This is a genomic window from Allobosea vaviloviae, assembly GCF_001298265.1.
Lineage (GTDB): Bacteria > Pseudomonadota > Alphaproteobacteria > Rhizobiales > Beijerinckiaceae > Allobosea > Allobosea vaviloviae_B.
This window is the reverse complement of the sequence record NZ_LGSZ01000031.1, coordinates 111,302-167,889: the sequence shown is the minus strand read 5'-3', so window position 1 is coordinate 167,889 and position 56,588 is coordinate 111,302. Positions and strand designations below refer to the sequence as shown.

General features: G+C 66.8%; 51 protein-coding genes, 1 tRNA gene and 1 pseudogene (1 of these 53 cut by a window edge). 30 read left to right on the top strand and 23 right to left on the bottom strand.

Annotated elements, in window-relative coordinates; genetic code table 11:
- Nucleotides 1–574: 574 nt before the first annotated feature.
- Together AE618_RS09595 and AE618_RS09590 are read left to right on the top strand one after the other, a co-directional pair.
- Entirely contained in the window at nt 575–2,104 is a 1,530-nt protein-coding gene (locus AE618_RS09595; protein WP_054208895.1) for a UxaA family hydrolase, read from the top strand.
- A 580-nt stretch (nt 2,105–2,684) separates the two neighbouring features.
- A complete protein-coding gene (locus AE618_RS09590) occupies nt 2,685–3,077 on the top strand; it encodes a hypothetical protein (protein ID WP_054208826.1) in 393 nt (130 codons plus the stop codon).
- A gap of 109 nt (nt 3,078–3,186) precedes the next feature.
- Here AE618_RS09590 and AE618_RS09585 read toward each other — a convergent pair whose 3' ends face one another.
- Nucleotides 3,187–4,371, bottom strand: coding sequence for an aminotransferase (locus AE618_RS09585; protein ID WP_054208825.1), 1,185 nt, complete (start codon nt 4,369–4,371; stop codon nt 3,187–3,189).
- A gap of 123 nt (nt 4,372–4,494) precedes the next feature.
- On the opposite strand from AE618_RS09585, the gene AE618_RS09580 reads away from it, so the two are divergent.
- Both AE618_RS09580 and AE618_RS09575 read left to right on the top strand, forming a co-directional pair.
- Entirely contained in the window at nt 4,495–5,250 is a 756-nt protein-coding gene (locus AE618_RS09580; protein WP_054208824.1) for an SIR2 family NAD-dependent protein deacylase, read from the top strand.
- Between the two features lie 116 nt (nt 5,251–5,366).
- A complete protein-coding gene (locus AE618_RS09575; protein WP_054208823.1) occupies nt 5,367–5,822 on the top strand; it encodes a DUF3429 domain-containing protein in 456 nt (151 codons plus the stop codon).
- Nucleotides 5,823–5,825: 3 nt separating this feature from the next.
- Here AE618_RS09575 and AE618_RS09570 read toward each other — a convergent pair whose 3' ends face one another.
- Nucleotides 5,826–6,458 (bottom strand): LysE family translocator, encoded by a 633-nt coding sequence (locus AE618_RS09570; protein WP_054208822.1) that lies wholly within the window; start codon nt 6,456–6,458, stop codon nt 5,826–5,828.
- A 191-nt stretch (nt 6,459–6,649) separates the two neighbouring features.
- Here AE618_RS09570 and AE618_RS09565 point away from each other — a divergent pair, with 191 nt between their 5' ends.
- Together AE618_RS09565 and AE618_RS09560 are read left to right on the top strand one after the other, a co-directional pair.
- Nucleotides 6,650–7,264 (top strand): cold-shock protein, encoded by a 615-nt coding sequence (locus AE618_RS09565; RefSeq protein WP_054208821.1) that lies wholly within the window; start codon nt 6,650–6,652, stop codon nt 7,262–7,264.
- Between the two features lie 152 nt (nt 7,265–7,416).
- Nucleotides 7,417–8,121, top strand: a pseudogene (locus AE618_RS09560) (HPP family protein); the annotation flags it as partial.
- Nucleotides 8,122–8,157: 36 nt separating this feature from the next.
- On the opposite strand, the gene AE618_RS09555 reads toward AE618_RS09560, so the two are convergent.
- Nucleotides 8,158–8,508, bottom strand: a complete 351-nt coding sequence (locus AE618_RS09555; RefSeq protein ID WP_054208819.1) for a HesB/IscA family protein — start codon at nt 8,506–8,508, stop codon at nt 8,158–8,160.
- A gap of 101 nt (nt 8,509–8,609) precedes the next feature.
- On the opposite strand from AE618_RS09555, the gene AE618_RS09550 reads away from it, so the two are divergent.
- The 14 genes from AE618_RS09550 (at nt 8,610) to argC (ending at nt 23,040) form a co-directional block, all read left to right on the top strand.
- Nucleotides 8,610–9,845, top strand: coding sequence for a deoxyguanosinetriphosphate triphosphohydrolase (locus tag AE618_RS09550; protein ID WP_054208818.1), 1,236 nt, complete (start codon nt 8,610–8,612; stop codon nt 9,843–9,845).
- 55 nt (nt 9,846–9,900) lie between these two features.
- Complete coding sequence (argS, locus tag AE618_RS09545; RefSeq protein ID WP_054208817.1) at nt 9,901–11,664, top strand: arginine--tRNA ligase; 1,764 nt, start codon at nt 9,901–9,903, stop codon at nt 11,662–11,664.
- Between the two features lie 98 nt (nt 11,665–11,762).
- Entirely contained in the window at nt 11,763–13,499 is a 1,737-nt protein-coding gene (locus tag AE618_RS09540) for an SPOR domain-containing protein (protein ID WP_054208816.1), read from the top strand.
- 258 nt (nt 13,500–13,757) lie between these two features.
- Complete coding sequence (locus AE618_RS09535; RefSeq protein WP_054208815.1) at nt 13,758–14,852, top strand: TRAP transporter substrate-binding protein; 1,095 nt, start codon at nt 13,758–13,760, stop codon at nt 14,850–14,852.
- A gap of 133 nt (nt 14,853–14,985) precedes the next feature.
- On the top strand, nt 14,986–15,996 hold the full coding sequence (nagZ, locus tag AE618_RS09530; RefSeq protein WP_054208814.1) for a beta-N-acetylhexosaminidase: 1,011 nt from the start codon (nt 14,986–14,988) through the stop codon (nt 15,994–15,996).
- 58 nt (nt 15,997–16,054) lie between these two features.
- Nucleotides 16,055–16,885 (top strand): segregation and condensation protein A, encoded by an 831-nt coding sequence (locus tag AE618_RS09525; protein ID WP_054208813.1) that lies wholly within the window; start codon nt 16,055–16,057, stop codon nt 16,883–16,885.
- 8 nt (nt 16,886–16,893) lie between these two features.
- Entirely contained in the window at nt 16,894–17,589 is a 696-nt protein-coding gene (scpB, locus tag AE618_RS09520; RefSeq protein WP_054208894.1) for an SMC-Scp complex subunit ScpB, read from the top strand.
- A 31-nt stretch (nt 17,590–17,620) separates the two neighbouring features.
- Nucleotides 17,621–18,751, top strand: a complete 1,131-nt coding sequence (locus tag AE618_RS09515) for an ABC transporter ATP-binding protein (RefSeq protein WP_082365142.1) — start codon at nt 17,621–17,623, stop codon at nt 18,749–18,751.
- Nucleotides 18,752–18,817: 66 nt separating this feature from the next.
- On the top strand, nt 18,818–19,057 hold the full coding sequence (locus tag AE618_RS09510; RefSeq protein ID WP_054208812.1) for a twin-arginine translocase TatA/TatE family subunit: 240 nt from the start codon (nt 18,818–18,820) through the stop codon (nt 19,055–19,057).
- A 46-nt stretch (nt 19,058–19,103) separates the two neighbouring features.
- Nucleotides 19,104–19,637 carry a Sec-independent protein translocase protein TatB gene (gene tatB / locus AE618_RS09505; protein ID WP_054208811.1) on the top strand — a complete coding sequence of 178 codons (534 nt, stop codon included), beginning with the start codon at nt 19,104–19,106 and terminating at the stop codon, nt 19,635–19,637.
- Entirely contained in the window at nt 19,634–20,458 is an 825-nt protein-coding gene (gene tatC, locus AE618_RS09500) for a twin-arginine translocase subunit TatC (protein ID WP_054208810.1), read from the top strand. The genes tatB and tatC overlap by 4 nt, the downstream gene beginning before the upstream one ends.
- A gap of 130 nt (nt 20,459–20,588) precedes the next feature.
- Nucleotides 20,589–20,870, top strand: coding sequence for a hypothetical protein (locus AE618_RS09495; protein ID WP_054208809.1), 282 nt, complete (start codon nt 20,589–20,591; stop codon nt 20,868–20,870).
- A 15-nt stretch (nt 20,871–20,885) separates the two neighbouring features.
- Nucleotides 20,886–21,842: an agmatinase gene (gene speB / locus AE618_RS09490; RefSeq protein ID WP_054208808.1), complete on the top strand. Its 957-nt coding sequence runs from the start codon at nt 20,886–20,888 to the stop codon at nt 21,840–21,842.
- 262 nt (nt 21,843–22,104) lie between these two features.
- On the top strand, nt 22,105–23,040 hold the full coding sequence (gene argC, locus AE618_RS09485; protein ID WP_054208807.1) for an N-acetyl-gamma-glutamyl-phosphate reductase: 936 nt from the start codon (nt 22,105–22,107) through the stop codon (nt 23,038–23,040).
- 78 nt (nt 23,041–23,118) lie between these two features.
- Here the strand turns inward: argC and AE618_RS09480 are convergent, their stop codons facing one another.
- Nucleotides 23,119–23,967, bottom strand: a complete 849-nt coding sequence (locus tag AE618_RS09480) for a fumarylacetoacetate hydrolase family protein (RefSeq protein WP_054208806.1) — start codon at nt 23,965–23,967, stop codon at nt 23,119–23,121.
- Between the two features lie 417 nt (nt 23,968–24,384).
- On the opposite strand from AE618_RS09480, the gene AE618_RS09475 reads away from it, so the two are divergent.
- Complete coding sequence (locus AE618_RS09475; protein ID WP_054208805.1) at nt 24,385–25,725, top strand: OmpP1/FadL family transporter; 1,341 nt, start codon at nt 24,385–24,387, stop codon at nt 25,723–25,725.
- An 84-nt stretch (nt 25,726–25,809) separates the two neighbouring features.
- Here AE618_RS09475 and phaC read toward each other — a convergent pair whose 3' ends face one another.
- Nucleotides 25,810–27,633: a class I poly(R)-hydroxyalkanoic acid synthase gene (gene phaC, locus AE618_RS09470; protein ID WP_054208804.1), complete on the bottom strand. Its 1,824-nt coding sequence runs from the start codon at nt 27,631–27,633 to the stop codon at nt 25,810–25,812.
- A 119-nt stretch (nt 27,634–27,752) separates the two neighbouring features.
- On the opposite strand from phaC, the gene AE618_RS09465 reads away from it, so the two are divergent.
- From AE618_RS09465 to AE618_RS09435, 7 genes are all read left to right on the top strand, one after another.
- A complete protein-coding gene (locus AE618_RS09465) occupies nt 27,753–28,205 on the top strand; it encodes a hypothetical protein (RefSeq protein WP_156330186.1) in 453 nt (150 codons plus the stop codon).
- Nucleotides 28,206–28,413: 208 nt separating this feature from the next.
- On the top strand, nt 28,414–29,634 hold the full coding sequence (locus AE618_RS09460; RefSeq protein WP_054208802.1) for an LL-diaminopimelate aminotransferase: 1,221 nt from the start codon (nt 28,414–28,416) through the stop codon (nt 29,632–29,634).
- 211 nt (nt 29,635–29,845) lie between these two features.
- On the top strand, nt 29,846–30,277 hold the full coding sequence (locus AE618_RS09455; RefSeq protein WP_156330185.1) for a hypothetical protein: 432 nt from the start codon (nt 29,846–29,848) through the stop codon (nt 30,275–30,277).
- A gap of 53 nt (nt 30,278–30,330) precedes the next feature.
- Nucleotides 30,331–31,677, top strand: coding sequence for a homoserine dehydrogenase (locus AE618_RS09450; protein WP_054208892.1), 1,347 nt, complete (start codon nt 30,331–30,333; stop codon nt 31,675–31,677).
- A gap of 65 nt (nt 31,678–31,742) precedes the next feature.
- Entirely contained in the window at nt 31,743–32,741 is a 999-nt protein-coding gene (gene glpX / locus AE618_RS09445) for a class II fructose-bisphosphatase (protein ID WP_054208891.1), read from the top strand.
- Nucleotides 32,742–32,899: 158 nt separating this feature from the next.
- Nucleotides 32,900–34,702, top strand: coding sequence for a single-stranded-DNA-specific exonuclease RecJ (gene recJ, locus AE618_RS09440; protein WP_054208800.1), 1,803 nt, complete (start codon nt 32,900–32,902; stop codon nt 34,700–34,702).
- Nucleotides 34,703–34,853: 151 nt separating this feature from the next.
- Nucleotides 34,854–34,928: transfer RNA gene (locus AE618_RS09435), tRNA-Glu, on the top strand.
- Between the two features lie 390 nt (nt 34,929–35,318).
- Here the strand turns inward: AE618_RS09435 and AE618_RS09430 are convergent.
- From AE618_RS09430 to AE618_RS09345, 18 genes are all read right to left on the bottom strand, one after another.
- Nucleotides 35,319–36,365, bottom strand: coding sequence for a sulfate/molybdate ABC transporter ATP-binding protein (locus AE618_RS09430; protein WP_248310807.1), 1,047 nt, complete (start codon nt 36,363–36,365; stop codon nt 35,319–35,321).
- 16 nt (nt 36,366–36,381) lie between these two features.
- Entirely contained in the window at nt 36,382–37,287 is a 906-nt protein-coding gene (gene cysW, locus AE618_RS09425) for a sulfate ABC transporter permease subunit CysW (RefSeq protein WP_054208798.1), read from the bottom strand.
- The gene (cysT, locus tag AE618_RS09420) at nt 37,280–38,131 is read right to left on the bottom strand and encodes a sulfate ABC transporter permease subunit CysT (protein ID WP_054208797.1); all 852 of its coding nucleotides are present in this window, start codon (nt 38,129–38,131) and stop codon (nt 37,280–37,282) included. The genes cysW and cysT overlap by 8 nt, the downstream gene beginning before the upstream one ends.
- Nucleotides 38,132–38,134: 3 nt before the next feature.
- Nucleotides 38,135–39,172 carry a sulfate ABC transporter substrate-binding protein gene (locus AE618_RS09415; protein WP_054208796.1) on the bottom strand — a complete coding sequence of 346 codons (1,038 nt, stop codon included), beginning with the start codon at nt 39,170–39,172 and terminating at the stop codon, nt 38,135–38,137.
- A 215-nt stretch (nt 39,173–39,387) separates the two neighbouring features.
- Nucleotides 39,388–41,043 (bottom strand): sulfate adenylyltransferase subunit CysN, encoded by a 1,656-nt coding sequence (cysN, locus tag AE618_RS09410; protein ID WP_054208795.1) that lies wholly within the window; start codon nt 41,041–41,043, stop codon nt 39,388–39,390.
- Nucleotides 41,043–41,945, bottom strand: coding sequence for a sulfate adenylyltransferase subunit CysD (cysD, locus tag AE618_RS09405; RefSeq protein WP_054208794.1), 903 nt, complete (start codon nt 41,943–41,945; stop codon nt 41,043–41,045). The genes cysN and cysD overlap by 1 nt, the downstream gene beginning before the upstream one ends.
- Nucleotides 41,942–42,667: a phosphoadenylyl-sulfate reductase gene (locus AE618_RS09400; RefSeq protein ID WP_054208890.1), complete on the bottom strand. Its 726-nt coding sequence runs from the start codon at nt 42,665–42,667 to the stop codon at nt 41,942–41,944. The genes cysD and AE618_RS09400 overlap by 4 nt, the downstream gene beginning before the upstream one ends.
- A gap of 571 nt (nt 42,668–43,238) precedes the next feature.
- Nucleotides 43,239–45,446, bottom strand: a complete 2,208-nt coding sequence (gene paoC, locus AE618_RS09395; RefSeq protein WP_054208793.1) for an aldehyde oxidoreductase molybdenum-binding subunit PaoC — start codon at nt 45,444–45,446, stop codon at nt 43,239–43,241.
- Between the two features lie 3 nt (nt 45,447–45,449).
- Nucleotides 45,450–46,400: an FAD binding domain-containing protein gene (locus AE618_RS09390; RefSeq protein WP_054208792.1), complete on the bottom strand. Its 951-nt coding sequence runs from the start codon at nt 46,398–46,400 to the stop codon at nt 45,450–45,452.
- On the bottom strand, nt 46,397–47,032 hold the full coding sequence (gene paoA, locus AE618_RS09385) for an aldehyde dehydrogenase iron-sulfur subunit PaoA (RefSeq protein ID WP_082365124.1): 636 nt from the start codon (nt 47,030–47,032) through the stop codon (nt 46,397–46,399). Before paoA ends, AE618_RS09390 begins: the two co-directional genes overlap by 4 nt.
- A gap of 402 nt (nt 47,033–47,434) precedes the next feature.
- Nucleotides 47,435–47,665 carry a hypothetical protein gene (locus AE618_RS09380; RefSeq protein WP_054208791.1) on the bottom strand — a complete coding sequence of 77 codons (231 nt, stop codon included), beginning with the start codon at nt 47,663–47,665 and terminating at the stop codon, nt 47,435–47,437.
- A 4-nt stretch (nt 47,666–47,669) separates the two neighbouring features.
- Complete coding sequence (locus AE618_RS09375) at nt 47,670–48,191, bottom strand: DUF934 domain-containing protein (protein ID WP_054208790.1); 522 nt, start codon at nt 48,189–48,191, stop codon at nt 47,670–47,672.
- Nucleotides 48,178–49,848 (bottom strand): nitrite/sulfite reductase, encoded by a 1,671-nt coding sequence (locus AE618_RS09370; RefSeq protein ID WP_054208789.1) that lies wholly within the window; start codon nt 49,846–49,848, stop codon nt 48,178–48,180. The genes AE618_RS09375 and AE618_RS09370 overlap by 14 nt, the downstream gene beginning before the upstream one ends.
- A 3-nt stretch (nt 49,849–49,851) precedes the next feature.
- Complete coding sequence (locus tag AE618_RS09365; protein ID WP_054208788.1) at nt 49,852–50,208, bottom strand: DUF2849 domain-containing protein; 357 nt, start codon at nt 50,206–50,208, stop codon at nt 49,852–49,854.
- A gap of 311 nt (nt 50,209–50,519) precedes the next feature.
- On the bottom strand, nt 50,520–51,821 hold the full coding sequence (locus AE618_RS09360) for an NAD(P)/FAD-dependent oxidoreductase (RefSeq protein WP_054208888.1): 1,302 nt from the start codon (nt 51,819–51,821) through the stop codon (nt 50,520–50,522).
- A gap of 61 nt (nt 51,822–51,882) precedes the next feature.
- Nucleotides 51,883–52,614, bottom strand: coding sequence for an amino acid ABC transporter ATP-binding protein (locus AE618_RS09355; protein WP_054208887.1), 732 nt, complete (start codon nt 52,612–52,614; stop codon nt 51,883–51,885).
- 26 nt (nt 52,615–52,640) lie between these two features.
- A complete protein-coding gene (locus AE618_RS09350; RefSeq protein WP_054208787.1) occupies nt 52,641–53,303 on the bottom strand; it encodes an amino acid ABC transporter permease in 663 nt (220 codons plus the stop codon).
- Nucleotides 53,304–53,476: 173 nt separating this feature from the next.
- Complete coding sequence (locus AE618_RS09345) at nt 53,477–54,232, bottom strand: ABC transporter substrate-binding protein (protein WP_054208886.1); 756 nt, start codon at nt 54,230–54,232, stop codon at nt 53,477–53,479.
- 145 nt (nt 54,233–54,377) lie between these two features.
- Here AE618_RS09345 and AE618_RS09340 point away from each other — a divergent pair, with 145 nt between their 5' ends.
- The gene (locus AE618_RS09340; RefSeq protein WP_054208786.1) at nt 54,378–54,965 is read left to right on the top strand and encodes a helix-turn-helix domain-containing protein; all 588 of its coding nucleotides are present in this window, start codon (nt 54,378–54,380) and stop codon (nt 54,963–54,965) included.
- 131 nt (nt 54,966–55,096) lie between these two features.
- A protein-coding gene (locus AE618_RS09335) for a DNA translocase FtsK (protein WP_156330184.1) crosses the window boundary here: on the top strand, nt 55,097–56,588 show its 5' portion. The gene runs 932 nt beyond the window's last position; 1,492 of the gene's 2,424 nt are visible here — the first part of the coding sequence; it begins with the start codon at nt 55,097–55,099; the stop codon falls past the right edge of the window.

The window sequence follows — 56,588 nt, the reverse complement described above, 5'->3', positions numbered from 1 at the left end:
AGGCCGGGTTTTTCTTTGCCAAAGGGCAATCTAATAAGTATTTATTCCTATATTAAGGCAGGCGCCTTTGCTCTCGCTGGCCTCCACTGGCCTTCACTCGTGAGAGTGAGCGAGTTTTAGGACGTGTGATCGTCTTCGTGATCGAGCGCCGTCCACCTGATACCCCACCCGCTGAAGGATCGGAATCTCGTCGACGTACGACGCGAAGCGCGATCCGACTTCTTCGGCAGGCTGAGTAGGTTGGAGACAACGCCGATCACGAGGGCGACCACCACGTCCAGCAGGATTTCAAGCATGCGGGGTCGTGGTCTCGTTCTCGAGCCAACAAAAAACCCGCCGAGAAACTCGGCGGGTTCAGACGGGCGCGATTCGTCCCGTACATAAAATGCGTGCCATATTGCGCCTTCGACAACCAGTATTTTTTCACATCCTCTTTGACCATCACGCGGAAGCTCGGCGGCCCAGCTACGACCGAAGGCTCACGTTCTTTGAACCGATTGAAAACTGTCGCGAGGAAGCGCATGTCTTGCCCGTCGCCGCGCGCGCCGCGGCCTGCAAGCCAGTGGTTCCTCCCATGCTCGACAAAGCGATTCCGCCGCGGACCCTGAAGCTGAACGTTGCCGACAATGTCGCCGTCGCCGTTGATCCCGTCGATGTCGGCGTCACGGCGGCAGGTGTGACGGCGCTGAAACGGATTCCGCGCGGGCACAAGCTCGCGCTGGCGGCGATCGCGACCGGCGAGCCAATCCGCAAGTTCGGCCAGATCATCGGCTTCGCCACGGTCGATATCCCGCCCGGCGAATGGGTGCATGAGCACAATACCGGCTTCCACGCCTTCGAGCGCGATTATGCCTTCTGCGCCGAGGCAAAGCCGGAATTCGTGCTGCCGGTCGAGCAGCAGGCGACCTTCGAGGGCTTTCGTCGGGCGAACGGCAAAGCCGGCACGCGCAATTATGTGGGCATCCTGACCTCGGTGAACTGCTCGGCCTCGGCGGCGCGCTTCATGGCCGAGGAGGTCAAGCGCTCCGGCCTGCTCGCCGACTATCCGAATGTGGACGGCGTGATCGCGCTCACCCACGGCACCGGCTGCGGCATCGACTATAATGGCGAGAGCTTCGAGGTGCTGAAGCGCACCACCTGGGGCTATGCCTGCAACCCGAACATGGCGGCCGTGCTGGTGGTCGGGCTCGGCTGCGAGGGCTTCCAGATCAAGCGCATGAAGGACGCCTATGGCGTCGAGGAAAGCGATGTCTTCCGCACGCTGACGATCCAGGAGACCGGCGGCACCAGGAAGGCGGTTGCGGCCGGCATCGACGCGCTCAAGGTCATGCTGCCGATCGCCAACCGCGCCGTGCGCGAGACAGTGCCGGCGTCGGAACTGATGCTCGCGCTGCAATGCGGCGGCTCGGACGGCTATTCCGGCATCACCGCCAATCCGGCGCTGGGCAAGGCCGTCGACCTCCTGGTCGAGCATGGCGGCACGGCGATCCTCTCCGAGACGCCGGAGATCTACGGCGCCGAGCATCTCCTGACGCGGCGCGCCGCCACCCGCGAAGTCGGCGAGAAGCTCGTCGGCATCATCAAGTGGTGGGAGGACTACACGGCCCGCGCCCGGATGGACATGAACAACAACCCGTCGCCCGGCAACAAGGCCGGCGGGCTGACCACGATCCTGGAGAAGTCTCTGGGTGCGGCCGCCAAGGGCGGCACCAAGACGCTGGCCGCAGTCTACCACTATGCCGAGCCGGTGACGTCCAAGGGGTTCGTCTACATGGACACGCCCGGCTACGACCCGGTCTCGGCGACCGGGCAGGTGGCCGGCGGCGCCAATATCCTCGCCTTCACCACCGGGCGCGGCTCGGCCTATGGCTGCAAGCCGACGCCTTCGGTCAAGCTCGCCACGAACACGCCGATGTATCTCAAGCAGACCGACGACATGGACCTCAATTGCGGCGATGTCCTCGACGGCGTGACGCTGGAGGAAAAGGGCCAGGAGATCTTCGACTACCTGCTGCGCATCGCCTCGGGCGAGCACTCGAAGTCGGAAGAGATGGGCTATGGCGACGCCGAGTTCGTGCCCTGGCAGATCGGCGCGACGATGTGAGGGGGAACAGACGCGGTCGTCCATGCGTTCCATCCCATTGCCTGGGAAAGGGACCCGATGACCCGTCACGTGCTCGCCACCTCCGTTCTCGCAGCCTTCCTGTTCGTCGGGGGGCCTGCTGTCGCGACACCTGTTTCGGCCCCCGCCGCATCGACAGGCCTTCTCGGCGCGGCTCGACCATTCGATATCGAAACGGTCCAAATCCGCGGCAACGAGCCCCAGTATCGCGGGAACCGCCAGTTTCGCGGTAACCACCAGTATCGCCGCGGTGCTCCCGGCGTGAGACGCTACGGCCCCCGTCCGCGTTACGCGCCGGGCGGACGCTTCCGTTTTGCCCCTCCCGGATATCGCCGCTACGGCGCGCGGCCGGGCAATTGGCGTACGCGCGGTTGTGTCACGGTCGGGGCGATCTGGTTCTGCCCCTGATCTCAAACATGGTCCCAATGGGAAAGCCGGGCTTGCGCCCGGCTCTTTTTTTCGGGAGATCGTGAACCTTGGGGCGGGCTGAAATGACTGCGTAACGATGCCGCGCCGAGAGACAGCGCGCCGGCCGTTCCCTTTCCTTCGCCTGAGGTTCCTCATGAAGACCGTTCTGCTCGTCACCATCCCGCGCGTTCTGCTCGGGCTGCTCTTCCTCGTCTCCGCCGTCGACGGCTTCTGGTGGCTGGCGACCGGAAGCCACCTGATCCATCCGCCGACGAGCGAGCGCGGCGTCGCCTTCGAGGTCGCGCTGCAGAATTCAGGCTTCCTCTGGCCGCTGTTGAAGACGGTCAACCTGCTCGGAGGCGTGAGCCTGCTGACCAACATCGCCCCCGCCCTGGGCCTCGCCATGATCGCGCCGGTGATGGCCGTGATCGTGCTGTTCCATCTGGTGATCAATCCGCAAGGTATCCCCGTCGCGGTGATCCTGGTTGTGCTCGGTTCGCTGCTGGTCTGGGCTTATCGGGATCGGTACGCCGCGCTGCTGAAGTAGCGGGGAAGCGTCATTCTCGGGCGCAGCGAAGCGTAGACCCGAGAATCTCCGGACGAGAATGAACTGGTTTCCGAGATGCTCGGGTCAAGCCCGAGCATGACGCTTTTCCTCAAACCGAAAACCCGCGCAACCTGTCGCTGAGTTCGCCGATCCTGTCGGCGGCGACGTTGGCGATGGCTATGCGCAGGTGCTGTTCCTGCCCGGGTCCGAAATAGGGGCCGGGCAGGGCGAGCACGCCTCGCTCCTGCACCAATGCGCGCACCACCTCGGCGGCCGGCACGTCAGCGAAGGGATGCGCGACATAGGCGAAATAGGCGCCGGCCGCGAGCACGCGCCAGCCGTTGTGCGGGGCCATCGCCTCGCGGAAGAGCGCGGCGCGGGCGTTGATCTCGATGCGGTTGGCTTCGCGCCACGGGCGGATGCCCTCAATGCCCCAGGTCACGGCGGCCTGGCCGGCGCGCACAGGGCTGATCTGGACGCAATCGAGCACCTTGGCGATCTCGGCCATGACGGCCTCGCCCGCCGTGATCGCGCCGAGCCGCCAGCCCGGAACGGCATAGGCTTTCGAGAAGCTGTAGAGCCCGATGACCGAATCCTGCCAGCTCGTTGTGGCGAAGACTTCATGTGGCGCGGCAACGCCGGCGGGCAGGAAATCGCGATAGGTCTCGTCGAGCACCAGCCAGAGCCCGCGCCGGGCGCAGAGTTCGGCGAAGGCGGCGATGGCGGCGGGCGGATAGATCGCACCAGTCGGGTTATTCGGCGTCACCAGCACGATGGCGCGCGTGCCTGAATCGATCAGCGCCTCGGCGGTCGCGACATCGGGAACGAAGCCCGCAGTGGGATCGCAGGGCAGGGGCCGCGCCTCGATGCCGAGCATGCGCAGCGTCATCTCGTGATTGAAATACCACGGCACCGGCAGCAGCACGTTCTCGCCCGCCTTGGCCAGCGCCATCATCGTCATGACGAAGGCCTGATTGCAGCCTGAGGTGATCGCCACCTCGGCCGGTTTGAAGGCCGCGCCGTAGATCGTCGCGATGTCTGCCGCGTAGGCCTCGCGCAGGGGCATGTCGCCGGTGATCGGCCCGTAGCGGGTCGAGTCGGGCGAGCGCGCGGCCTGCGCCAGCCGTTCGAGCAATTCTGCAGGCGGCGGCGAGCCTGGTACGGCCTGGGAGAGGTCGACCAGCGGGCCGGAGCGGCCGTCATAGGCGCGGGCCCAGCCCTGTGCCTGCGGGATCGGCGGTGTGCCGGTGTCGATGAGGTTGGGGTTCAGGACGGCGGAGGCGGGCTGGAGCATGGCCGGCAGCTTTGGGACCCCGGCACGCTGGCGTCAATCATCCCTTGCGCATGCCAGGCTATCAGCTTGGATGCTGAGTCGGGTCCGCCCATATCTCGCTCAGGGAGATGAAGTGGAGAGCGCATGGACAACGAGACTGACGATGCCATCGAGGCGCTGCATGAGATGCTCGACCGTGCGGCGTCGATCGTCGCCTTCACCGGGGCCGGCATCTCGACCGAATCGGGCGTGCCGGATTTCCGCACGCCGGGCTCGCCCTGGACGGTCAACAAGCCGATCCCGTTCGAGGCCTTTGTGAGGAGCCGCGAGGCGCGCATCGAAGCCTGGCGGCGCAAATTCGCGATGGACGACCATTATGCCGGCGCTGCCCCCAATCGCGGCCATCGGGCGCTCGCGCGGCTGGTCGATGAGGGGCGCTCGCCCGCCATCATCACCCAGAACATCGACGGCCTGCACCAGGCCTCGGGCGTGCCCGACGACCGGGTGATCGAACTCCACGGCAACGGCACCTATGCGACCTGCCTGACCTGCGGCTGGCGGCACGAACTGGCGGCGATCCGCCCCGCCTTCGAGGCGAGCGGAGAGCCGCCATCCTGTGTGATGTGCGCCGGGCCAGTGAAATCGGCGACGGTTTCCTTCGGCCAGGCGATGCCGCAGGACAAGATGAGCCGGGGGCAGCAACTGGCTCTGGAGGCCGAGCTTTTCCTCGTCGTCGGCTCGTCGCTGGTGGTCTACCCAGCAGCGACGCTGCCGATCATTGCCAAGAAGCGAGGCGCGGTGCTCGTCATCGTCAACCGCCAGCCGACGGAACTGGACGCCATCGCCGATCTGGTCGTGCGGGCCGAGATCGGGGCGGTGCTGGGGCGGCTGGCGGGATAGGGCGGCCTGCGGTGTTTCTGTCCCACGCCGCCAGACCGCTTGTGGCTGCGCGGAAACAGGCTATGCGGGCAGGGCGTTGTCATCCCCGTTGTCCGCAGACCCGTCGAAGGCCATTCATGTCCCGAGAGAAAACCATCCCGACTGCCGCCCTCGTGCTGGGCGCCGCCGGGATCATCCCTTTCATGGCCTGCACCGTCGGGCTGGCGGCCGGGCTGACGCTGCCGGTCGTCGGCGGGGGCGCGCGCCTGACCCAGGCGCTCATCGTCTATGGCGTGGCGATCCTGTCCTTCCTCGGCGGCGTGCGCTGGGGCATCGCGCTCGGCTATGAGGACGACAGCCAGGCGCGGCGGGACTATGCCATTGCCGTTGTGCCGGCGCTTGTCGGCTGGGGCGCAGCCCTCCTCGCGCCGACGCTCGCATTGTGGACGCTCTGCGCCGCGTTCATCCTGCTGGGGCTGATGGATTACGGCCTCTATTGCCGCGAGGTCGCGCCGGAGTGGTATGGTCGCTTGCGGCTGGGCCTGTCGGGGGCTGTCGCGGAGCTGCTGGGCGTCGCTGCGGCCTCGGCCTGAGGATCAATCCCGCGAAGCCACGGCCAGCCTCACCGCCAGCGCCCCGAAAACAACCCCCATCAGCTTTTGCGGCCAGCGCGCCAGATGAGGGCGCGCGGCGAGCGCGTGGCCGAGCCGGCTCGCGGTCAGGATGACCAGGCCGTTGGCGATCAGGCCCGTCCCGTTCAGGATCGTCGCCAGTACCATGACCTGCAGCGCAACCGAGCCTGCTTCGGGTTTCAGGAACTGCGGCAGCAGCGCCAGCATGAACAGCGCCATCTTCGGGTTCAGAAGGTTCGTCAGCAGCCCTTGCAGGACGATGCGGCGCATCGGCACCCGAGGCTGGCCCGAATTGGGCGCAAACAACGGCGCCTTTGCCCGCAAGGTCGTCCAGGCCAGCCAGGCCAGATAGGCCGCACCGCAAAACCGCAGGACATCATAGGCGGCCGGCACCAGCAGGAAGAGCTGAGACAGGCCGAAGGCCGCCGCGAAGGCCTGGAGATAGCTGCCGGCCGCGATGCCGAGATAGGTCATGAAGCCCGCGATGCGGCCCTGGCTCAGGCTGCGCGAGGCGATCAGCAGCATGTCGGGGCCGGGCGTCGCGGTCAGGACCGCGCAGGCGGCCGCAAACAGCGCCAGCGTTGCGAGATCGGGCATCACATCCTCCAGTGGCGTCTGTGTCGCGCCTGCAGAAGCCAGGCACGATTCGGCGGAACGCAAAATAGCTCTACACCGCGCAATTCCCTGATCGCGGATGTGGATGACGTAAAGCCGGCTGTATCGCGACTCCCCAGCAATGGTATCGTGACACCACGAATCAAGCCATTTTCGGCGGGGGTGGGTGGCAGATGTCCGACGAGTTCGGTGAGGGCGGGCGAAGACAGGTGGGACCGATCCAGTCGCTCAATCGCGTGATGCGGCTCGACGACCATGACGGGCTCGGAGTCGATGCCGGGGTCGAGGTCAGCGGCCATGTCAAATGGTTCGACGTCAGCAAGGGTTACGGCTTCGTCGTTCCCGAGGATGGCGGTGCCGATGTCCTCGTCCATGTCACCATCCTGAAGCGCGACGGCTTCAATGCCATCGCCGAGGGTGCCCATATCGTCTTGGAGGCGATCGAGAAGCCACGCGGGCGCCAGGCGATCCGCGTGCTGTCGATCGACACCAGCGCGGCGCGCCACCCCGCCGAGATGCCGCTGGCACGCACCAATGTCCAGGTCACGCCGACGAGCGGGCTGGAGCGGATGACGGTGAAGTGGTTCAACCGCCTGCGCGGTTTCGGCTTCGTCTCGGCCGGCGAGAATGCGCCCGATGTCTTCGTCCATATGGAGACCATGCGGCGCTATGGTCTGGTCGAGCTGATCCCCGGCCAGGTCGTGCTGGTGCGCTACGGACCCGGGCCGAAGGGCCTGATGGCCGCCGAGATCCGGCTGGAGCAGGGCGGGGTCGCCAGCTCTCATTGAGCCGAGCGGCCACTGCGGAATCAGGAAGGCGCCGGGAACGGCGCCTTTTTCTTTTGCAGGCCAGGTTCCTTTCGCCCGCATGCGCCGGCCGCATCGCTGCACACCATGGCCGTGGTGTACATGATTCCAGTTGTGGCGTTAAACTGAGCACGATGCTTATTGTATGGGCATCTGATCCGTTCAGCTCGCAGGACCCAGTGAAGCTTTTCAGACCGATCCTTGCCGGGGCCACTCTCGGCGAACGTTCGATCGCCTGCGCTGGAGCCTTCGTGGCGGTTGCGCTGACAGCGACTGCGGCCGGCTTTGCCTTTTCGCTGCACTCGCCCCTGCTCGCCGCGCCGATCGGTGCCTCGGCGGTGTTGGTGTTCGCGGTCCCCGCCAGTCCGCTGGCGCAGCCCTGGCCGGTGATCGGCGGCAACACCATTTCGGCCTTCGTCGGGCTCGCCGCCGCCTGGGCGATTCCCGACGCCACGCTCGCGGCCGCCTGCGCGGTCGCGCTTGCCATCGCGGTGATGTCGCTGACCCGGTCGCTGCATCCGCCCGGTGGGGCGGTCGCGCTGACGGCGGCGCTCGGCAGCCCCATTGTCGCGAAATGGGGCGCGATGTTCCCGCTGGTGCCGGTGGCCCTGAACTCGCTGTCGCTGGTCGCGCTGGGGATGGCCTTCCACGCGCTGTCGAGACGGTCCTATCCGCATCGTGCGCCGGCTCCGGCCGCCGTCGATGAGGCTGGCCCCGCCGCCGCCTTCAACCCGACGGATATCGACGCAGCGGTGGCGCAGATGGGCGAGACGCTCGATATCAGCCGCGAGGACCTCGACCGACTGCTTCGCTATGCCGAGGCCAATGCCGCACGCAGGCAGGCGCCTCTTTCCTGACGCTGCCGGTATCGGCTCCTACAGCGCGAAGGATGTTCCGCAGCCGCAGGACGAGGTCGCGTTGGGATTGGTGATCTTGAAAGATTGCCCGACAAGGTCGTCGACGAAATCGATCGTGCAGCCTTCGAGCAGGTCAAGCGAGGTCTCGTCGATCAGCACGGTGGCACCGTCGCGCTCGATCACGAGATCGCCCGGAGCCTTCTCATGGTCGACGTCGAAGATGTACTGGAAGCCGGAGCAGCCGCCGCCTGCAACGCTGACACGCAGCATCGAGCCCGGCGCTTCCTTGGCCATCACGGAGAGAATGCGGGTCGCAGCCTTGTCGGTGACGGCGATCCCGCGCGGATTGACCGCAAGCTCGATGGACATTCTGGCGATCTCCCGGAGCAGAAGCTCCTTGCACCTGAGTTGACCACGAAGGTAATGGCAGCACAGCGCTCCGACAAGCAGGAGCCGGTAACGGATCAGCCATGCCGCATCGACACGACGCCGAAGGCGGGCGCGAGCCGGGCGACCGCTGGCGGGCGCCTTACGCCTGCCGCACCGCGACGAGCCGCGGGCGTCTGGTCGTCGAGCCGGCCTCGCCGACGCGCAACCCGTTCCAGCGCGACCGCGATCGGATCATCCATTCGACCGCCTTCCGCCGGCTGAAGCACAAGACGCAGGTCTTCGTCTCGCATGAGGGCGACCATTTCCGCACAAGGCTGACGCATACGATCGAGGTGGCGCAGATCGCGCGGGCTCTGGCGCGGGCGCTGGGGCTCGATGAGGACCTGGCCGAGGCACTGGCGCTGGCGCACGACCTCGGCCACACGCCTTTCGGCCATACCGGGGAGGATGCGCTCGACGCCTGCATGGCGGGCCTCGGCGGCTTCGACCACAACGCCCAGACGCTGCGGATCGTCACGCGGCTGGAGCGGCGCTATGCCGGCTTCGACGGTTTGAACCTGACCTGGGAGACGCTGGAGGGGCTGGTCAAGCACAACGGCCCTTTGCTGTTTCCCGACGGGACGCCGACCGAGCGCTATGCCACGAGCGGCATTCCGGCTGCGATCGTCGAATACCAGGCGAAGCAGGATCTCTGGCTGGACAGCTACGCCTCGGCCGAAGCGCAGGCGGCAGCGCTCGCCGACGACATCGCCTACAACGCCCACGACATCGACGATGGTCTGCGGGCTGGATTGTTCGGGCTGTCTGATCTGCGCGCGGTGCCCTTCCTCGCCGAACTGCTCGACGAGATCGACCGATTGCATCCAGGGCTCGAGACGACGCGTGCCACCAACGAGCTGGTGCGGCGGGTGATCACCCGCTTCGTCGAGGGCGTCATCGCGGAGTCGCAAGCGAGGCTGGAAGAGTTGGCGCCGAGGGATGCCGATGCCATCAGGCGCGCGCGCGGGCCGGTCGTCGCCTTTCCGGAGGCGATCGAGACCGCCGACCGCGAGATCAAGTCCTTCCTCTATCCCAACATGTACCGCCATGCCCGGATCGCGCCGATCCGCGCGGATGCGGCGCAGGTGGTGACGGACCTGTTCGGGCGCTTCAGCGCCGATCCCGACCTGATGCCTCCCGACTGGGCTGCGGGCTGCGGCAACCTCGACAGCCCCCGCCGGGCCCGCCGAATCGCCGACTATATCGCCGGGATGACCGACTGGTACGCGCTCGACGAGCATCGCCGCCTGTTTGACGCGACCCCCTCGCTGCGATAGGGCCGGGCGCTCCCGATCTTCCAGAACCTGCGTTTTGCAGCAGATATTGGCCGCCATGAACCTGTTCGAGACCTATTCCGCCCGCGTCGCCACCGCGCTTTCGGCGCTCGCCGCACGCGGCTCCCTGCCTGCGGGGCTCGATCTCGGGCGTGTCGTGGTCGAGCCGACGCGCGACGCCGCCCATGGCGATCTCGCCACCAATGCCGCGATGGTGCTCGCCAAGGAGGCCGGCACCAATCCGCGCGCGCTGGCCGCATTGCTGGTCGAGGAGCTGGTCAAGGACGCCGAGATCGTCAAGGCGGAGATCGCGGGGCCGGGCTTCATCAACCTGACGCTGCAGCCGGCCGTCTTCACCGCGATCCTGAAGGACGCCGTCGAGCGCGGGCAGGACTACGGCCGCGGTGCAGACAAGCCCGAGCCGAAGGTCAATGTCGAATATGTCTCGGCCAACCCGACCGGGCCGATGCATGTCGGCCATGGCCGCGGCGCCGTGTTCGGCGATTCGCTCGCGAACATCCTTGCCTTCGCCGGCCATGACGTGGCGCGCGAATACTACATCAACGATGCCGGCGCGCAGGTCGATGTGCTCGCTCGCTCCGCCTTCCTGCGCTACCGCGAGGCGCTGGGCCAGACGATCACGATTCCCGAAGGGCTCTATCCCGGCGACTATCTCGTCTCCGTCGGCGAGACGCTGGCGCAGGCCCATGGCGAGGCGCTGCTGTCCAAGCCCGAAGCCGAGTGGCTGCCGCTCGTCCGCAGTGTCGCGATCGACGGTATGATGGCGATGATCCGCGACGATCTCGCCGCGCTCGGCGTCGTCCACGACGTCTTCTTCTCGGAGCGCTCACTGCAGGGCCGGGACGGCGGCGACAACGCCGTGCATCGGACGATCAAGGATCTGCGCGCCCGCGATCTTGTCTATGAGGGCCGGCTGCCGCCGCCCAAGGGCCAGAAGGACGAGGACTGGGAGGATCGCGAGCAGACGCTGTTCCGGGCCACGCGCTTCGGCGACGACGTCGATCGGCCGCTGTTGAAATCGGATGGCAGCTACACCTATTTCGCCAACGACATCGCCTATCACGGCTCGAAATTCGCGCGCGGCTACGCGCAGATGATCGACGTCTGGGGCGCCGACCATGGCGGCTACGTCAAGCGCATGCAGGCGGCGGTGAAGGCGGTGACCCATGAAAAGGGCGCGCTCGACGTCAAGCTCTGCCAACTCGTCAAGCTCCTGCGCAACGGCGAGCCGGTGAAGATGTCGAAGCGCTCGGGCGATTTCGTCACGCTGCGCGAGGTCATCGACGAGGTCGGCCGCGATGCGGTGCGCTTCATGATGATCTTCCGCAAGAACGACGCGACGCTCGACTTCGATCTCGCGAAGGTGGTCGAGCAGTCGAAGGACAATCCCGTTTTCTACGTCCAGTACGCGCATGCGCGCTGCGCCTCGATCTTCCGGCAGGCGCGCGAGGCGTTCCCCGATCTCGACCTTGCGCCGGCCGCGCTGGCGGGCGCGGACCTTGCCCGCCTCACCGACGAAGCTGAAGTGGGTATCGTCAAGTTGATCGCGTCCTATCCGCGCGTCATCGAAAGCGCGGCGGCCGCGCATGAGCCACATCGCGTGGCCTTCTTCGTGCACGAGCTGGCAAGCGCATTCCATTCGCTGTGGAACAAGGGCAAAGACTCGCCGCAATTACGGTTCGTTAATCAAACTGATCGAGAGTCGACTTTGGCGAGGTTGGCGTTTGTGCATGCTGTGCGCAGCGTCCTTGCTTCCGGTCTGGCTGTCGCAGGCGTTGCGGCGCCGGACGAGATGCGCTGATGGCCGGCTGGCCCTCGGTGCACACAAGGTCAGATTGACCGCGCGGCGCGTTGGGCGTTCCATTCGTGTCGTCGGTCTGTGCTGGAATGGATCATGCCATGAGTGAGCCAGCTAGAAACCGTTTTGCCCTCGATCTCGAAGATCTCGAGCGCCAGCTTCGCAGTGCCGGTCAGGCGCCCAAGTCGGGGCAGGCGGTCGATCCGCTGGCCGAACTGACGCGCATCGTCGATCAGGGTGATCCGCTGAAGGACATCTTCGGTCATCGGGGCGGCCAGGCGGCGCTCACCCAGCGGGTGCCGGCGGCGTGGCAGACTCAGGCTCATGCGCGCCCCGTGGAGCCTTCGCGTCAGGAGCCGTCCTTCGATCCGGTCCAGCAGTTGCAGGTGGTTGCCGAGCAGTCGCCGCCGCCAGCCGAACTGCGTGGCGCGCTGGATGAATTCGAGGCGCTGCTGCGCCGCACCGATGCGGCGCGGCCGACCTCGGCGCCCGCAGACGCTGCGCCGGCCCGAGCCGAGCCGCATTTCGGCCAGGACTATGCGGGGCAGGACTCCGCAGGGCATGCCTATGCGGGGCAGGACTACGTGCCCCAACAGTACGAACATGACGATCAGAGCTTCGAGCGGCCCTCGCCGCAGGGCTATGCGCGACCCGTCGCTGTGCCGGGGCAGGTTCCCGCGCCGCGCGATCTCGACGAGGCGCGCGAGCCCTATGCGTATGATGATCAGCAGGGCGCCTATGACGCGCAGCAGGCGGCGGGCCTTCCGGCGGACGAGGACATGCCGGATCTGGAGCCGCGCCGCTCGCGCAAGGGACTCTATGCCGCGGCAGCCTTGATCGTGGTCGGTGTCGTCGGCGTCGGTGCTGCGATGTCGCTGCGCGGCACGACGACGCGTTCGGACGGCCAGCCTCCGACCATCAGCGCCGCCACCGGGCCGACCAAGGTCGAGCCGACCAATCCCGGCGGGGCCGATATCCCCAATCAGAACAAGCAGATCTATGAACGCCCTGGCGACGCGCCGGTCGGGCAGACCAAGGTGGTGAGCCGCGAGGAGCAGCCGGTCGACGTCCAGCAGGCGGCGCGCTCGCTGCCGGCGCGGGTCGTGCTGCCGGGGCCGGGCTCGGGCGTCGCGACGACCCCCGCGGCCAATGCGCTGTCGCAGGCGCCGGCTGCCGTCTCACGTGATGCGGTGCCGTCCGAGCCCGCTCTGACTCCGGTTCCGCCGGTGCCTGGACTCGGCGAGCCGCGCCGGGTGCGCACCGTCTCGATCCGGCCCGATGGCACGCCCGCGCCGGCTGCAAACAGCTCGGCGACCTACACGGGCGCCGCGGCGCCACTGTCCACGGGCTCGGCACCGCCGGCCCGGCCGAGTGCGATCGTCCCGGCCGACACGTCGACGACGTCGACCACGACGCAGCCTCGCCCGCGCCCCAACAATGTGCAGGTGCAGGAACCGGCCAAGGTGCAGGAGCGCGCCGCGACGCCGGCTCCGGCGACGACGCCATCCGCTCCGCTGCGCATCGCCGCCGCCCCCGCCGCGCAGACCCCTGCTGCTCCCGCGCCCGCGACCGCCGCCATTCGCAGCGGAACCGGCGATTTCGTGGTGCAGCTTGGTGCGCCCGGCAGCGAATCGGAGGCGCGTGCGACCTTCGCAGCACTCCAGCGCAAATATCCCGAGCAGCTCGCTGGTCAGGCGCCGATCGTCCGCAAGACCGAACTCGCAGGCGGCAAGACGGTCTACCGCCTCCGTGTCGGGCCGTATTCGCGCGACGACGCCACGACGATGTGCACTGCGCTGCAATCGGCGGGCGGGCAGTGCTTCATCGCCAAGAATTGAAGACCGAGAGATGATGGCCAGGAACTGACGGCCAGCCGATCCGGGCAGCACCAGCCGCCCGGATCGCGAGCACCTTCTGACCCTTCGAACCGGCGGCGCCCTGCGTCGCCGGTTTTTCGTTGGCGTCTGGCGCAATGCATCCCGGCGACACGGTCGATGGTTCCCGAACCGGTTTCGTGCGATGAGCGCGGCGGCAGAGTCGCACGTGCCTCTCGCGAGGCTGCGGCTGAAGACCATAAGAACACCCGGAGGATGACCATGGATCGCCGCAATTTCGTCAAGACAGCCGCAACCGGCGCTGCCGGCAGCGCCCTGATCGCCGCGCCCGCCATCGCGCAGGGCCAGCCCAAGGTCTCCTGGCGCCTGACCTCGAGCTACCCGAAGAGCCTCGATACGCTGTTTGGCCTGTCGACCCAGGTCGCCAAGCGCGTCGCCGAGGCGACGGACGGCAATTTCCAGATCCAGGTCTTCGCACCGGGCGAGATCGTGCCGGGCCTCCAGGCGCTCGACGCCGTTCAGAACGGCACGGTGGAATGCAGCCACACCCTGTCGAGCTTCTATATCGGCAAGGATCCGGCCTTCGCCTTCGAGACCTCGCTGCCCTTCGGCTTCAACACCCGCCAGCAGAATGCCTGGCTCTATTCCGGCGGCGGGCTCGAGCTCTGCCGGGCCTTCATGCAGAAGTTCAACATCCACACCATCCCGTCCGGCAACACCGGCGCGCAGATGGGCGGCTGGTTCCGCAAGGAGATCAAGTCGCTGGAGGATCTGAAGGGCCTGAAAATGCGCATCGCCGGCATGGGCGGGCAGATCATGGCCAAGCTCGGCGTCGTGCCGCAGCAGATCGCAGGGGGCGACATCTATCCGGCGCTGGAGCGCGGCACGCTCGATGCAGTCGAGTTCTCCGGCCCGCTCGACGACGAGAAGCTCGGCTTCCAGAAGGTCGCGAAATACTACTACTATCCCGGCTTCTGGGAGGGGAACGCCAACGTTTCCTTCCTGGTGAACCTTGAGAAGTGGAACGCGCTGCCGGCCTCCTACAAGGCTATCGTGGAAGCGGCCTGCGCCGAGGCGAACGCGCTGTGCGTCGCGAAGTACGACCACGGCAATCCCGATGCGCTGGTGCGCCTCGCCGGTACCGGCGCGGAGCTGCGGCCCTTCCCGCAGGAGGTGATGCTGGCGGCGTTCAAGGAGGCCTATGCGCTCTATGCGGAGCTTGCCGCCTCGAACCCGAACTTCAAGGCCTTCTACGATTCCTTCCTGCCGTACTGGAAGAAGGAAAACCTCTGGTTCCGCATCGCCGAGCTGCCCTTCGACGCCTTCAACGCCCAGATGTCGGCGCAGATGCGCTGAAGCCGATCGTCATTGCGAGCGCAGCGAAGCAATCCAGAGCGATACGCTCGACGCCCCTGGATTGCTTCGTCGCTTCGCTCCTCGCAATGACGGGGCGCTTGACCGCCCCCGTGCCGCTTCCTAACCCAGTGCCATGACCTCACGCGCCTTCATCGCCGGCTGCCTCGGCACGAGCCTGACCCAGGACGAGCGCGCCTTCTTCGGGGATGCGCGGCCCTGGGGCTTCATCCTGTTCAAGCGCAACACGGAAAGCCCGGCGCAGGTCGCGGCGCTGACGGCACAAATGCGCGAGAGCGTCGGCTGGCACGCGCCGATCCTGATCGACCAGGAGGGTGGCCGGGTTCAGCGCATGGGCCCGCCGCACTGGCCGAAATATCCGCCCGCCCGCGCCTTCCTCGGGATCAACGATCCCGTGCAGCAGCGCGAGATCGTCAGGCTCTCGGCCCGCCTGATGGCGCATGATCTCAAGGCTGTGGGCATCGACGTCGACTGCCTGCCGGTGCTCGACGTGCCCGTCGCCGGCAGCCACGACGTCATCGGCGACCGCGCCTATGCGCATGAGCCCGACATGGTGGCGCGGCTCGGGCGGGCCGCGGCCGAGGGGCTGCTGGCCGGCGGCGTGCTGCCGGTGATCAAGCACATGCCTGGTCATGGCCGGGCGCGGGCCGACAGCCATCACGATCTGCCTGTCGTCGAGGCCTCGCTGGACGCGCTGCGGGCCCATGATTTCCGGCCCTTCCGGCACCTCGCCGACATGCCGCTGGCGATGACGGCGCATGTCGTCTTCACCGACATCGATCCAAAGCACCCGGCGACGGTGTCGCGCAAGGTGGTGCAGGGGATCATGCGCGGCGAGCTCGGCTATGACGGGCTGATCATGACCGACGACATCTCGATGAAGGCACTGTCTGGCGGATTCGCCGAAAAGTCCCGTGCCGCGATCCGCGCCGGGGTCGACGTCGTGCTGCATTGCCACGGCATCATGGACGAGATGGTCGCGGTCGCCGGCGCCGTGCCGGAGATGAAGGGCGCGCGTGCAAGACGCGCCGCGATGGCGCTCGCGCGCATCCGGCACGAGCCCGAGCCGCTCGATGTGGACGGCGCGCGCGCCCAGCTCGCGAGCGCGCTTGCCTTGAGCGCCTGAACAGCGGAACCTGCGGCGCTCATGCGTCCTTCGCGTGAGTGAGAGGGGGCGGCAGGGCATGGCGGCGCAACTGCCATTCGAGGATGACGGCCCGCGCCGCGACGACGGGCCGGCGCTGATGGTCGATGTCGACGGCTATGAGGGGCCGCTCGACCTGCTGCTCGATCTCGCCCGGCGGCAGAAGGTCGATCTGCACAAGATCTCGATCCTGGCGCTGGCGGAGCAGTATCTCGTCTTCGTCGAGCAGGCGAGGGCGCTGCGGCTCGAACTCGCGGCCGATTATCTGGTGATGGCGGCCTGGCTGGCCTATCTCAAATCACGCCTGCTGCTGCCGGAGCCCCCCAAGGGCGAGGAGCCGAGCGCGGCCGATCTCGCCACCGCTCTCGCGCTGCGGCTGCGCCGGCTGGAGGCGATCCGGGCGGCGGCGCGCAAGCTCGCCTCGCGCGAGCGCCTGGGGCAGGACGTGTTCGCGCGCGGCGCGCCCGAGGCGATCGTCGCCGGCGCGCGGCCGGTCTGGGAGGCCGAGCTTTACGACCTCCTGTCAGCCTATGCTCAGCAGCGCCAGAAGCGCGTGCAGGGCCATATCTCGGTCGGTCACCGCGTTGTCTGGTCGCTCGTCGAGGCGCGCGAGGCCTTGCAGCGGCTGGTCGGCGAGGCCGGCGACTGGATGGAGATCGACCCCTATCTTACGCGCTACATGGCGTCGCATGGCCTGCCCGAGCGCGACATGCGGACGACGGTGCGGGCCTCGGCGCTGTCGGCCATGCTGGAGATGGTCAAGGAGGGCGTGCTCGATTTGCGGCAGGACGATGCCTTCGCGCCGCTTTACCTGCGGCGCCGCTCGGCTCGACCGCCGGTGCTGCCGCTGGCGAGCCGGGACGCCTCATGAGCGTCGCGATGACCGAGCCTTTCGAGGAGGACGAGGATGGCGGCGGCGCGGAGGTCTTCGCGCAGGCGACCCGGGTGGTCGAGGCGCTGCTGTTTGCCTCCGTCATGCCGCTCTCGGCCGAGGAGCTCGCGCGCTCCGTGCCGTCGGGGATCGATATCCAGCAGGTCCTGGCTCGGTTGGGTGCGCTCTACGAGCCGCGCGGGGTCAATCTGCGCCAGGTCGCGGGCGGCTACGCCTTCCGCACGGCGCCCGATCTCAGTTATCTCCTGGCGGCCGAGGCCGAGCCGCCGCGCAAACTGTCGCGGGCGGCGCTCGAGGTGCTGGCGATCATCGCCTATCACCAGCCGGTGACGCGCGCCGAGATCGAGGAGATCCGCGGCGTCGCCACCGCCAAGGGTACGCTCGACATCCTGCTGGAGGCCGGCTGGGTCCGGCTGCGCGGCCGGCGCCGTTCGCCCGGGCGACCCGTCACCTTCGGGACGACGCCGGGTTTCCTCGACCATTTCGGGCTCGACCGCATCGACGATCTGCCGGGTCTCGAGGAATTGAAGGGGTCCGGCTTCATCGAAGGGCGCCTGACGCGCGACCTCACGGTACCTGTTCCCGACGATGATCCGGACCTGCGCGCCGATGAGGACCCGCTCGGCGACCTGTTCACGCCGCTTGACGACGGCGACGGCGGGCCGCATGGGGCGGACGGGTAGGGCGGGGCGCTGGTTCCAGCCGCCTGTCGTCATGGAGCAGTCTTTGGCCGTCAACGAGACCAAATCGCGCTGGTTGAACTGGGGCCGGCGCGGCACGGCGGGTGCGGCCATCCCGATGGCGCTCGGCTTCGACGGCGTCACCCAGCGTTTCGGCGCGGTCACGGCGCTGAAGAACGTGTCGCTTGCGATCGAGCCCGGCGAGATCGTCGCCCTGCTCGGCCAGTCCGGCTGCGGCAAGACGACACTGCTGCGGCTGGCTGCGGGGGTCGAGCGGCCGAGCGCCGGCCGCGTGCTGCTGGAAGGGCGGGACGTTTCGTCGCAAGGCTCCTTCGTCGAGCCCGAGCAGCGCGGCGTCGGCCTGGTCTTTCAGGATTACGCGCTGTTTCCGCACCTCACCGTGCGCGAGAATGTCCGCTTCGGGCTGAACCGACGCGGCGAGAGCGAAGCTTCGGCCGATGCGACGGCGCTGAGGGCGATCGCCCGCGTGGGGCTTGCCGACCTGGCCGAGTCCTATCCGCACATGCTGTCGGGCGGCGAGCAGCAGCGCGTCGCGCTCGCGCGCGCCGTCGCGCCGCGGCCGGGCGTCCTGCTCATGGACGAGCCGTTCTCCAATCTCGACCGGCGCCTGCGCGACGTGGTCCGCGACGAAACGGCCGCCCTGCTTCAGGAAACCGGTGCGACCTCGATCATCGTGACGCATGATCCCGAGGACGCGATGCGCATCGCCGACCGGATCGTGCTGATGCGTGCCGGCGAGATCGTCCAGATCGGCACCGGCGAGTCGCTCTACCGCAATCCGGGCAGTCTCTTTGCCGCCCGGTTCTTCTGCGATTTTACCGAGGTTCACGGCAGGGTCCTGCGCGGGGCGGTGGAGACTCCGTTCGGGCGCTTCCCCGCGCGAGGGCTGCCAGAGGGCTGCGAGGCGGTCGCCTGCATCAGGCCCCATGCGATCCGGGTCGTTCCGAAGGGCTTCTGCCTGCCGGGCCGTTTGGTGAGCCGGCGGTTTCTGGGCGAGGTCGATCACCTGCTGATCGCGGTCGACGGCTTCGAGCGGCTGCTCTCGGTGCGTGCCTCGCTGGCGGGCCTTATCGCGGAGGGCGACGATGTCGGGCTCGATATTCCCACCGACGAAGTTCTTGTGTTCCCCGCAGGGTCCACATAGGTTCCGCCGCAACAGCTTGGTCCGGGGTGCAATCCCCCGGCAGCACTTGCATCGAGGGAGTTCGCCATGGGTGGCGTCAGTATCTGGCACTGGATCGTCGTCGGCGTCATCGTGATGCTGCTGTTCGGGCGCGGCAAGGTTTCCGAGCTGATGGGCGACGTGGCCAAGGGCATCAAATCCTTCAAGAAGGGCATGGCGGAGGATGACACCCCGCCGCCGCCGAGCGCTACGACCCCCGTCGATCCCAAGATCATCGACGCGCAGGCCACCAATCCCGCTCCGGCCAAGGCCGAGACCAAGGCCTGAGGCCGAGCCGCTCGCTTTAGCGAGAGGTTGAGAGGACGAGCCGTCGATGTTCGACATCGCCTGGAGCGAATTCATGCTGATCGGGGCGGTCGCGCTCGTCGTGATCGGCCCCAAGGATCTGCCGAAAGCCCTGCGCACAGTCGGCCAGGCCGTCGGCAAGATTCGCCGCATGGCCTCCGAGTTCCAGGGACAGTTCAACGACGCGATGCGCGAGGCCGAACTCCACGACCTGAAGAAGCAGGTCGAGGATGTCGGCGGTTCCGTTTCGAGTTCGCTGAACACCGACTTCAAGCCGATCGAGATGCCGGCCTCGGCCGGGCTCGACGATGCGGCGCTGAAGGAGGCCGAGGCCAAGCTGGCCGCGATCCCCTTGCCCGAGCCGCTGCCGCCGGTCGAGATCGGCCCGGCAGACGTCGCTGCGCCCGTCGAGCCATCGCCTGAGCCCAAGCCGAAGCGTGTGCGCAAGGCGGCGCCGGTCCAGGCCACAGAAGAGCCCGCATCGCCCGAACCCGCGCCGGCCAAGGCGCCGCGCAAGCGCAAGGCGGCCGCAGCCGAGCCCGACGAAGGGAGCGCGGCATGAGCGTCGCCAATCCACGTGACGGCGAGGACGAGATCGAGGCCTCGCGCGCACCGCTGATCGACCATTTGATCGAACTGCGGGCCCGGCTGATCAAGTCGCTGATCGCCTTTCTGGTGATGTTCTTCGTCTGCTACGCGTTTTCGACGCAGATCTACAATCTGCTGCTGCAGCCTTATATCTGGGCTGCCGGGTCGGGCATCAACGCGCCGCTGCAATATACCGCGCCGCTCGAACTGCTGTTCACGCATATCAAGATCGCGGCTTTCGGCGCCGGCTTCTTCGCCTTCCCTGTGATTGCGACGCAGATCTACAAGTTCGTCGCGCCGGGTCTCTACAAGAACGAGCGGGCGGCGTTTGCGCCCTATCTCGCGGCGACGCCGATCTTCTTCGTTGCCGGCGCTGCCCTGGTGTTCTTCTTCGCCATGCCGGTGCTGATGAAATTCTCGCTCGGCATGCAGCAGGTCGGGACCGAGACGCAGGCGAGCATCGTTCTCGTCGCCAAGGTCAGCGAATATCTCTCGCTGATCATGACGCTGATCTTCGCTTTCGGCATCTCGTTCCAGCTGCCGGTGATCCTGACCCTGCTCGGCCAAGCGGGCATTATCGATTCGGCGTTCCTGAAGGACAAGCGCCGCTACGCCATCGTCTTCGTCTTCGTGATTGCCGCCGTGCTGACCCCGCCAGACGTGATCTCGCAGCTCATGCTCGCGGTGCCGATGCTGCTGCTCTACGAGCTGTCGGTGTTCTCGGTGCGCCATGTCGAGAAGAAGCGCGCTGCCAAGCGGGCGGCTGACGACGCGGCTGATGCGGCGAGCGAGTAGGGCTGGAGCCAGGGCATTTGTGAAGATGGGCAGGCCCGCGAATGCCTGCTCCTGAAGGCGGTATCACCCGTTGGTCGATCAGTCGGCGCATTGAGCCAACTGCCAAGCCCAAGCCTCCGGATGGAATCTCATGCGCGTCCTTCTTGTCCTCATCTCTTTCGGCATGATCGCCGTGCCGGCCCTGATCGCGCTGGCGAGACGTGACCTGCCGCGCTGCCGCCGGATCGGCACTGCGCTGGTGATCTTTCTTGCGCCGGCCGCCGCGCTCGGGCTGATCCATGGCGTGCCGGAGCTCGACGGCCGCGCATTGCAAAACCCGGTCGCCTGGACGACGTTGCGGCTGGTGCTGTCGGGCCTCGCCTTGATCCTGCCGTGGTGCCTGTATGTCTGGCTCGCCAGCGCCCGCCGCTGACCCACGGATCCCAACATGACCGAGCCCGCCGACACGCCGCCGATCGACCACGCCTTCACCGGCGACAGGCGAGGGCCGGCCCAGGACCCGACCTATGCGGGCGCGCTCTCCTTCATGCGGCGGCGCTACTCAAAGGATGTCTCGGGCTGCGATCTGGTGATCTGGGGCGTGCCCTTCGATCTCGCCGTCTCGAACCGTCCGGGCACGCGTTTCGGACCGCAGGCGCTGCGTCGCGCCAGCGCGATCTTCGATGGCGACGCGCAGTATCCCTCTCGCATCGACCCGTTTGAGCGGCTGAGCGCTGTCGACTACGGCGACTGCCTGCTGCCGCGCGGCGATCTGCAGGGCTGCGCGCGGGCGATCGAACATGAGGCGGCCGGCATCCTTGCCTCGGGCGCCCATCTCGTGACGCTCGGCGGCGACCATTTCATCACGCTGCCCTTGCTGCGCGCCCATGTCGCCCTCCACGGCCGGCTGGCGCTGGTCCAGTTCGACGCCCATCAGGACACCTGGGACGATGGCGTCGGGGCGATCAGCCACGGCTCCTTCGTGCTGGAGGCGGTGCGCGAGGGTCTGATCGACACCGAGCGCTCGATCCAGATCGGGCTGCGCACGGTCGCGCCGCGCGACTGCGGCATCGAGGTGCTCGACGCCTATGGCGCGCATGAACTCGGCGTCGCCGGCACGGTCGCGCGCATCAGGGAGCGCGTCGGGGCAGGGCCGGCTTATCTCACCTTCGACATCGACGCGCTCGATCCCGCCTTCGCGCCCGGCACGGGCACGCCGGTCGCCGGCGGGCTCAGTTCCGCTCAGGCGCTAGGCATGGTCTGGGGCGTCCGCGATCTCGATTTTCGCGGTATGGACATCGTCGAGGTGTCGCCGCCCTACGACCACGCCGACGCGACCGCGATCGCGGGCTCGGCCATCGTCCAGCACTACATCCAGGGGCTGGCGCTGAGGAAGGCTGCCTGAATCAAGGGGGGAGGGCGCGGGATCCTGTTGCCGCATCGCGGCGCCCGAGAATGACGGCGTGCGATTGACAGCAGGCCCAAGCTCCATCATATCCAGCTCATGACCATGAACCTGTCCCGACGTCGCATTGTCCCGGCCGCCCCCGCGCGACCGCGATGACGCTCGGCTTTGTAACCGAATGTCCGCGACCGCGCCCCGAGCGCGGTTTTTTTATGTCTGAAGCCGACGAAACTCTTCGCTTTCGCACCCATCGGGGGTCCAGATGAGCCAGAACCTGAAATCCATCTTCATCGACGGCGAGGCCGGCACCACGGGCCTCGGTATCCGCGACCGGCTCGCGGCTGTGCCCGAGCTCACCGTGAAGAGCATCGCGCCCGAGAAGCGCAAGGACCCGGCCGCCCGCAAGGAGATGATGGCGGGCGTCGATCTCGTCGTGCTTTGCCTGCCCGACGATGCCGCAAAGGAATCGGTGGCGCTCGCCGACGAACTCGGCGACGGCGCGCCCAAGATCGTCGATGCGGCCACCGCGCACCGCGTCGCGCCTGGCTGGGTCTATGGCTTTGCCGAACTCGCGCCAGGCCATGCCGCCAAGATCGCCAATGCCAACCGCGTTTCGAACCCCGGCTGCTATCCGACCGGCGGCATCGCTCTGCTGCGGCCGCTGGTCGATGCCGGCCTGCTGGCACAGGATCATCCGATTACCGTCAACGCGGTGTCGGGCTATTCCGGCGGCGGCAAGAGCATGATCGAGGCCTATGAGGCCGGCACGGCACCGGCTTTCGAACTGTACGGACTGGGCCTGCACCACAAGCATCTGCCGGAGTTGCAGGAATATGCGCGGCTGACGCGGCGGCCGATCTTCGTGCCCTCGGTCGGCAATTTCCGGCAGGGCATGCTGGTCTCGATCCCGCTGCATCTCGACCTGCTGCCCGGCAAGCCGAAGGCGGCCGATCTGCAGGATGCGCTGGCGGAGCACTATGCCGGCTCGACCTATGTCAGCGTCGTGCCGGCGGGTAAGGCGGGTGGCAAGCTGGAACCGGAATCACTGAACGACACCAACAAGCTGGAATTGCGCGTCTTCGGCGACGACACGCTCAAGCAGGCGGTTCTCGTCGCCAAGCTCGACAATCTCGGCAAGGGCGCTTCAGGCGCAGCCGTGCAGAATATCCGGCTGATGCTGGGGCTGGCGGAGGCCTGAGCCTCGTGAGAAAACTCTCAGATCATAAGAAAAGGGCCGCTTGCGCGGCCCTTTTTTTGTTCCCGGCGGGGAGCGTCGTCAGCCCTTGTAGGCGACGAAATTCTGCTTTTGCTCGCCCAGGCCCTCGATGCCGAGTGTCACGACCTCGCCGCCCTTGAGGAAGCGCGGCGGCTTGAAGCCCAGGCCGACGCCAGGAGGCGTGCCGGTGGTGATGACATCGCCCGGATCCAGCCGCATGAACTGGCTGATGTAGTGGACGAGATAGGCAGCGCCGAAGATCATCGTCTTGGTCGAACCGTTCTGGACGCGCTCGCCGTCGATCTCGAGCCACATGCCGAGGTTCTGGATGTCCTTGATCTCGTCGGTGGTGACGAGCCAGGGGCCGAGCGGCCCGAAGGTCGGGCAGCCCTTGCCCTTGGCCCATTGCCCGCCACGCTCGATCTGGAACTCGCGCTCAGAGACGTCGTTGCAGACGCAGAAGCCGGCGATCGCAGCCATCGCCTTGTCTTCGGGGATGTAGGAGCCGCCGTCGCCGATGACGATCGCCAGCTCGACCTCCCAGTCCGTCTTCACCGAGCCCTTGGGGATGATGACGTCGTCATTGGGGCCGACGATGCAGTTGGGGGCCTTGTTGAAGAGAATCGGCTCCTTGGGGATCTCGGCGCCGGTCTCGGCGGCGTGGTCGGCGAAGTTCAGCCCGACCGCGATGAAGTTGCGCACATCGCCGACGCAGGCACCCAGCCTCGGCGAGCCCGAAACGATTGGAAGCGATTCGGGATCGATTGCCCCAATCTTCGCCAGCGAGGCGGCGGTCAGGGCCTTTCCGGCGAGATCGGGAATGGTGCCCGAGAGGTCGCGCAGCGCGCCCTTGGAATCGAGCAGAGCCGGTTTTTCCTGGCCCAGTGCGCCGTAACGTAGCAGTTTCACGTCGTTTCCCCCGTTTCAAACGATCTAATTGGGGGGCGATCCTGACAAGATGGCGGCGCGAAAGACAAGCCTGTTCCTGCGCATGGCGTCGCTGCACGCCGCACCCGACGCGATTGTTGCGGGAATGCAACGAGCACCCGGAAAGCTACCTGCTCGCAAATTGTGCACCGTCCCCGAGCGCCGGTCCGAAATTCGGAAAAAGCGCGATAGTTCTTATATAAACGATCCTTTTCAGACGCGGTGTGAGCCGGCAACACGAAAAACTCCCGATTTCCATCGGTTTCGCAAGTTCCCTAGCGGAAAGAGCCCTCTCGGTGACGGAATCAAGGCATTGAAGGCGGGATTGCGGCGGCAAACGGCTCAGGCCATGCTCCCAATCGAGCGGGGCACTGAAGCCTCTAAGAAACGAGAGACGGGATGGATTCGATGAAGGGCATCGTTCGCAAAGCTGCCGCTGCTGCCACAGTCTCGGTGGCGGCTCTTCTTGTCGCTGGCGCGGCGGAGGCGAGTTCCTTCGCCATTCGCAGCGGCCAGAGTGCCGAGGGTCTCGGCATGGCCTATGCGGGTGCGGCTTCGGGCGGCATCGGGTTGGGATCGATGGCCTGGAACCCGGCGACGATCACGATGTTTCCCGGCCGCAACAGCCAGTGGAACTACACCTATCTCAATGCCAATGCGTCCTACGATCCGACCTCGACGACGCGTCTGGGCGCCCCCAACGGCCCGGCGAGCCCGGTGCAGAACGGCACCGGCAATCTTGGCGGCGACGGCGCCGGCATCCCGGCCTCCTATTCGGCCTGGCAGCTGACCGATCGGTTCTGGATCGGCCTGACAACGGGCGCGCCTTACGGCCTGCGCTCGAAGCCCGAGAATCAGGTGCATGCGGCGCAGGTCTATGGCCGCTCGGCCAAGGTGACGACGATCAACGTCTCGCCGACGATCGGCTACAAGGTCAATGACTGGTTCTCGGTCGGTGCCGCGCTGCAGATCCAGTACTTCGACACCAAGCTGAAGACGGCCTCGGGCATCGCTCCGGCGGCCGGACCCGTCATCGTCGAGGGTGACACGATCGATTTCGGCTACCGCATCGGCGCGACCCTGACGCCGCGGGACGGCACCACCATCGGCCTCGCCTATCGCTCGTCGATCCGGCAGACGCTGGAGGGCTCCTTCCGCACGCCGGTCGGCATCGTGCCGATCAAGGCGAATCTCAACCTGCCGGATTCGGTGGTGTTTGGCGTGTCGCAGGTGATCAACGACCAGTGGCAGGCCCATCTCGGCGTGGAGTGGACGAATTGGAGCCGCTTCCGGCGCATCCCGCTGGTCAACGAGCTCACCGGCGGGCCGCTGGCGGCCTTGCCCAGCCTGAACTTCGTCTATGACGATTCCTGGTTCTTCAGCACCGGCGTCGAATACAAGTACAACCGCGACCTGACGCTGCGGGCCGGCGTTGCCTACGAGCTCTCGGCTGTGAACGATCAGAACCGGACGATCTACATCTCCGACAACGATCGGCTCTGGCTCTCGGCCGGCGGCAGCTACCAGATCACCGACAAGCTGAAGCTCGATCTCGGCTACACCTATATCCACGTCAACAAGGCACGGGTGAACTACACCGGAGCCCATCCGCAGCAGGCGGCCGTGTTCTACACCGCCGAGGCCAAGCCCTACATTCATATCGTGTCGGCCGGCCTGACCTATCGCTGGGACAACCCGGCGGAAACGATTCCGGTCCAGCCGGTCGTGCGGAAGTACTGAACCCGCGACCTTCGCAGGATACGAAAGCCGGCCCTTTCGGGCCGGCTTTTTCGTTGGCGCATCAGGCCAAGGACGGCCTGTCCATCATGCCTTCGTCAGCACATAGGTTCCCGGCGCATCACAGAGTGCCGGCAGCTTGCCCGCACCCGGCTCACGCGCCTGGACCCGCTCCGGCGCCTGCTTCTCCAGCCATGACGCCCAATGCGGCCACCACGAGCCGGCATGTTCGCTGGCCCCCGCGATCCAGTCCTCATAGACGCCCGTGGCGGGGCCGCCGGTCCAGTACTGGTATTTGACCTTGGCTGGCGGGTTGACCACGCCCGCGATATGGCCCGAGCCCGCAACGACATAGTCGACCGGGCCTCCGAAGCATTGCGAGCCGATGAAGACCGACTGAGCCGGGGCGATATGGTCCTCCCGCGTCGCGAGATTGTAGACCGGGATTGTCACCTTCCCGAGGTCGAGCGTCTTGCCGCCGATCGTCATCTCGCCCTTCGAGAGCCTGTTCTCAAGATAGCAGTTGCGCAGGTAGAAGGAGTGGTTCGCCGCCGGCATCCGCGTCGAGTCCGAGTTCCAGTACAGCAGGTCGAACGGCGTCGGCGCCTTGCCCTTGAGGTAGTTGTTGACCGCGTAGGACCAGATGAGGTCGTTGGGCCGCAGCATGTTGAAGGCGCCAGCCATGCGCGCGCCGTCGAGATAGCCGCACTTGCCCATCTGCTCCTCGACCGAGCGAATCTGGTCCTCGTCGACGAAGACGGAGAGCTCGCCGGCCTTGGAGAAATCGACCTGCGTCGTGAAGAAGGTGGCGCTCTCGATGCGCGTGTCGCCGACTGCCGCCATATAGGCCAGCGTCACGCCCAGCAGGGTGCCGCCGACGCAGTAGCCGATCGCGCTGACCTTCTTTTCGCCTGTCGCCTGCTCGATCGCGTCGAGGGCCGCAAAGACGCCTTCGCGCATGTAGCTCTCGAAGTCCTTGGTGGCATGGCGCTCGTCCGGGTTGACCCAGGAGATGCAGAACACGGTCAGCCCCTGCGCGACGCACCAGCGGATGAAGCTCTTCTCGGCGTTGAGGTCGAGGATGTAGAACTTGTTGATCCAGGGCGGCACGATCAGGAGAGGGCGCTTCAGCACGGTCTCCGTAGACGGCGCATATTGGATCAACTCCATGATGTCGTTGCGGAAGATCACCTTGCCGGGCGTCGAGGCGATGTTCACGCCAATCCGGAAGGCGCCTGTGTCGGACTGACGGATCTTGAGTTCGCCATGGCCGGCCTCGATGTCCTCGGCCAGCATCTTCATGCCGCGCACCAGGTTCTCGCCGTTCTGCCGCAGCGTCTCGCGCAGCAGTTCGGGATTGGTCGCGATGAAGTTCGAGGGCGAGAGCGCGCTGGCGATCTGCTTAACGTAAAAGCGCGCCTTTTCGCGGGTGTGCGGGTCGAGATCCTCGGCCTTGTCGACCATCGATTCGGCCCAGCGCGAGCCGATCAGATAGGCCTGCTTGATGAAGTCGAACATCGGATGGCCGGACCAGTCGGGGTCGGCAAAACGCGCGTCGCGCCTGTCGGGCTCCGCGACGGCCTTGGCCTCCTCGCCGCCGGCTCGTTTGAGCATCGCGCTCCAGAGATTCAGGAAATCGCCGGTGATGGACGCCTGCGCCTCCATGATCTTGCGGGGGTCGGCGACCCAGCTCTCCGCGACGCGGCCGAGTGTCTTGACCATGTCGCTGGCCTCGTCGGCCTGGCCGCCCTTGGCCTCGCCGCGTTCGATCGGCTTGAGATAGGCGGCGGTGGCCTTGCCGTATTCCTCGACAAGGCGGCCCATGTTCTGCGCGAACTGGTCGAAATCCGGCACGGGCGCCTCGGCTGAGGCGGTTGCGTCCGCGGGCTTCTCGTCCGCTCGCCGGTTCATCGCGTTCTCCCCCGTGGCGTTCTTCTGAGGGGATGCTGCTTGCTCCCCATTTTGGACCTATTAAGGACGTAGCGGATATCTTTGACAAAGAGAATTCTACAATGCTGCCGGATCACGACATGCCGTTCGACCAGCCGACGAAAAAGCCGCTTCCGTTACTGATGCTCCTGGCCGTTCTCAGCACGGTCGCGGCCGGCTGCGCCGGTGAGACGGGCAAGGTTGTCGCGGAGGCAGCGGGAATGGCGACAACCGCCCAAGAGGCCAAGCCGTTCGTGCAGGAAACCCGACCGGCCGATCCGCAATACATGCCGATCGGCCGCAAGTTTGCGGTCGAGCCGCTCTGCCAGGGCGAAACCGCCCCGCCCCCCTATGTGCCGGCAGGGCAGGCCGCCCATTTTTCGTTTCCTGCGACGCCGGCTCCCAAGCCCGGCGAATGCAAGCCGAGAGCCGCCTTCAAGGCAATCGAGGCGGAACTGGATGCCAAGCGCATCTCGAACGAGGCGGCTGGAAACCAGGCCAAGTCGCTGGGCTCCACGCCACCGCCAAAGCCCGCGATTCTGCCGACCAACTGAGGAGGCCGGCAGAGCCCGGTCCGGTCGCCTCGCGGTTGCGTCGATTGAATCTTGCGTTTTTCGGCCTGACGTGACCAAAGATGCGGCGGGAGGCGGCTGCGGCGCAACGATTTTGAATCGCGCCGTACAAGATCAGGCACCGGAAGGGTGCCGACAGACCGCCTGGCCAGATCTAGACTATGCCGGCTCCGGCGAAGGAACTGTTCGAATGGCCGATTTTCACCGCATCAAGCGCCTGCCGCCTTACGTTTTCGAACAGGTCAACAAGATCAAGGCTGCCGAACGCGCCAAGGGCTTCGACATCGTCGATCTCGGCATGGGCAATCCGGATTTGCCGGCGCCCAAGCATGTCATCGAGAAGCTGGTGGAAACCGCCGGCAAGCCGCGCACCGACCGCTATTCGGCCTCCAAGGGCATCGGTGGCCTGCGCCGAGCCCAGGCCCATTATTACGAGCGCCGATTCGGCGTGAAGCTCAACCCGGAGACGCAGGTCGTGGCGACGCTGGGCTCCAAGGAAGGCTTTGCCAATATGGCGCAGGCCATCACGGGGCCGGGCGATGTCGTGCTGGTGCCCAATCCGAGCTACCCGATCCACGCCTTCGGCTTCCTGATGGCGGGCGGCGTCATCCGCTCGGTGCCGGCCGAGCCGACGCCCGCCTTCTTCCCGGCGCTGGAGCGGGCGATGATCCATTCTGTGCCCAAGCCGATCGCGCTCGTCACCTGCTACCCGGCCAATCCGACCGCCTATACCGCCTCGCTCGACTTCTATCGGGATCTCGTCGCCTTCGCGAAGAAGCACGAGCTGATCCTGCTGTCGGACCTCGCCTATGCCGAGGTCTATTTCGACGAGAACGACCCGCCGCCCTCGATGCTGCAGGTGCCGGGCGCGATCGATGTCACCGTCGAGTTCACCTCGATGTCCAAGACCTTCTCGATGGCGGGCTGGCGCATGGGCTTCGCGGTCGGCAACGAACGCCTGCTGGCGGCGCTTGCGCGGGTGAAGTCCTATCTCGACTACGGCGCCTACACGCCGATCCAGGTCGCGGCTGCTGCTGCCCTCAATGGCCCCGACGACTGCATCCGCGAGATGCGCGACATCTACCGCAAGCGCCGCGACGCGCTGGTGGAGAGCTTCGGCAAGGCGGGCTGGGAGTTTCCGGCGCCCGCGGCCTCGATGTTCGCCTGGGTGCCGATCCCCGAGAAATTCCGCCATCTTGGCTCGCTGGAGTTCTCCAAGCTGCTGATCGAGAAGGCCGAGGTCGCGGTCGCGCCGGGCATCGGCTTCGGCGAGCATGGCGACGACTATGTCCGCATCGCCATCGTCGAGAACGAGCAGCGCATCCGCCAGGCCGCTCGCAATGTCGGCCGCTTCCTCAAGGGCGCCGACCACACGCTGCACAACATCATCCAGATGCCGAAGGCGGGGTAGGGGGCCAGGTTGGCCCCGTCGCTCAGGCGTCATGCTCGGGCTTGACCCGAGCATCTCTTGACGCAGCTGTGACGCTCATCCGGCCGGAGATTCTCGGGTCTCCGCTGTGCTGCGCCCAAGAATGACGGCAGCCTTCCTCTGGACCCCGCTCCGAAAACATGGGAACCCCTCCACGCGGACTCATCCGTCCGCTCCGGGGCTACAGCGCGCGATGTTCAGCACAGGCCGTATGGTCGCTATCGGCGTTAGCCTGTTCGCGCTGATCTGCCTCGTCTCCACCTATGATTATTCGCGCGGTCGCGTGCCGCAGACCGAGTCCGCTCTCGTTTCCGAGGTGCTGGCGGCAACCACGGCCCGCGAATGCGGACGTGACGCCACCGAGATCGTGTCGCGCCATCTGCCGGCCGGTATCGAGCAGGCCGAGGCCGAGCGCATCCTCGCGACCATCGCCATCGTTCCGCCCCGGCCCTGGTTCTGGACACCCTCCACCGAGACGGCGACGACCTGGACCGGCGACACGCTGGAAGCGCTGCGCACCATCAAGACGACGGCCTTCGGCACCAACCTGCTGCGCATCCACCTGACCTTCGGCGACGGCAAGCTTCGGCGGCTGGCAGCGGAGGTCATCTGCCGCTTCGGCTGACCTTGAAAAGGCTTGCCGTTGACTCAGCCTGCCCCCGCATGCGACGCCGCGCCATGACACACGCGACCGCCCAGACCGCCTCGAAGCCCCTGCGCATCGGCCTCGCCGGGCTGGGAACCGTCGGAGCGTCCGTGCTGCGCATCCTGCGCCGGCAGGAGAATGCGCTGGCTGCCCGCTGCGGCCGCGCCATCCGCGTCACCGCCGTGTCCGCCCGTGATCGCACGCGCGATCGCGGCGTCGATCTCGGCGGGCTGCATTGGTTCGACGATCCGGTCGCGCTGGCCACATCCGGCGAGATCGATTGCCTGGTCGAGTTGGTCGGCGGTTCCGACGGCCCGGCCAAGGCTGCCGTCGAGGCTGCTCTCGCAGCCGGTAAATCGGTTGTCACCGCCAACAAGGCGCTGCTCGCCCATCACGGCATCGCGCTGGCGACGCTCGCCGAGCAGAATGGCGTCGCGCTCGCCTTCGAGGCTTCGTCGGCCGGCGGCATCCCGATCGTCAAGACGCTGCGCGAGGCGCTGGCCGGCAACACTGTCACGCGGCTCTACGGCATCCTCAACGGCACCTGCAACTACATCCTCTCGCGGATGGAGCTCGAAGGCCTGACCTTCGAGGCCTGCCTCAAGGACGCACAGCGTCTCGGCTATGCCGAGGCCGATCCGACCTTCGACGTCGAGGGCTACGACACCGCCCACAAGCTCGCCATCCTCACCAGCCTCGCCTTCGGCACGACCATCGACGCCGAGGCGATCCATGTCGAAGGCATTTCCTCGATCGCGCCGCTCGACCTGAAAATGGCCGACGAGCTCGGCTACCGGATCAAGCTGCTCGGCGTCGCCGAGCGAACCAAGACCGGCATCGAGCAGCGCGTCCACCCGACCATGGTGCCGAAATCCTCCGCGATCGCGCAGGTGATGGGCGTGCTCAATGCGGTGACCGTCGATGCCGATGCGGTGCGCGAGATCACGCTGGTCGGCCCTGGCGCCGGTGGTGACCCTACGGCGTCGGCCGTCGTCGCCGACATCGCCGATGTCGCGCGCGGCACGGCGGGGCTGCCCTTCGGCCTGCCGGTCGCACGCCTCGAGGCAGCCGTGCGGGCGCCGATGCAGCGCCATGAGGGCGGCTATTATGTCCGCCTCTCGGTCATCGACCGGCCGGGCTCCGCCGCTGCCATCGCGACCCGCATGGCCGAGGCCGAGATTTCGCTCGAAAGCATCGTCCAGCGCCGCTCGGAGGCCGCCGCCGCGCGCGATCCGGCCGGCCGCTCCGGTGCGCCCGTGCCGGTCGTCCTTATCACTTATGCCACCAGCGAGGCCGCGATCCGCGCCGCGCTGGACAAGGTCTCCGCCGACGGCCATGTCGCCGACCCGCCGCAAGTCATCCGTATCGAACGGGAGTAGGCAGTCGGCGGCTTAGCCGCCATGATCGCCGCCTGCTGCCCATGCCGAACCAAAGGGAACCGCTCATGTCCGACGATCTCCGCATTTCCTCCTCCCAGATCATCGAGCGCTATCTCTCGATGGAGCTGGTGCGCGTCACCGAGCGCGCGGCGGTCTCTGCGGCGCGCCTGCGCGGCCATGGCAATGAGAAGGCAGCGGACCAGGCGGCGGTCGATGCGATGCGGCGCGAACTCAACCGCCTGCCGATCGACGGCGAGATCGTCATCGGCGAGGGTGAGCGCGACGAGGCGCCGATGCTCTTCATCGGCGAGAAGGTCGGCACGCGGCAGGGCCCCAAGGTCCATATCGCCGTCGATCCGCTCGAAGGCACCACGCTCTGCGCCAAGGACATGCCCGATTCGATCGCCGTGATGGCGATGGCGGAAGCCGGCAAGCTCCTGAACGCGCCAGACGTCTACATGGACAAGATCGCGATCGGACCGGGCTATGCCCGCGGCGTCGTCGATCTCGATGCGTCGGCAACCGACAACATCCATGCGCTCGCCAAGGCCAAGGGCGTCAAGCCGAGCGAGATCTCGACGCTGATCATGGACCGTCCGCGCCATGCCAAGCTGATCGAGGAGGTCCGCAAGACCGGCTGCTCGATCCGGCTGATCACCGATGGCGACGTCGCCGGCGTGATCTACTGCACCGAGCCGCACAAGACCGGCATCGACCTCTATCTCGGCATCGGCGGCGCGCCCGAGGGCGTGCTGGCGGCAGCCGCGCTGCGTTGCGTCGGCGGCCAGATGCAGGGCCGTCTGATCCTCGACACCGAGGAGAAGCGGGCGCGTGCCCTGACCATGGGCATCACCGACCCCAACAAGAAGTACAGCATGGAGGAGATGGCCTCGGGCGACACCATCGTCTGCGCCACCGGCGTCACCGATGGCGGCATGCTCAAGGGCGTGAAGTTCGGCCGCGATGTGATCGAGACCGAGACCATCGTCTACCGCTCGATCACCGGCACGGTGCGCCGCATCCATGGCGAACACCGCGATTTCGGCAAGTTCAAGCTCGACTGAGACCGTCGGTGGCGCGGCCTTCGCGCCCAGGTTGACCGCTGCGAGGCCGGGCTCACGCCCGGCCTTTTTCATGCCCGCCCCTTCTTCACGGCCGCCATCCGGGGACCGCACAGCCGGCATGGTTGACGAAAGCGCCGTGGCGGGCGACGCCTCACCCCATGAGTCTCGAGCACCCCCGCGCCTTTCTCGGCGTCACCCGTTCGGCCTTGGGCCGGCCCTGGCGCGACCGGCTCGATGCAGCAGGCCTGGGCCGAGCCGAGGCTTTGTCCCAGCTCGAGGGCATTCCCGACATCCTCGCGCGGCTGCTGGCGGGGCGCGGCGTCGAGCCCAATGAGGCTGCGCTCTATCTCGAACCCAAGCTGCGCGACCTCATGCCCGATCCTGCGACGCTGGTCGGGATGGAGGCCGCCGCCGCGCGGCTGGCGCGCGCGGTCACCTCGCGCGAGCAGGTTGCGATCTTCGGCGACTACGATGTCGACGGGGCCTGCTCGGCGGCGCTGCTGTCGGGGTTCCTGAGCGAGGCAGGCGCGCGTCCGCGCATCCACATTCCCGACCGGCTGATCGAGGGATACGGCCCCAACAGCGAGGCGATCCGCCAACTGGCGGCCGAGGGCGCGACGCTGCTGGTCACGGTCGATTGCGGCACGACCAGCCATGAGCCGCTGGCCGAGGCGCGGCGGCTGGGGCTCGATGTCGTCGTGCTCGACCACCATCAGGCGCCCGAACGGCTCCCGGAGGTCGAGGCGCTGGTCAACCCCAACCGCCAGGACGATCTCTCGGGCCTCGGCCATCTTTGCGCCGCCGGCGTCGTCTTCCTGGCCTTGGTTGCCACGCGCGCCGAACTCCGCCGCCAGGGCGTCTGGGCCGCGCGCGGGGCCGAGCCCGACCTTCTGGCCGCTCTCGACCTCGTCGCGCTGGCGACAGTCGCCGATGTCGTGCCGCTACGCGGCCTCAACCGCGCCTTCGTCCGGCAGGGCCTCGCCATCCTGCGCGGCCGCGCCCGGCCGGGGCTGGTCGCGCTGATGGATGTGGCCGGGCTCGACGGGCCGGTCCAGGCCTGGCATCTCGGTTTTCTGCTCGGTCCGCGCATCAATGCCGGCGGCCGCATCGGCGATGCAGCACTGGGCGCGCGCCTCCTGCTGACGCAGGACGAGATCGAGGCGCGCGGCATCGCCACTGAGCTCAACCGGATCAATCAGGAGCGCCAGGAGATCGAGCGCCAGGCGGTGATCGAGGCGACCTCGCAGGCCGATCATGCGCTGATGCGCGATGCCGACCTGCCCGTTCTGCTCGCCGGGTCGCCGGACTGGCATCCCGGCATCGTCGGCCTCGTCGCCGCCAGGCTCAAGGAGCGATTCCATCGGCCGGCCTTCGCGCTGGCGCTGAACGGGGAGGGCGGTGCGACGGGGTCGGGCCGCTCGGTGGCCGGCGTCGATCTTGGACGTGCCGTGCGAGCAGCCGTCGAGGCCGGGCTTGCCGTCAAGGGCGGTGGCCATGCCATGGCGGCGGGCGTCATGCTGGCGGCCGGGCAGGGTGACGCCTTCCATGCCTTCGTGACGCAGCGCCTGGCGGCCGAGGTCGGCGCGGCCGGGGCGTCCGAGGCCCTGCCGATCGATGCAGCGCTCAGCGCCGGCGGCGCCACGCCGCGCCTGCTGGCCGAGATCGAGCGGGCCGGCCCGTTCGGTGCCGGCAGCCCGGAGCCGGTCTTCGTCTTCCCGGCGCACCGCCTGACGGACGTCGTCGAGATCGGCAGCGGCGGCCATGTCCGCGTCAAGCTGCGCAGCGGCGACGGCGCGACGGTTGGCGGCATCGCGTTTCGCGTCGCTCACGAGCCGCTCGGCCAGGCGCTGATGGCGGCGCGCGGCGAGAGCGTCCATCTCGCCGCGACCCTGACGCTCAACCGCTGGGGCGGCAACGAATCGGCGGAGTTGCGCGTCCTCGACCTGGCACGTTTAGCCTGAGCGCAGAGCCTTGTCGTCCGGGGCGGTGAGCCAAGATCGCGGTTCGCGCGGCCCTTGCTCATAGGCAACCGCAATCTGGGCCTTGCAGAGCCGGAACGCTGCCACTATACCTCGCCCCGCTTCGACACGGACCCCAGCGGTTCGGAAGCCCGCGACCTTCGTCTATCGGTTAGGACACCAGCCTTTCACGCTGGGGAGACGGGTTCGACTCCCGTAGGTCGCGCCACTTATGTGGCCATATGAATTCGGGTCGGAATCTGCGCCGAACCAGGTGCAGACGGAATCATCGCCACCCTTTGGAATTCTGCATCTAGCGAAGCGCTCGCACGGCGGCTTTGGGCATATCTGCGACCTTATTCGCCGAGGCCCGGCCTAGAACGCTCGCAGGCCCAGCGCGGTCTTGGCCTCTTCGGTCATCCAGCCGAGGCGTTCATAATCGCCGCGCCAATAGACCAACGCAGCATCGATCGGGCCGCACCAACGCCATCGGCTACGGCCTCGGCAGCAAGGCCCGGCTGAGGATTTCGCCGCCCGCGGCGGCCTGCTGCCGTGCGTCATCCGGCCGGGTTAGATGCCGTGCTACCGCAGGCCTTGATCCAGCTGAATGGTCGCCGCGTCAGGCCGTCGCGAAGGCGGTCGCATGGGTGATCTTGACCCGGACCCGCTCGCCGATCGCCGGGGCGACCTGGCTCGTCAGGTCGAGATCGAGCCGCTTGGCGAGGCCAGAGACGGCGATCTCCGCGCGTCGCAGGGGACCGGTGCGGCGGAGTTCTTCTACGATTCCGGGGATGGACAGCGGCACGTCGTCGACGAGCTTGAGGTGATGCGGGCGGACATAGAGCGCGGCCGGACCGCCCTGGTTCTGGGTGAGCCCGCCGAGCACGGGCCGATCATCGAGAAAGGCCTGGCTGCCAACGATCTTCACCGGCAACCGGTTGGCCTCGCCGAGAAACTCGCAGACGAAGGGCGTCGCCGGGTGGTCGTAGACGTCATCGGGCGTGCCGACCTGTTCGAGCCGCCCCTCATGCAGGATCGCGACCCGGTCGGCGAGTTCGAGCGCCTCTTCCTGGTCGTGGGTGACGAACACCGTGGTGTGCCCGGTGCGGCTGTGAAGGTCACGCAGCCAGGCGCGCAGATCCTTGCGGATCCTGGCGTCGAGCGCCCCGAACGGCTCGTCGAGCAGCAGCACCTGCGGCTCGATGGCCAGCGCCCGCGCCAATGCGATGCGCTGGCGCTGTCCGCCCGACAACTGGCTCGGATAGCGCCGCTCGAGGCCCGGCAGTTGAACCAGTTCGAGCAGCGCCTCGACGCGGCGTTTGATCTCGGCACCGTCGGGCCGCTCCGCGCGCGGTCGCGAGCGCAGGCCGAAGGCGATGTTCTCCGCGACCGTCATGGTCTTGAACAGGGCGTAGTGCTGGAAGACGAAGCCGATGCGCCGGTCGCGCAGCGACAGATCGCGGGTGTCGACATCGCCGAAGAGGACGCGGCCGGCATCCGCCTGTTCGAGGCCCGCGATCAGCCGCAGCAGGGTCGTCTTGCCCGAACCGGAGGGGCCGAGCAGCGCGACGAACTCGCCGGGCTGGATGTCGAGCGAGACGCTCCGCAGCGCCTGGAAGGCCTGGAAGCGCTTGTCGATGCCTTCGATCGAGACGGCGACGGTCATGGGACGGTCCCCGCGTTCAGTGGTGGCGCGCGGCGGCGATCGCATCGCCATAGCGCCATTCCAGAAGGGATTTGAGAGCCAGCGTGACCAGTGTGAGCCCCGCCAGCAGCGAGGCGACGGCGAAGGCGGCGGCGCTCATATACTCGTTGTAGAGGATCTCGACATGCAGCGGCATGGTGTTGGTCAGGCCGCGTATCCTGCCCGACACCACGGCCACCGCGCCGAATTCGCCCATGGCGCGGGCGTTGCAGAGCAGCACGCCGTAGAACAGGCTCCATTTCACATTTGGCAGCGTGATCGAGAAGAACACGCGCCAGGGCGATGCGCCAAGCGTCAGCGCCGCCTCCTCGTCGGTCGAGCCCAAGGATTGCATATGCGGGATCAGTTCACGCGCGACGAAGGGGAAGGTGACGAAGACGGTGGCGAGGACGAGCCCCGGCAGCGCGAAGATGATCTCGATGCCGTTAGCCTTGAGAAACGGACCGAGATAGCCCTGTGCGCCAAACAGCAGGACATAGACCAAACCCGAGATCACCGGCGAGACGGAGAAGGGCAGGTCGATCAGGCTGATCAGCAGGTTCTTGCCGCGGAATTCAAATTTTGCGATGGCCCAGGCCGCCGCCACGCCGACCACGACATTGAACGGCACGGCGATGGACGCGACCAGCAGCGTCAGGCGGATGGCCGCGACGGCATCGGGTTCGGTGATGGCCGCGCGATAGGCGCTCCATCCGCGCGCGCCAGCTTCGACGAAGACCGAGATCAGCGGCAGCAGCAGGAAGAGCAGGAGGAAACCGAGCGAGACCGCGATCAGCAGGATCTGCACGAGCCGGCTCTCGCTGCCGATCGGGCGGGCACGGCGCGGTTTCGCGGCTTTGGCCGGGACGGTGGCGTCACGACGGGGCAGGGCGGCCTCAGACATCGCCGAGCCTCTTTCGGGTGCGCGCCTGGATCAGGTTCACCAGCAGGATCAGTGCGAAGGACATCAGCAGCATCAGCGTTGCGATGACGGCGGCGCCGGCATAGTCGAACTGCTCGAGCTTGATCACGATCAGCAGCGGCGCGATTTCCGAGAGCATCGGCACATTGCCGGCGATGAAGATCACCGAGCCGTATTCGCCAACGGCGCGCGCGAAGGCGAGCACGAAGCCCGTCAGCAAGGCTGGCAGGACCGGCGGCAGGATGACCTTGAAGATGGTGCGCAGCCGGCTGGCGCCGAGCAGGGCCGCCGCCTCCTCGATATCGCCCTGGGATTCCTCGAGCACAGGCTGCACCATCCTGACCACGAAGGGCAGTCCGACGAAGATCAGCGCCACCATCACGCCGAGCGGGGTATAGGCAACCTTGATGCCGTAGGGCGCCAGCAGCGCGCCGACCCAGCCATTGGGCGCATAGATCGCGGCCAAAGCGATGCCGGCCACCGCCGTCGGCAGGGCGAAGGGAAGATCGACGGCGGCATCGACGAGACGCTTGCCCGGGAAGTCATAGCGCACGAGCACCCAGGCCAGGATCAGGCCGAAGACGGCATTGACCGCAGCGGCCAAGAGCGCGCCGAGGAAGGACAGACGCAAGGCCGCCAGCGTGCGCGGCGAGGTCGCGATCGCCCAGATCTCGGCGGGGCCCGCGCTCGCCGCCTTGATGAACAGGGCCGCGAGCGGGATCAGAACGACCAGCGACAGCGCGGTCAGCGTGATGCCGAGCGACAGGCCGAGGCCCGGCAGGATGCTCGGCTGACGCCAACCCGATGAGGCTGTGCTGGCCGTCATTTTTCAGCGCGCCGGCTTGTAGAGCTGGTCGAAGGTGCCGCCATCACCGAAATGGGTGGGCTGCGCCTTGGCCCAGCCGCCGAAGGCACCGTCGATGGTGACGAGATCGACTTTCGGGAAGTTGGCGATGTCCTTGGGATCGGCCGCTTCGGGATTGCGCGGACGATAGAAATTCCGGGCGATGATCGCCTGCGCCTTGGGCGTGTAGAGGAATTCGAGATAGGCCTGCGCCTCGGCCCGGGTACCCTTGGCGTCGACATTGGCATCGACGAGCGCCACCGGCGGCTCGGCCAGGATCGAGAGGCTGGGCACGACGATGTCGAACTTGTCCTGTCCGAATTCTTTCTTTGCCAGGAAGGCCTCGTTCTCCCAGGCGAGCAGGAGGTCCCCCGTACCGCGCTGGGTGAAGGTGGTGGTGGCGCCGCGCGCGCCGGTGTCGAGCACCGGCACATTGGCGAGCAGCTTGCCGATATAGTCGCGGACCTTGGCGTCGTCCTTGTCGAAGGCCTTTTCGGCATAGGCCCAGGCCGCGAGATAGTTCCAGCGCGCGCCACCGGAGGTCTTGGGGTTGGGCGTGATGATCTGGACGCCTGGCTTGACCAGGTCGCCCCAGTCCTTGATCGCCTTTGGGTTGCCCTTACGGACGAGGAACACGATCGTCGAGGTGTAGGGGGAGGCATTGTCGGGCAAGCGCTTCTGCCAGTCGAGCGGCAGCTTCCTGGAGCGCTGGGCAATCGCATCGATGTCGCCCGCGAGAGCCAGCGTCACGACATCCGCGTTCAGCCCATCGATCACGGTGCGCGCCTGCGCGCCCGAGCCGCCATGCGACTGGCGGATCGTGGTGATCTTCTTCGCGTTCCTGGCGTTCCAATCGGCGATGAAGGCGGCGTTGATCTCACGGTAGAGTTCGCGCGTCGGATCGTAGGACACGTTCAGCAGTTCGGTCTGGGCGCGGGCGCCGGCGACGATGCCGAAGCACAACGAGAAGGCTCCCAGAACGAGGCCGGACTGAACCAGGCGGCGAAATGAGGGGCGGGACATCGTGCTCTCCGTTGTTGGGAACAGTCCGACAGCTTGGTCAGAATGTTCTTTTTACAGAACAAAGCGTATGCTGAACCAGTTCGGCCGACAACGCTTCGGGGCAGCACCGTGTTTCAAAATTGGCCGATTCCGGAGAACACACTACCGAAGCTCGGCCTTGTTGAAGAAGCCTGTTTTTAGGCCTCCCGTCCGCATCGTGAGAAGCGTTCGCTTCGTCAGATCCCGTCGCCCAGAACATTCTCCGCCAGGGATCGGTTCCGTGCCTGGCGCCGCCGCCATGTGGCATGAGCCGCCGTCCAGGCTCCGCCGAGCAGCACGGGCCGCAAGACCAGATCCGACGCAGCGACCAGCAAGGCCATCGGGAGGCTTCCCGTCAAGCCATAGACCAGCCCGCCGATCAGAAGGCTTGCTGCCGCTTGGCCGAGGCCGAGGCCGGCGACCGCCGCCCGTCGCGCCGAGCCGGGCGATCCGGCATGGCGGCGCAGCTTAGAACGCAGCGCGGCAAAGCCGCTCTCGGAGCGAGCGCCGGTCTCGGCTGGCTCAGGATCGTCCTCGGCGATGAAGCCGAACGCGACCGTCTCATGGCTGATGCGGTCGATCAGGATGAAGCCGCCGAGTTCGGTGCTCTCGGCGAAAGGCAGGACGGCCAGCGGCCTGTCGAGATCGATCGTCGCCAGTCCGATGTCGTTCATCGCCAGGCCCGTCACCGGCACCTGCGCCAGCGTGGCCACGTCGATGCCGTGATGCAGCGTCCTGACCACCACATGGGCCTGGCTGCTGGCGAGCTTCAGCGCATAGGAGCCACCCAGTGCCAGAGGAGCCTCGCCGGTCCAGAGCAGGCGCGCCGCCAGCTGGCGCCGCACGGGTGGGCGATGGGCGACTGCGACGAGCACGTCGCCGCGCGAGATGTCGATCTCGTCTGCGATCGTGACGGTCAGCGCCTGTCCCGCGGCGGCGTGCCCGGCATCGCCCGCGGGCGTCAGGATGCGCGCGACCCGGCTGGTACGGCCCGACGGCAGGACGGCGACGGCGTCGCCGATCGCGAGATGGCCGCGGGCGAGATTGCCGGAATAGCCGCGAAAGCTGGAATTGGGCCGGTTGACCCATTGCACCGGCAGCACTGCGCCGGGATGGGCCGCGTTGCCGGCCTCGATCGCCACCGTCTCGAGATGCTCGAGCAAGGGGGCGCCCTGATACCAGCCCATCGACGCCGACGCGCTCGTGACGTTGTCGCCGTCGCGCGCCGAGATCGGGACGAATCGGATCTGGGTGAAGCCGAGCCCTGCGACGGCGCTGCGATAGGCGGCACAGATGCGCTCGAACACGCCCTGATCATAGCCGACCAGATCCATCTTGTTGACGGCCACGACGACGTGGCGGACGCCGACCAGCGAGACGATGAAGGAGTGCCGCAGCGTCTGACTCAGGAGGCCGAGCCGTGCATCGACCAGAATGACGGCGAGGTCCGCGGTCGAGGCGCCCGTGGCCATGTTGCGGGTATATTGTTCGTGGCCGGGCGTGTCGGCGACGATGAAGGAGCGTCGAGGCGTCGAGAAATAGCGATAGGCGACATCGATGGTGATGCCCTGCTCGCGCTCGGCGGCCAGCCCGTCGACGAGCAGAGCGAAATCGACTTTGTCACCCTGCGTGCCGAATTTGCGCGAATCCCGCTTGAGAGCACCGAGCTGGTCCTCGAAGACCGCGCCCGTCTCGTAGAGTATCCGGCCGATCAGCGTCGACTTGCCGTCGTCGACCGAGCCGCAGGTGATGAAGCGCAGGAGCGAACGGGTCTGGAGCCCGTCGTCATTGGCCGGACCGTTTCCCGGCAACGGCGCCTCGGCGGCGCGCTGCCGGGCCTTGAGGGCACTCATCAGAAATAGCCTTCCTGCTTCTTCTGCTCCATCGAGCCGGACCCGTCATGATCGATGACGCGCCCCTGCCGCTCGGAACTCTGCGATGCGCGCATCTCGGCGATGATGTCGGTCAGGGTCGTAGCGCCGCTTTCGATGGCGCCCGTCAGCGGATAGCAGCCGAGCGTGCGGAAGCGGACCATGCGGGTCTCGACGACCTCGCCCGGCTGCAGCGGCAGCCGTTCGTCGTCGCGCATGATCCAGGCGTCGCCGCGGCGGACGACCGGGCGTGGCGCGGCAAAATACAACGGTACGACGGGGATGCTTTCGAGCGCGATGTAGTCCCAGACGTCGGCTTCCGTCCAATTGGACAGCGGAAACACGCGAAAGCTCTCGCCCGCCTTCTTGGCGGTATTGAACAGTGACCAGGGCTCGGGCCGCTGGTTCTTCGGATCCCAGCGATGATCGGCGCTGCGGAGCGAAAAGACGCGCTCCTTCGCGCGTGTCTTCTCCTCGTCACGACGCGCCCCGCCGAAAGCGGCATCGAAGCCGTGCATGTCCAGCGCCTGCTTCAGGCCTTGCGTCTTCATCACATCGGTATGGATGCGCGATCCCGATGCGATCGGATTGATTCCCGCTTTCACGCCGTCCTGGTTGATATGGACGATGAGATCGAGCCCGAGCCGAGCCGCGGTCTGGTCTCTGAAGGCGATCATCTCCTGGAATTTCCAGGTCGTATCGACGTGGAGCAGAGGGAAGGGCGGCTTGCCGGGGCTAAACGCCTTCATCGCGAGATGCAGCAGCACGGCGGAATCCTTGCCGACGGAATAGAGCAGCACCGGGTTCTCGCAGGTCGCGACGACCTCCCGCAGGATGAAGATGGCCTCTGCCTCCAGCCTCTGGAGATGGCTGGGGGCGATCATGGCCGTGTCTCCGGCTGTTGCACGCGCACGAGGCGGCCGTCGGCCCCGACATGCAGCCCGCATTCCTTCGCGGCGTCCTGCTCCCACCACCAGCGTCCAGCGCGCTCGGGCTCGCCGGGCGCGATCGCGCGCGTGCAGGGCGCGCAGCCGATCGAGACGAAGCCGCGCTCATGCAGCGGGTTCAGAGGCACGTCGAATTCGTGCGCCACAGTGAGAACCTGTTCGCGGGTCCAGTCATGCAGAGGGTTGATCTTGGTCAGGCCGCGTGCGGCGTCATGCTCGAAAAATCCGGTCGCCGCCCGTGCCTGCGACTGGTCGGCGCGCAAGCCCGTGACCCAGCCGGCGGCGCCTGCCAGGGCACGTTCCAGAGGGACGAGCTTGCGCTGGAAGCAGCAGCGCTGGCGTGCAGCAAGCGAAGCCTTGAAGCCGTTGATGCCCTGTTCGCTCACAAGCGTCTCGACCGCGCCCGCATCCGGCAGAAAACCGGCGATGGCGATGCCATAGCGCTGCTCGGTTTGCGCCCAGAGATCGTAGGTCTCGGGAAACAGGCGGCCGGTGTCGAGGGTCGCGAAGGCGATGGCGCGCGCCAGCCCGGCCTTCACGATGAGGTCCGTCAGGAGCTGGTCTTCGAGCCCGAAGCTTGTGGTGAAGACCAGCCGACCGGGAACGTCGGCCGGCAGATACCGCAGCCGATCGATGACCCGATCAGGCGCAAAAGGCATGGACGGAGGATGGGGGGCTGGGTTGGGCACGCCATTGTCGGCCATTTTGGAGCTTGTCACCGTCAGAACGGCGCCTTGTGACAGAAGTAACCAGCCCGCAGCCCGTGGTGCTACGGATTCGTTCGGGAGGGCGATGTCGTGAGGGCTACGCCTGTTAAGGTGGAAGCCTGCGACCTGTGTCGACGACCAACAACGAAGCGCTCAGGCGATCGAGAGCGTGAATCGAAGTTTCTGATGAAGATGCTTGTCTACTAAATCAGTCCTGTTGCAGGTTTTGATCAACTCTTTACGATCCCAAGACTTGTAAAGTGTCGACGAATAGAGCTTGAAGGTCAATAAAATCCATTTTCAAAGATCGCTGCCGAATGGAAATGAATCCGCTGTTCTGCGGACCCTAACGCTGGGTTCCTTCTTCCTGCTTCAGCCCATCCATCCTGAGTGGCGGCCTGATCGGCTCGCCCGTTTTCCGGGGGGCAGGAGCCGGCGCCCAGCGCTTCGTCTGTCTCCAGCGCCGCAGGGTGAGGAGGGCCGACCTGAACATGACACCGTCCCGGCGGCCCTGACACATATGCTAAGCCGCATCGGGCATGTGCCTGATCAACTTGTCCAAGGTGATCGGATAATCGCGGACCCGCACGCCGGTCGCGTTGTAGATGGCGTTGGCGATCGCAGCCCCAACCCCGCAGATGCCGAGTTCCCCCACGCCCTTCGCCTTCATCGGGGAGGACATTGGGTCGGTCTCGTCGAGAAAGATCACGTCCTGATGGGGTATGTCGGCATGAACGGGCACCTCGTATCCGGCGAGGTCGTGGTTGACGAAGAAGCCGCGGCGCTTGTCGACGGCCAGCTCTTCCATCAGGGCCGCACCGGCGCCCATCGTCATCGCCCCAATGACCTGGCTGCGGGCCGTCTTCGGGTTGAGGATGCGCCCGGCGGCGCAGACCGCGAGCATGCGCCGGATCCGTGTCTCGGCGGTGGCGGTATCGACGCTCACCTCGACGAAATGGGCACCGAACGTCGATTGCTGATGCGTTTCGTCGAGGTCCCCGTATTCGATCGTGTCTTCTGCGGTCAGCGGGCCCGACGCGGCCGCGCTTGCCAGGGGAAGGCTGCGGTTGCCGGCCTTGACGTCGCCTCCTTCAAAAACCGCTTCGCCGGAATTGATCCCGAGCTTCTGCGCCACGGCCTCGCGCAGCTTGACGCAGGCGGCGTAGACGCCGGCTGTCGCGCTGTTGCCGCCCCATTGCCCGCCCGATCCGGCCGAGACGGGGAAGGCGGAATCGCCGAGCCTCACGACGACCTTGTAGAGGTCGACCCCCAGCATCTCCGCGGCCGTCTGGCCGATGATGGTGTAGCTGCCGGTGCCGATGTCGGTCATGTCCGTCTCGACCGTGACGATGCCCTGTGAGTCCAGGCTGACGCGCGCTCCCGACTTCATCACGATGTTGTTGCGGAACGCGGCGGCGACGCCAAATCCGATGAGCCCATGGCCGTCGCGCATCGTGCCGGGGCGCGCCTGGCGGCGGCTCCAGCCGAACCGCTCAGCGCCGACGCGGAAACACTCGCCGAGTTGCCGCATCGAGAACGGCCGCTCCGGCTTCTCGGGATCGACCTGCGTATCGTTGAGCATGCGGAACGCGATCGGGTCGAGCGACAGCTTCTCGGCCATCTCGTCCATCGCGATTTCGAGCGCCATCAGCCCCGGAGCCTCGCCCGGCGCCCGCATCGCGTTGCCTTCGGGCAGGTCGAGTTCGACGAGCCGCATCGCCGTCATCCGGTTCGCGCCGGCATAGAGCAGCCGCGTCTGCTGAACCGCGACCTCGGGGCCGCCGCCGGGCAGGTCGCCAGACCAGCTCTCATGGCCGATGGCCGTGATCTTTCCCTCGCGGGTCGCGCCGATGCGGATACGCTGGATCGTCGCCGGCCGATGCGTCGTGTTGTTGATCATCAGCGGACGCTGCAGCGCGACCTTGACCGGGCGTTTCGCCGCCCGCGCGCCCAGCGCCGCCAGCAGCACGTCGGAGCGCAGGAACAGCTTCCCGCCGAAGCCGCCGCCGATGAAAGGCGACATGATGCGGATGTTGTCCTTGGAGATGCCCAGCGTCGCCGCCATGTCGGCGACGCCCCAGGCGACCATCTGGTTGGAGGTCCACAGCGTCAGCCGCTCGCCTTCCCAAGCCGCAAGCGTCGCATGCGGCTCCATCATCGCGTGGCTTTCGTCCGGCGTGGTATAGCTCTGGTCGAGCTTGACCTGCGCGCTCTCGAACGCGCCGGGAAAGTCGCCGACATTGGTATCGTCGAGGCTCGGATCGTCGCCCTCGGGCTTCTTGCCGCTGTCCTTGACCTTCTTGAGGTCGAACGTGCCCTTGGTGGGCGCATAGGCGATCTCGACCAGGCTCGCCGCGGCGCGCGCCTGCTCGAAGCTCTCGGCGACGACGAGCGCCACGGCCTGGTGATAGTGCTCGATCTCGGGTCCGGCGAGCAGGCGCGCGGTGTTGCGCTTGCCCTTGTTCAGCTTGCCGGCCTCCTTCGCCGTGACGATGGCAAGGACGCCCGGCGCCTTGCGGGCAGCGTCGAGCTTGATGGACGCGATCCGCCCCTTGGCGATGCCGGCGCCGACGACATAGCCATAGGCCTGGTTGGCTGCGACGTCGTGATGTTCATAGGCATAGCGAGCGGTGCCGGTGACCTTGCGCGCGCCGTCGATGCGGTCGCGCGGCTGGCCGACCACCTGCAGCCGGTCGATGGGGTTGTCGGTCGCGGGTTTGTCGAATTTCATGGCTCAACCCCTTGCCTCTGCCAGCACCGCGGCGAGCGTGCGCTCGACCAGCGGCAGCTTGAATGCGTTCTCGTCTGTCGGTCTGGCGCCGGCGAACATGGCTTTTGCAGCCGCTTTCGCACCGCGCGGCAACTCCGCTTCCGCTGCCTCGACCCGCCATGGCTTGGGTGCAACGCCGCCCAGCGCGACCTTTCCACGGCCGTCCCGCTGAATGACGGCTGCCACCGAGATCAGTGCAAAGGCATAGGAGGCACGGTCGCGAACCTTCCGGTAAATGTGCCGGCCACCGGCGGGTTTGGGCAGGGTCACGGCCGTGATCAGCTCGCCCGGCTCCAAGGCCGTTTCGAGATGCGGGGTCGAGCCCGGCAGGCGGTGTAACCCGGCCAGTGGGATCGACCGCGTCGATGCGTCCGGCTTCACTGTCTCGACGGTTGCATCGAGCACCCGCATCGCCACCGCCATGTCTGATGGATGCGTCGCAATGCAGGAATCGCTCGTGCCGACCACGCCGAGCTGGCGCGAGAACCCGCCGAGTGCCGAGCAGCCGCTGCCCGGCTGGCGCTTGTTGCAGGGTTGGGCGGTGTCGTAGAAATAGGGGCAGCGCGTGCGTTGCAGGAGGTTGCCGGCTGTTGTCGCGCGGTTGCGCAGCTGGCCGGATGCCCCCGCCAGGAGCGCCCGCGACAGCACCGCGTAGTCGCGCCTGACACGCGCATCCGCCGCGAGCGCCGTGTTGCGGACCATTGCGCCGATGCGCAGCCCGCCCTCGGGCGTTGCTTCGATCGTGTCGAGGCCGAGGCCGTTGACGTCGATCAGATGCGTCGGCGTTTCGATCTGCAGCTTCATCAGGTCCAGCAGGTTGGTGCCGCCGGCGACGAACTTCGCCTCGGCATTGCGGGCGGCGGCCGTGGCCGCCTCAGCCGGCGATGCTGCTTTCTCGTAGGTGAAAGCCCTCATCCCTGCCTCCCCGCGACGTCGGTCATCGCTTCGACGATGTTGGAATAGGCGCCGCAGCGGCAGATGTTGCCGCTCATGCGCTCGCGGAGTTCCGCTTCGCTCACGGCCATGGCCCCTTCGAGATCGGCGCTGACATGGCTGGGAATGCCGGCCTTGATCTCGTCGAGAACCGCGACGGCGGAACAGATTTGTCCGGGCGTGCAGTAGCCGCACTGGAAGCCGTCATGCTTGACAAAGGCGGCCTGCATCGGATGCAGGTTGTCGACGCTGCCGAGGCCTTCGATGGTCGTGACCTCGCTGCCCTGATTCATCACGGCGAGGGTGAGGCAGGAGTTGATCCGCTGCCCATCGACCAGCACAGTGCATGCCCCGCACTGGCCGTGGTCGCAGCCCTTCTTGGTGCCGGTCAGCTTGAGATGCTCGCGCAGTGCATCCAGCAGCGTTGTGCGCGTATCGAGCTCAAGGTGATGGCCGGCGCCATTCACGCGAAATGAAACCGACGCCCGGACCGGCTCGCCTATGGGAACCGGCTGCCCCCGTGCTGCCCCGACCATGGACGGCAATGCGGCACAAGCGCCAGCTGCCGCGATGAGATCGCGCCTGTTCAACGTCAGTTCTCCTGGAATGGCCATAAGCGCCTCCGGTTTCGACACAATCGCCGTTAGCAGCTCTCTGCAGAGGCTGCCGCGTTGGAAGGGAGAACGACTGAAACCGCGCCTAGTTCACTCCTTTTCTAGAATGTCGTGGACACGAGATCGTCAACGCTCCCGCGCAGCAGCTATCGTTCGCTGACAGGAAGCGACGCTGGTCGTGGCTGCAACACGCGTTGCTTTGCGTCCGGGTGGCGTCCGGGGACGAGAGCAGCCGGCCGACGATCCAATGCGTGACAGCGCTGCTTCTCGACAACCTCCGCAGTTGCCAACCGGTGCTGGGATGCGGCTGCGCGATCTCGTCGAACCTGGGCTGTGACGGCGGACCCTGGACGCGGACCGACGCAGGCGGCGCTGGCCGCGCTTGTGCGGACTCGGCGTGATCTACCGGGTGGTGGTCTGGGCTGCCGATGGTGCCGGATCGGCGGCCGGCCTCGGCATGGAAAACCAGCCACAGAGCAGCGCGACGATCAGCAAGCGGAAGCCGAGATCGAGCCAGCGCTCGCCGGGCTTGCGCGGCAGGAAATTCGCGATCTCGCGCGCGGAAGTATCTTCGTTCCAGCTCATCGCCTTGGCCATCTCGACCGCCTCCTTGTCGCCGGCGTGCTCGCTCATCACGTCAGGGTGCCGCGCTGCCGGACGGATTCCGGGCCAGCCTGCGGCGGTCCAGGATGTTGCCGTCGCGGCGGTAGCCGCGCTGGTAGGTCTGGCTCAGGCGGCCGCGAGCCTGCTGCCATTGCTGCACGGTCTGCCTGCCGGCGCTGATATCGGGCAGCTCGATCTCGTCGAAGCCGCAGGCCAGTGCATAGTCGAACTGGTCGGGGATGAGCGGCCCCGACGCGCGCAGCACGCCGGTGAAGCCCGCTCTTCGGATCGCCTTGGCCTGGCTGAAGCCGCGGCCATCGGCAAAGGCCGGAAAGCCGATCGCGATCAGCGACAGCCGGGGGAGGAAGGGTTCGAGTTCGGAGACGGCCAGTGCATTGGAGATCACAACCCCGATCTGCTGATCCGGCGTGATCTGGGCGAGCGCGTCGGGCAGCGCATCGAAGCCCACCAGCGCCCGCGACAGGTTGTCGATCGCTGCACCCTCGCTGCGGGTCCAGCGGTCGGTGGCGGCCCCGTCGCGATCAAGCAGCAGCATCGGACAGCTCCTTGAAAGCGGTCTTGAACGGCACGAGCCCGACACGCTTCACCGTCTCGATGAAGCGTTCGCCGTCATGACGGTGGTGCTCGTAGACACCCACGATCGCCTCGATCGCATCGGGCACCGCTTCGGCCGGCAGACCGGGTCCCAGAATCTCGCCAATCGCCGCGTTCTCGGTCGCGTCCCCGCCGAGCGTGATCTGGTAGGATTCGATGCCGCGCTTCTCCAGGCCGAGAACGCCGATATGGCCGACATGGTGATGGCCGCAGGCGTTGATGCAGCCGGAGATCTTGATGTTGAGCTCACCGATGTCAGCCTGACGCTCCACATCGGCGAAACGCTGGGAGATCGCCTGAGCGATCGGGATCGAGCGCGCGGTCGCGAGCGCGCAATAGTCGAGACCGGGGCAGGCGATGATGTCGGTGATCAGGCTGAGATTGGCGGTGGCGAGCCCGACGGGAACCAGCGCCTGCCAGATCGCGAACAGGTCGTCCTTGCGGACATGCGGCAGCACGAGGTTCTGCGCATGGGTGACGCGCAATTCATCGAAGGAGTAGCGCTCGGCCAGGTCGGCGACGAGGCGCATCTGTTCGGATGTCGCATCGCCCGGTGCCAGCCCGACCGGCTTCAGCGAGATGGTCACCGCGCTGTAGCCCGGTACGCGGTGCAGGGTGAGGTTGGTGTCGACCCAGCGGGCGAAATCGGGGTTTGCAGCCTTAGCGACAGTCAGCGCCGGGCTTTCCTCCGGCAAGGTCTCGTAGGCCGGCGGCGTGAAATAGCTTTCGATCCGGGCGAGTTCCTCCGGGTCGGCATTCACCGAGGGACCGTCGAGCCGGGCGAATTCGGCCTCGACCCGGCGACGGAACTCCTCCGTCCCGATCTCGTGGACCAGGATCTTGACGCGAGCCTTGTACTTGTTGTCGCGCCGGCCCTCCAGATTGTAGACCCGCATCACCGCCTCGAGATAGGCGAGCAGGTCCGTCTTGGGCAGGAAGTCGCGCACGACCTTTCCGATCATCGGGGTGCGGCCAAGCCCGCCGCCGACGCTGATCTCGTAGCCGATCTCTCCGGTTTGCGGATGCTTCAGGATCCGCAGACCGATATCGTGCGCCTTGATCACGGCGCGGTCATGCTGCGCGCCGGTGGCGGCGATCTTGAACTTGCGCGGCAGGTAGCTGAACTCGGGATGGGCCGTCGACCACTGCCTGATCAGCTCGCAGACGGCGCGCGGATCCTCGATCTCGTCCTGCGCGACGCCGGCGAAATGATCGGCCGTGACGTTGCGGATGCAGTTTCCCGAGGTCTGGATGCAGTGCATCTCGACATCGGCGAGCAGGTCGAGGATGGCGGGCACGTCGCGCAGCTTCGGCCAGTTGAACTGCAGGTTCTGCCGCGTGGTGAAGTGGCCGTAGCCGCGGTCGTAGCGCTCGCCAATCAAGGCAAGCTGGCGCAACTGCCGCGCCGAGAGCGTGCCATAGGGGATGGCGATGCGCAGCATATAGGCGTGCAACTGGAGATACACGCCGTTCTTCAGCCGCAGCGGCTTGAACTCGTCCTCTGTCAGCGAGCCATCCAGACGCCTTGCGACCTGATCGCGGAACTGGGCGACGCGATCGCGCACGAAGCGCTCGTCGAACTCATCGTAGCGATACATGACTCATGCGCTCCGGCGGGCGGCGATGCCTTCGCCGGCCTGCTTGCCCAGATCGGGGCGGTTGCTCGGGCCGAGCGTCTTGAAGCGCTCGCGGAAATGCCGGGGCACCGGTCCGGCGGCGCTCAGTTCCACATCGACCAGATAGGCATCGACCACGTGCTGCGCTGCGAGTTCCTGGGCTGCGAAGGCTTCCAGACGGATGGCCGTGGCATCGTCCGTCGCGACCAGCGCCAGGCTCGGATCGCGCGTCCAGCCGAGTGCACCGCCAGCCTCGACGATGGCGAAGACGACGTCGCCGTCGAGCAGGTCGTTGGCGAGCAGGATCGCGGGCAGGGCCGGGCGCTTATCTGCGGTTGCCATTACGCGGACCGGATGCGCCGGCCAGAGGCCGGCCTGCGCTGACGGGTCGGGCCCGATCTGTCGATCATATGCGGCGTGGCCAATGGGTTGCGCTCCCGTTCTGTATACCGAACGAAATCTAGGCCAATGAGCCTCCTGGTTCAATTCACGTCCGGTGGATGGTTTTTCCAAATTTCGCCAGGCTGGAAGTGGAATAAACTCCGGGCGCGCCTGATCTTCTCACGCCGCAAGGCCGTTGACGAACGGGACGGCACCGGTCGAGTTCATCGAGCCGCCTTGGCTCGCGCCGTCATCGGCGCCTGCCGCGAGGCTTACGCTGCCTTGTCCTTCATGCCGCCGTCGGTCAGCCGGTACCAGGCGATGATCGCGGAGACGTAGAGCTCGTTGAGCGCATGCAGAGGCAGCGGTGTGATCGGCACGACCGGAAAGGGCAGGCGGCTCTTGTCGCCGCTTGCAAGGTATTCGGCCATAGCCTTGCCCATGGCGCTCTGCAGCCCGACGCCCCGCCCCATGCAGCCGATATCGACGAGCAGGCCGGGCTCCGGCTCGTGCAGATGCGGCAGGAAGTCTCGCGTCAGCGCGACGCGGCCGCACCAGCGGAAATCAAACGGCACGCCCTTCACCTGCGGATACATCTTGCCGACGACGCGCTCGAGATGGGCCCAGTCGGAAGCATCCTTCGGCTCGCGGAACGGGCCGCGCCCGCCCATCAGCAGGCGGTTCTGATGGTCCTTGCGGAAATACAGAAGCAATTGCCGCGTGTCGGAGGTAACCTGCCCCTCGGGCAGGATCGTGCCGGCGATGTTGTCGGAGAGGGCTTGCGTCGCCACGATGAAGGAGTTCGGCCGGATCACGGTCTGGCGCAGCTTCGGGATCAGGTCGCCGGTATAGCCATTGGTCGCGACCACGACGCGCGGGGCGGTGACGCTCGCGCCCTGCGCGGTGCGGACGGTCCAGTTCGCGCCGTCGCGCTTCAGCGAGACGACGTTGCTCTGACCGTGGATGACCGCACCTGCGGCAATCGCGGCCTTGGCCAGACCACGGGCATAGGCGAGGGGCTGCACGCCGCCGGCGCGCCGGTCGATCCAGCCGGCGAGATAGCGGTCGGTGCCGAGCAAGCCCGCGATCGCATCCTTGTCGAGGAAGGCGGCATCGACGCCACGCCCCTGCCATTCGCCCGCGCGCCGCTTGACGGTCTCGACCATGGCAGGCGTATGCGCGCCCTGAATCCAGCCGGCGCGCTTGTGCGGCACATCCATGCCGTGCCGCTCGATCAGGTCGAAGACGAGATCGGCCGTCGAACCGACGAAGCGGATCAGCGCCTCGCCCGCCGCGGGGCCGAATTTCGCGACGATCTCGCTCGGGTCATATTTGATGCCGGGGATGACCTGCCCGCCATTGCGACCGGAGCCGCCCCAGCCGAGCTCATGCGCCTCGAGCACAGTGACGGAAACCCCGGCCTCGGCCAGATGCAGCGCGGTGGACAGCCCGGCGAAGCCGGCTCCGATCACGCAGACATCCGCCTTGCCATAGGTTGCCAGCGGCGGTGTCGGGGCTGCGTCCGGCGCGGTCGCATACCAGAGCGACGGGCTCAGCGGGAACGGTTCGGCCATCTCGGCCTCCTCATTTTGCAGCATCGCACAGAAAAGCGCATTCCTCTTTTCGGTCAGTGGCTTAGATCGGTCGCAGCACGCGTCGCAGGAAGTCCTGCGTGCGCGGATGGGTCGGTGCGCTCAAGACGTCGCGGGCGGGGCCCTGCTCGACGATGACGCCGCCGTCGAGGAACAGCACGCGGTCTGCGACCTCGCGGGCGAAGCCCATCTCGTGGGTCACGACGAGCATGGTCATGCCGTCATCGGCCAGGCTCTTCATCACCTGCAGCACCTCGCCGACGAGTTCGGGATCGAGCGCCGAGGTCGGCTCGTCGAACAGGATCGCCTTGGGCTGCATGGCGAGCGCGCGGGCGATCGCGACACGCTGCATCTGCCCGCCCGACAGCTGGGCGGGATAGGCGTCGACCTTGTCGGCGAGCCCGACGCGGGCAAGGAGGTCGCGGCCCCGCGCCATCGCGTCTGCCGCGCGCTCCTTCTTCACGAAGATCGGGCCTTCGACGACGTTCTCCAGCGCCGTACGATGCGGAAACAGGTTGAAGCGCTGGAACACCATCGCCATCGCGGTGCGGATGCCGATGATCGAGGGCTTGTCGCGCTCGACCCGCGCGCCATCGATGGTGATGGCGCCGCCATCATAAGCTTCGAGACCGTTGATGCAGCGCAGGATGGTCGACTTGCCCGAGCCGGACGGGCCGATCAGGCAGACGACCTCGCCCCTGGCGACGCTGGCCGTGATGCCCTTGAGCACCGGGAAGGCGCCGAAGCTCTTGGTGACGCCGGTGATCTCGATCATCGGCGCGCCCGCAACTGCATGCCCGGTCATCGCCGCGTCCCCTTGCCGAAGCGCCGTTCGAGCCAGCTGACCAGGCCCATGAGCGGCAGGCACATCGCCAGGTAGAGCAGGGCCACGAGCGAATACACGGTCATGTTCTTGAAGGTCGAGGAGGCGATCAGGGTGCCCTGCAGGGTCAATTCGGCGACCGTGATCGTCGAGGCCTGCGAGGAATCCTTGAGCATCATCACCATGATGTTGCCATAGGGCGGCAGGACGAGGCGGATCGCCTGCGGCAGGATCACCCGGCGCATCGTCAGGCCCCAGCCCATGCCGATCGATTGCGCCGCCTCGACCTGGCCGTGATCGATCGCCTCGATGCCCGCGCGGAAGTTCTCGGATTGATAGGCAGAATAGGCGACGCCGAGCCCGATGATGGCGGCCTGCAGGGCCGTCAGCGCGATGCCGAACTCTGGCAGCACGAAATAGATGTAGAACAGCTGCACCAGGATCGGGATGCCGCGCAGCGTGTTGACGATCGCCTTGGCGAGCATTCCGAGCCAGCCGATGCCGGATACCCGCATCAGCGCCCAGACGAGGCCGAGCACGGTCGACAGCGCGAGCGAGCCCAGCGCCACGATCAGAGTGAACTTCACACCCTGGAGCAGCAGCGGCAGGAACTGGGTCGCGTCGCGTAGGAAGGTTTGCATGGGTTCTGTCAGTCGGAGGGGGCTCGGCTTGCGATCCCCGGCGTGTCATCCCGGACAAGTCGCGTTAGCGGCGCCGATCCGGGATCCATGCCTGACTGATCCGGCATGGATCCCGGATCTCCGCTTCGCTCCGTCCGGGATGACGGCGCGAGTGATCTGTCGTCAGGGCCTGCTCAGACGAGGCCCCACTTGGCCAGGATCTTGTCGACCGTGCCGTCGGCCTTGAGCTTGGCAAGGCCGGCGTTGATCTTCTTCAACAATTCGCCGTCGCTCTTGCGCACGCCGATGCCGACCGAGCCCGAGATCACCGGCTTGTAGGACTTGACGATGCGGACCTTGGGGAACTGCCCCTGCGAGAGGTTGTAGCCGATGATCGGCAGGTCGAAGACGGCGGCCTGGACACGGGCGGCATTCACGTCGGCGAGGATGTCGGGCAGGGTCTTGTAGAGCTTGACCTCCGAGAACAGACCGGACTTCTGCAGCACATCGACATAAGCCGTGCCGATCTGCACGCCGATCGTCTTGCCCTTCAGGTCTTCCAGCGTGACGTAATCCTTGGTGTCTGTCGCCGGGACGATCAGGCCTTCGCCGTAGGTGTAGATCGGGTCCGAGAAGTCGATGACCTCCTTGCGCGGCGGGGTGATGTACATCGCGGCGGCGACGATATCGACCTTGTTGCCGGTCAGCGACGGGATCAGCGTCGAGAACTGCATGCCCTCGACCTCGACCTTGAAGTCGGAGGATGCGGCGATGGCCTTGATCAGGTCGACCATCACGCCTTCGATCGTGTTGGTCTTGGTGTCGAGGAAGGTGAAGGGGCTGCCCGTCGGCGTCGAGCCGACCTTGAGCACGCCTTGCGCCCGGGCGGGCAGGATGCCGGCAGCCACGGCGCTGCCCGCCAGCATGGACAGAAAGGTCCGACGTTCCATCGCAATGATCCCCTGCTTATCGCGCGCGTCTTGCGCGGCCAGCGCGGCCATCATGATTTTCATGAGCATGAAGATACCAGCATAGGACGATCTTGCCGGCAAGCGATTTCATGTGCATGAAATAAGCGCGACGAATGGAGCTTTCATGAGCAGTCCGGCGGCCACGACGTCCCAGCCAGAGGTCGATCGCGAGATCGGAGCGGGCCTGCGCCGTCTGAGGCGGGAGCGCAGCCTGTCGCTGGTCGATCTGGCGGCCCGCACCCATCTGTCGATCGGCTTCCTCAGCCAGATCGAACGCGGCAAGTCCTCGCCGACGCTGCGGGCGCTGGTCACCATGGCCGATGCGCTCGGTGTCGGCCTCGCCGATCTGTTTCCTGCGACCGGCGTCACCGGCGACCAGACGGCCACCATCGTGCGCAGCGCGGCGCGCAGCCAACTCCAGCTGTGGCGCTCGGGGATCCGCAAGCAGCTGCTGACGGCGCATAGCGCGGGTTCGAAGCTCAGTCTCTATATCGTCGAGATGGAGCCGGGAGCCAGCACGGGGGACGAACTCTATACGCATGATGGCGAGGAGGCGGGGCTGGTGATGAGCGGCGCGATGGTGCTCACCGTGGAAAGCGAAAGCTGGACCCTGCAGGAGGGCGACAGCTTCCGGTTTCTATCGTCGCGGCCGCATCGCTTCGCCAATGCGGCAGAGGGCGAGACGCGGGTTCTCTGGGTCGCCTGTCTCTAGTCGTTCCGTCTGACCGCGCTGCCGTGCCCGTGCGCGTGCGGTGCAAAAAGCGCCGCTGACTTCAGGGAGCCTTAACCCTGTCACCATAGGTCTTGGAGACTGGCCAACAGATTGCAGTGCTGCCCTGATCCATGCGTAAGCTCAGCGTACCCTTCCTCGCCGACGGTCCCGCAACAGGCGAGCCTGCGACGGCCCGGGATGATCGATCGATCGCTGCGGCGGTTCAGCCTGCATCGTCCTTTCCGCCGGGCGTCCGATATGTCCGCACGCCCGACAAGGTTCGGCAGGCGCAGATGGAGGCGCTGCGCAACGCTGCGCAGGCCGCTGCTGCCGCGGTCGAGCCTGTCGTATCCGCCGTGTCGTCCTCATCGGCGAGCCGCGTCCGCTACGGCCGCACGCCGAACCATCTGCTAAAGCAGGTTTGGGTCGCATCGGAGACGATCGATGCGCCGGCCGCGATCGCCTTGCCCTCGATCGAGCCCGAGGACGATTTCGCTCAGGAAGCAGGCGAGGGCGCCTGGCCAGAGGCCAGCGCCGCCGCTGTGGCCGGTGCGATCGATCTTCCCGCTGAAGAGCCTGCGACGCCCTTCACCTTCCTGTCCGATTCCGCCTTCTGGGAATTTGGGTCCCCGGCGGAACGGACTGAGGCCGGGCGCGACGAAGATGATCTGCCGGGCGACGAGGCTGCCGCTCCTTCGGTCCAGCCGCATGGCTTTGCGGCGGCGATGCCCGTCTCCATTCCCGCGACGATGCCGACGCCGCCGGGCTTTTCCTGGGCGCCGGCCTATCGCGTCGATCTGCGGCTCTCGGCGCCGCCTCGGGCTGACGTCGCGCCGCCGGCCCCTCGGCTGTCGCATCCTGTCGCGGTCGGCGCCGTGCCGGCCGCCGCTCCCGTCGCCAGAAGCGGCGTCGACGTCACGCGCGCGACGCGGCCCGAACTCGCCCCAAGGCCGGCGCCGCCGCCCCGCCGCCGCATCGCGGCGCCCGCCGCCGCCATGGCCGAACCGCAACGGCAGGCCGGCTTCGAGCTGCCCCCCATCTCGATCCTCGCCGAGCCGGTGAAGCAGGTGGAAGCCGCGATACCCGTCGACATCCTCCAGCAGAATGCCGGTGTCCTCGAAGGGGTTCTGGAAGACTTCAACGTCCGGGGCGAAATCGTCCAGGCCTGCCCCGGCCCTGTCGTGACGCTCTACGAGCTCGAGCCGGCTCCGGGCACCAAATCCTCGCGCGTGATTTCGCTGGCCGACGACATCGCCCGCTCCATGAGTGCGATTTCGGCGCGCGTGGCGGTGATTCCCGGCAAGAACGCGATCGGCATTGAACTGCCCAATGCCCGCCGCGAGACGGTGTTCCTGCGCGAACTGCTGGCGAGCCAGGATTTCGAGAGCTCCAAGCACAAGCTCGCGCTGGGGCTGGGCAAGACCATCGGCGGCGAGCCGGTGATCGTCGATCTCGCCAAGATGCCGCATCTGCTCGTCGCCGGCACCACCGGCTCGGGCAAATCGGTGGCGATCAACACCATGATCCTGTCGCTGCTCTACCGGCTCACCCCGCAGCAGTGCCGGCTGATCATGGTCGACCCCAAGATGCTCGAGCTCTCCGTCTATGACGGGATCCCGCATC

Bases quoted from the DNA above. Each gene is read 5' to 3' on its own strand.
- AE618_RS09455 (WP_156330185.1), top strand. From the start codon at position 29,846: ATGTTCAGCACAGGCCGTATGGTCGCTATCGGCGTTAGCCTGTTCGCG.
- tatC (WP_054208810.1), top strand. From the start codon at position 19,634: ATGAGCGTCGCCAATCCACGTGACGGCGAGGACGAGATCGAGGCCTCG.
- AE618_RS09580 (WP_054208824.1), top strand. From the start codon at position 4,495: ATGGACAACGAGACTGACGATGCCATCGAGGCGCTGCATGAGATGCTC.
- AE618_RS09465 (WP_156330186.1), top strand. From the start codon at position 27,753: ATGCCGTTCGACCAGCCGACGAAAAAGCCGCTTCCGTTACTGATGCTC.
- cysW (WP_054208798.1), bottom strand. From the start codon at position 37,287: ATGTCTGAGGCCGCCCTGCCCCGTCGTGACGCCACCGTCCCGGCCAAA.
- AE618_RS09510 (WP_054208812.1), top strand. From the start codon at position 18,818: ATGGGTGGCGTCAGTATCTGGCACTGGATCGTCGTCGGCGTCATCGTG.
- glpX (WP_054208891.1), top strand. From the start codon at position 31,743: ATGTCCGACGATCTCCGCATTTCCTCCTCCCAGATCATCGAGCGCTAT.
- AE618_RS09450 (WP_054208892.1), top strand. From the start codon at position 30,331: ATGACACACGCGACCGCCCAGACCGCCTCGAAGCCCCTGCGCATCGGC.
- AE618_RS09540 (WP_054208816.1), top strand. From the start codon at position 11,763: ATGAGTGAGCCAGCTAGAAACCGTTTTGCCCTCGATCTCGAAGATCTC.
- AE618_RS09495 (WP_054208809.1), top strand. From the start codon at position 20,589: ATGCGCGTCCTTCTTGTCCTCATCTCTTTCGGCATGATCGCCGTGCCG.
- AE618_RS09515 (WP_082365142.1), top strand. From the start codon at position 17,621: ATGGAGCAGTCTTTGGCCGTCAACGAGACCAAATCGCGCTGGTTGAAC.
- AE618_RS09565 (WP_054208821.1), top strand. From the start codon at position 6,650: ATGTCCGACGAGTTCGGTGAGGGCGGGCGAAGACAGGTGGGACCGATC.
- AE618_RS09570 (WP_054208822.1), bottom strand. From the start codon at position 6,458: ATGCCCGATCTCGCAACGCTGGCGCTGTTTGCGGCCGCCTGCGCGGTC.
- AE618_RS09360 (WP_054208888.1), bottom strand. From the start codon at position 51,821: ATGGCCGAACCGTTCCCGCTGAGCCCGTCGCTCTGGTATGCGACCGCG.
- AE618_RS09550 (WP_054208818.1), top strand. From the start codon at position 8,610: ATGCCGCATCGACACGACGCCGAAGGCGGGCGCGAGCCGGGCGACCGC.
- AE618_RS09460 (WP_054208802.1), top strand. From the start codon at position 28,414: ATGGCCGATTTTCACCGCATCAAGCGCCTGCCGCCTTACGTTTTCGAA.
- AE618_RS09535 (WP_054208815.1), top strand. From the start codon at position 13,758: ATGGATCGCCGCAATTTCGTCAAGACAGCCGCAACCGGCGCTGCCGGC.
- cysD (WP_054208794.1), bottom strand. From the start codon at position 41,945: ATGATCGCCCCCAGCCATCTCCAGAGGCTGGAGGCAGAGGCCATCTTC.
- AE618_RS09350 (WP_054208787.1), bottom strand. From the start codon at position 53,303: ATGCAAACCTTCCTACGCGACGCGACCCAGTTCCTGCCGCTGCTGCTC.
- AE618_RS09340 (WP_054208786.1), top strand. From the start codon at position 54,378: ATGAGCAGTCCGGCGGCCACGACGTCCCAGCCAGAGGTCGATCGCGAG.
- AE618_RS09375 (WP_054208790.1), bottom strand. From the start codon at position 48,191: ATGCTGCTGCTTGATCGCGACGGGGCCGCCACCGACCGCTGGACCCGC.
- nagZ (WP_054208814.1), top strand. From the start codon at position 14,986: ATGACCTCACGCGCCTTCATCGCCGGCTGCCTCGGCACGAGCCTGACC.
- recJ (WP_054208800.1), top strand. From the start codon at position 32,900: ATGAGTCTCGAGCACCCCCGCGCCTTTCTCGGCGTCACCCGTTCGGCC.
- phaC (WP_054208804.1), bottom strand. From the start codon at position 27,633: ATGAACCGGCGAGCGGACGAGAAGCCCGCGGACGCAACCGCCTCAGCC.
- AE618_RS09415 (WP_054208796.1), bottom strand. From the start codon at position 39,172: ATGTCCCGCCCCTCATTTCGCCGCCTGGTTCAGTCCGGCCTCGTTCTG.
- argS (WP_054208817.1), top strand. From the start codon at position 9,901: ATGAACCTGTTCGAGACCTATTCCGCCCGCGTCGCCACCGCGCTTTCG.
- AE618_RS09590 (WP_054208826.1), top strand. From the start codon at position 2,685: ATGAAGACCGTTCTGCTCGTCACCATCCCGCGCGTTCTGCTCGGGCTG.
- AE618_RS09400 (WP_054208890.1), bottom strand. From the start codon at position 42,667: ATGCCTTTTGCGCCTGATCGGGTCATCGATCGGCTGCGGTATCTGCCG.
- AE618_RS09355 (WP_054208887.1), bottom strand. From the start codon at position 52,614: ATGATCGAGATCACCGGCGTCACCAAGAGCTTCGGCGCCTTCCCGGTG.
- AE618_RS09370 (WP_054208789.1), bottom strand. From the start codon at position 49,848: ATGTATCGCTACGATGAGTTCGACGAGCGCTTCGTGCGCGATCGCGTC.
- cysN (WP_054208795.1), bottom strand. From the start codon at position 41,043: ATGAGTGCCCTCAAGGCCCGGCAGCGCGCCGCCGAGGCGCCGTTGCCG.
- AE618_RS09390 (WP_054208792.1), bottom strand. From the start codon at position 46,400: ATGAGGGCTTTCACCTACGAGAAAGCAGCATCGCCGGCTGAGGCGGCC.
- AE618_RS09525 (WP_054208813.1), top strand. From the start codon at position 16,055: ATGGCGGCGCAACTGCCATTCGAGGATGACGGCCCGCGCCGCGACGAC.
- paoA (WP_082365124.1), bottom strand. From the start codon at position 47,032: ATGGCCATTCCAGGAGAACTGACGTTGAACAGGCGCGATCTCATCGCG.
- cysT (WP_054208797.1), bottom strand. From the start codon at position 38,131: ATGACGGCCAGCACAGCCTCATCGGGTTGGCGTCAGCCGAGCATCCTG.
- AE618_RS09575 (WP_054208823.1), top strand. From the start codon at position 5,367: ATGTCCCGAGAGAAAACCATCCCGACTGCCGCCCTCGTGCTGGGCGCC.
- scpB (WP_054208894.1), top strand. From the start codon at position 16,894: ATGACCGAGCCTTTCGAGGAGGACGAGGATGGCGGCGGCGCGGAGGTC.
- tatB (WP_054208811.1), top strand. From the start codon at position 19,104: ATGTTCGACATCGCCTGGAGCGAATTCATGCTGATCGGGGCGGTCGCG.
- AE618_RS09380 (WP_054208791.1), bottom strand. From the start codon at position 47,665: ATGAGCGAGCACGCCGGCGACAAGGAGGCGGTCGAGATGGCCAAGGCG.
- AE618_RS09345 (WP_054208886.1), bottom strand. From the start codon at position 54,232: ATGGAACGTCGGACCTTTCTGTCCATGCTGGCGGGCAGCGCCGTGGCT.
- AE618_RS09595 (WP_054208895.1), top strand. From the start codon at position 575: ATGCTCGACAAAGCGATTCCGCCGCGGACCCTGAAGCTGAACGTTGCC.
- paoC (WP_054208793.1), bottom strand. From the start codon at position 45,446: ATGAAATTCGACAAACCCGCGACCGACAACCCCATCGACCGGCTGCAG.
- AE618_RS09430 (WP_248310807.1), bottom strand. From the start codon at position 36,365: ATGACCGTCGCCGTCTCGATCGAAGGCATCGACAAGCGCTTCCAGGCC.
- AE618_RS09585 (WP_054208825.1), bottom strand. From the start codon at position 4,371: ATGCTCCAGCCCGCCTCCGCCGTCCTGAACCCCAACCTCATCGACACC.
- speB (WP_054208808.1), top strand. From the start codon at position 20,886: ATGACCGAGCCCGCCGACACGCCGCCGATCGACCACGCCTTCACCGGC.
- AE618_RS09555 (WP_054208819.1), bottom strand. From the start codon at position 8,508: ATGTCCATCGAGCTTGCGGTCAATCCGCGCGGGATCGCCGTCACCGAC.
- AE618_RS09475 (WP_054208805.1), top strand. From the start codon at position 24,385: ATGGATTCGATGAAGGGCATCGTTCGCAAAGCTGCCGCTGCTGCCACA.
- AE618_RS09365 (WP_054208788.1), bottom strand. From the start codon at position 50,208: ATGGCAACCGCAGATAAGCGCCCGGCCCTGCCCGCGATCCTGCTCGCC.
- argC (WP_054208807.1), top strand. From the start codon at position 22,105: ATGAGCCAGAACCTGAAATCCATCTTCATCGACGGCGAGGCCGGCACC.